Origin of the sequence: Pseudomonas aylmerensis (genome assembly GCF_001702265.1) — a bacterium.
Lineage (GTDB): Bacteria > Pseudomonadota > Gammaproteobacteria > Pseudomonadales > Pseudomonadaceae > Aquipseudomonas > Aquipseudomonas aylmerensis.
The window spans coordinates 1-57,671 of record NZ_MAUE01000022.1 but is presented as its reverse complement, the minus strand read 5'-3'; the positions used below and the strand labels follow the sequence as shown (position 1 = coordinate 57,671).

General features: G+C 61.2%; 48 protein-coding genes, 1 pseudogene and 1 riboswitch (1 of these 50 running past the window's edge). Of the genes and pseudogenes, 19 read left to right on the top strand and 30 right to left on the bottom strand.

The annotated features are described in order from the left end of the window. From BBG20_RS15345 to ahcY, 5 genes are all read right to left on the bottom strand, one after another. A protein-coding gene (locus tag BBG20_RS15345) for a DEAD/DEAH box helicase (protein ID WP_065904871.1) crosses the window boundary here: on the bottom strand, positions 1–1,663 show its 5' portion. Its footprint begins 224 nt before the window's first position; only the first 1,663 of its 1,887 coding nucleotides appear in the window; the start codon lies at positions 1,661–1,663; the stop codon falls past the left edge of the window. 221 nt (positions 1,664–1,884) lie between these two features. After that, on the bottom strand, positions 1,885–2,676 hold the full coding sequence (locus tag BBG20_RS15340; protein WP_065904869.1) for a substrate-binding periplasmic protein: 792 nt from the start codon (positions 2,674–2,676) through the stop codon (positions 1,885–1,887). Between the two features lie 63 nt (positions 2,677–2,739). Next, complete coding sequence (locus tag BBG20_RS15335) at positions 2,740–3,822, bottom strand: hypothetical protein (RefSeq protein WP_065904867.1); 1,083 nt, start codon at positions 3,820–3,822, stop codon at positions 2,740–2,742. Between the two features lie 83 nt (positions 3,823–3,905). Further along, positions 3,906–4,751 (bottom strand): methylenetetrahydrofolate reductase [NAD(P)H], encoded by an 846-nt coding sequence (gene metF, locus BBG20_RS15330; RefSeq protein ID WP_065904866.1) that lies wholly within the window; start codon positions 4,749–4,751, stop codon positions 3,906–3,908. A 165-nt stretch (positions 4,752–4,916) separates the two neighbouring features. After that, complete coding sequence (gene ahcY / locus BBG20_RS15325; protein ID WP_065904865.1) at positions 4,917–6,326, bottom strand: adenosylhomocysteinase; 1,410 nt, start codon at positions 6,324–6,326, stop codon at positions 4,917–4,919. Positions 6,327–6,347: 21 nt separating this feature from the next. Then, positions 6,348–6,453: riboswitch (S-adenosyl-L-homocysteine riboswitch) on the bottom strand. Between the two features lie 189 nt (positions 6,454–6,642). Here ahcY and BBG20_RS15320 point away from each other — a divergent pair. The 3 genes from BBG20_RS15320 (at position 6,643) to BBG20_RS15310 (ending at position 10,042) form a co-directional block, all read left to right on the top strand. After that, on the top strand, positions 6,643–7,047 hold the full coding sequence (locus BBG20_RS15320) for an acyl-CoA thioesterase (protein WP_065904864.1): 405 nt from the start codon (positions 6,643–6,645) through the stop codon (positions 7,045–7,047). Positions 7,048–7,151: 104 nt separating this feature from the next. Continuing rightward, positions 7,152–9,083, top strand: coding sequence for a patatin-like phospholipase family protein (locus BBG20_RS15315; protein WP_065904863.1), 1,932 nt, complete (start codon positions 7,152–7,154; stop codon positions 9,081–9,083). A gap of 71 nt (positions 9,084–9,154) precedes the next feature. Continuing rightward, a complete protein-coding gene (locus tag BBG20_RS15310) occupies positions 9,155–10,042 on the top strand; it encodes a formate/nitrite transporter family protein (protein ID WP_065904861.1) in 888 nt (295 codons plus the stop codon). On the opposite strand, the gene BBG20_RS15305 is transcribed toward BBG20_RS15310, so the two are convergent. Further along, on the bottom strand, positions 10,036–11,295 hold the full coding sequence (locus BBG20_RS15305) for a cation:proton antiporter (RefSeq protein WP_065904859.1): 1,260 nt from the start codon (positions 11,293–11,295) through the stop codon (positions 10,036–10,038). The genes BBG20_RS15310 and BBG20_RS15305 overlap by 7 nt on opposite strands. Before the next feature lie 182 nt (positions 11,296–11,477). Here BBG20_RS15305 and BBG20_RS15300 point away from each other — a divergent pair, with 182 nt between their 5' ends. Beyond that, positions 11,478–11,864 carry an MAPEG family protein gene (locus BBG20_RS15300; RefSeq protein WP_065904857.1) on the top strand — a complete coding sequence of 129 codons (387 nt, stop codon included), beginning with the start codon at positions 11,478–11,480 and terminating at the stop codon, positions 11,862–11,864. Positions 11,865–12,139: 275 nt separating this feature from the next. Here the strand turns inward: BBG20_RS15300 and mltA are convergent, their stop codons facing one another. After that, positions 12,140–13,327, bottom strand: a complete 1,188-nt coding sequence (gene mltA / locus BBG20_RS15295; protein ID WP_065904856.1) for a murein transglycosylase A — start codon at positions 13,325–13,327, stop codon at positions 12,140–12,142. A gap of 128 nt (positions 13,328–13,455) precedes the next feature. Between mltA and BBG20_RS15290 the strand changes: the two genes are divergently transcribed. After that, the gene (locus tag BBG20_RS15290; protein ID WP_065904855.1) at positions 13,456–13,905 is read left to right on the top strand and encodes a c-type cytochrome; all 450 of its coding nucleotides are present in this window, start codon (positions 13,456–13,458) and stop codon (positions 13,903–13,905) included. A gap of 6 nt (positions 13,906–13,911) precedes the next feature. Here BBG20_RS15290 and BBG20_RS15285 read toward each other — a convergent pair whose 3' ends face one another. The 5 genes from BBG20_RS15285 to BBG20_RS15265 all read right to left on the bottom strand — a co-directional run bounded on the left by BBG20_RS15285 (position 13,912) and on the right by BBG20_RS15265 (position 18,911). Beyond that, positions 13,912–14,307: a DUF1090 domain-containing protein gene (locus tag BBG20_RS15285; RefSeq protein WP_065904854.1), complete on the bottom strand. Its 396-nt coding sequence runs from the start codon at positions 14,305–14,307 to the stop codon at positions 13,912–13,914. 70 nt (positions 14,308–14,377) lie between these two features. Then, positions 14,378–16,042, bottom strand: coding sequence for an NAD-dependent DNA ligase LigB (gene ligB / locus BBG20_RS15280; protein ID WP_065904852.1), 1,665 nt, complete (start codon positions 16,040–16,042; stop codon positions 14,378–14,380). Positions 16,043–16,138: 96 nt separating this feature from the next. Then, complete coding sequence (locus BBG20_RS15275; RefSeq protein ID WP_065904850.1) at positions 16,139–16,489, bottom strand: hypothetical protein; 351 nt, start codon at positions 16,487–16,489, stop codon at positions 16,139–16,141. Positions 16,490–16,705: 216 nt separating this feature from the next. Beyond that, positions 16,706–17,896, bottom strand: coding sequence for a methionine adenosyltransferase (gene metK, locus BBG20_RS15270; protein WP_034109862.1), 1,191 nt, complete (start codon positions 17,894–17,896; stop codon positions 16,706–16,708). A gap of 19 nt (positions 17,897–17,915) precedes the next feature. Continuing rightward, complete coding sequence (locus BBG20_RS15265; RefSeq protein WP_065904848.1) at positions 17,916–18,911, bottom strand: ArsR/SmtB family transcription factor; 996 nt, start codon at positions 18,909–18,911, stop codon at positions 17,916–17,918. Between the two features lie 259 nt (positions 18,912–19,170). Between BBG20_RS15265 and tkt the strand changes: the two genes are divergently transcribed. From tkt to fba, 6 genes are all read left to right on the top strand, one after another. Then, on the top strand, positions 19,171–21,168 hold the full coding sequence (tkt, locus tag BBG20_RS15260) for a transketolase (RefSeq protein ID WP_065904846.1): 1,998 nt from the start codon (positions 19,171–19,173) through the stop codon (positions 21,166–21,168). 167 nt (positions 21,169–21,335) lie between these two features. After that, the gene (gene epd, locus BBG20_RS15255) at positions 21,336–22,391 is read left to right on the top strand and encodes an erythrose-4-phosphate dehydrogenase (RefSeq protein ID WP_058415149.1); all 1,056 of its coding nucleotides are present in this window, start codon (positions 21,336–21,338) and stop codon (positions 22,389–22,391) included. 17 nt (positions 22,392–22,408) lie between these two features. Beyond that, positions 22,409–23,572: a phosphoglycerate kinase gene (locus tag BBG20_RS15250; protein ID WP_025857657.1), complete on the top strand. Its 1,164-nt coding sequence runs from the start codon at positions 22,409–22,411 to the stop codon at positions 23,570–23,572. Positions 23,573–23,601: 29 nt separating this feature from the next. After that, positions 23,602–23,829, top strand: a complete 228-nt coding sequence (locus tag BBG20_RS15245; RefSeq protein WP_065904844.1) for a hypothetical protein — start codon at positions 23,602–23,604, stop codon at positions 23,827–23,829. A 62-nt stretch (positions 23,830–23,891) separates the two neighbouring features. Then, complete coding sequence (locus BBG20_RS15240) at positions 23,892–24,224, top strand: MliC family protein (RefSeq protein WP_065904843.1); 333 nt, start codon at positions 23,892–23,894, stop codon at positions 24,222–24,224. A 198-nt stretch (positions 24,225–24,422) separates the two neighbouring features. Further along, positions 24,423–25,487 carry a class II fructose-bisphosphate aldolase gene (fba, locus tag BBG20_RS15235; RefSeq protein WP_053128086.1) on the top strand — a complete coding sequence of 355 codons (1,065 nt, stop codon included), beginning with the start codon at positions 24,423–24,425 and terminating at the stop codon, positions 25,485–25,487. A gap of 60 nt (positions 25,488–25,547) precedes the next feature. On the opposite strand, the pseudogene BBG20_RS15230 reads toward fba, so the two are convergent. Beyond that, a pseudogene (locus tag BBG20_RS15230) lies at positions 25,548–25,841 on the bottom strand (fructose-bisphosphate aldolase). Positions 25,842–26,608: 767 nt separating this feature from the next. Here BBG20_RS15230 and BBG20_RS32565 point away from each other — a divergent pair. Beyond that, the gene (locus BBG20_RS32565) at positions 26,609–27,172 is read left to right on the top strand and encodes a hypothetical protein (protein WP_141697289.1); all 564 of its coding nucleotides are present in this window, start codon (positions 26,609–26,611) and stop codon (positions 27,170–27,172) included. Positions 27,173–27,502: 330 nt separating this feature from the next. Here the strand turns inward: BBG20_RS32565 and BBG20_RS15225 are convergent, their stop codons facing one another. Further along, positions 27,503–28,168: a polysaccharide lyase family 7 protein gene (locus BBG20_RS15225; protein WP_065904839.1), complete on the bottom strand. Its 666-nt coding sequence runs from the start codon at positions 28,166–28,168 to the stop codon at positions 27,503–27,505. A gap of 312 nt (positions 28,169–28,480) precedes the next feature. Between BBG20_RS15225 and BBG20_RS15220 the strand changes: the two genes are divergently transcribed. The 3 genes from BBG20_RS15220 to BBG20_RS15210 are packed head-to-tail and all read left to right on the top strand — an operon-like array spanning position 28,481 to position 31,446. Further along, on the top strand, positions 28,481–30,586 hold the full coding sequence (locus BBG20_RS15220; protein ID WP_065904837.1) for a putative bifunctional diguanylate cyclase/phosphodiesterase: 2,106 nt from the start codon (positions 28,481–28,483) through the stop codon (positions 30,584–30,586). A 43-nt stretch (positions 30,587–30,629) separates the two neighbouring features. After that, on the top strand, positions 30,630–31,130 hold the full coding sequence (locus BBG20_RS15215; protein WP_010207148.1) for a M48 metallopeptidase family protein: 501 nt from the start codon (positions 30,630–30,632) through the stop codon (positions 31,128–31,130). Between the two features lie 19 nt (positions 31,131–31,149). Continuing rightward, positions 31,150–31,446 (top strand): winged helix-turn-helix domain-containing protein, encoded by a 297-nt coding sequence (locus BBG20_RS15210; protein ID WP_065904835.1) that lies wholly within the window; start codon positions 31,150–31,152, stop codon positions 31,444–31,446. Between the two features lie 154 nt (positions 31,447–31,600). Here BBG20_RS15210 and BBG20_RS15205 read toward each other — a convergent pair whose 3' ends face one another. Further along, a complete protein-coding gene (locus tag BBG20_RS15205) occupies positions 31,601–32,053 on the bottom strand; it encodes a GNAT family N-acetyltransferase (protein ID WP_065904833.1) in 453 nt (150 codons plus the stop codon). A gap of 192 nt (positions 32,054–32,245) precedes the next feature. On the opposite strand from BBG20_RS15205, the gene BBG20_RS15200 reads away from it, so the two are divergent. Then, a complete protein-coding gene (locus BBG20_RS15200) occupies positions 32,246–32,983 on the top strand; it encodes a substrate-binding periplasmic protein (protein WP_065904827.1) in 738 nt (245 codons plus the stop codon). Positions 32,984–33,034: 51 nt separating this feature from the next. On the opposite strand, the gene yccS is transcribed toward BBG20_RS15200, so the two are convergent. From yccS to betI, 10 genes are all read right to left on the bottom strand, one after another. Beyond that, the gene (gene yccS, locus BBG20_RS15195) at positions 33,035–35,218 is read right to left on the bottom strand and encodes a YccS family putative transporter (RefSeq protein ID WP_065904826.1); all 2,184 of its coding nucleotides are present in this window, start codon (positions 35,216–35,218) and stop codon (positions 33,035–33,037) included. A 202-nt stretch (positions 35,219–35,420) separates the two neighbouring features. Continuing rightward, the gene (locus tag BBG20_RS15190) at positions 35,421–36,599 is read right to left on the bottom strand and encodes a BaiN/RdsA family NAD(P)/FAD-dependent oxidoreductase (RefSeq protein WP_065904825.1); all 1,179 of its coding nucleotides are present in this window, start codon (positions 36,597–36,599) and stop codon (positions 35,421–35,423) included. 160 nt (positions 36,600–36,759) lie between these two features. After that, on the bottom strand, positions 36,760–38,097 hold the full coding sequence (dbpA, locus tag BBG20_RS15185) for an ATP-dependent RNA helicase DbpA (RefSeq protein WP_232005461.1): 1,338 nt from the start codon (positions 38,095–38,097) through the stop codon (positions 36,760–36,762). Positions 38,098–38,274: 177 nt separating this feature from the next. Beyond that, positions 38,275–39,702: a multidrug transporter subunit MdtD gene (gene mdtD / locus BBG20_RS15180; protein ID WP_065904823.1), complete on the bottom strand. Its 1,428-nt coding sequence runs from the start codon at positions 39,700–39,702 to the stop codon at positions 38,275–38,277. A 36-nt stretch (positions 39,703–39,738) separates the two neighbouring features. Continuing rightward, positions 39,739–40,629, bottom strand: a complete 891-nt coding sequence (locus BBG20_RS15175; RefSeq protein ID WP_065904821.1) for an alpha/beta fold hydrolase — start codon at positions 40,627–40,629, stop codon at positions 39,739–39,741. A 295-nt stretch (positions 40,630–40,924) separates the two neighbouring features. Continuing rightward, positions 40,925–42,241 (bottom strand): TldD/PmbA family protein, encoded by a 1,317-nt coding sequence (locus BBG20_RS15170; protein WP_065904819.1) that lies wholly within the window; start codon positions 42,239–42,241, stop codon positions 40,925–40,927. After that, entirely contained in the window at positions 42,241–43,683 is a 1,443-nt protein-coding gene (locus BBG20_RS15165) for a TldD/PmbA family protein (protein ID WP_065904817.1), read from the bottom strand. Before BBG20_RS15165 ends, BBG20_RS15170 begins: the two co-directional genes overlap by 1 nt. A gap of 208 nt (positions 43,684–43,891) precedes the next feature. Then, on the bottom strand, positions 43,892–45,595 hold the full coding sequence (gene betA, locus BBG20_RS15160; RefSeq protein ID WP_065904815.1) for a choline dehydrogenase: 1,704 nt from the start codon (positions 45,593–45,595) through the stop codon (positions 43,892–43,894). 135 nt (positions 45,596–45,730) lie between these two features. After that, a complete protein-coding gene (gene betB / locus BBG20_RS15155; RefSeq protein WP_065904813.1) occupies positions 45,731–47,203 on the bottom strand; it encodes a betaine-aldehyde dehydrogenase in 1,473 nt (490 codons plus the stop codon). Between the two features lie 109 nt (positions 47,204–47,312). Next, on the bottom strand, positions 47,313–47,906 hold the full coding sequence (gene betI, locus BBG20_RS15150) for a transcriptional regulator BetI (protein WP_028618243.1): 594 nt from the start codon (positions 47,904–47,906) through the stop codon (positions 47,313–47,315). A gap of 391 nt (positions 47,907–48,297) precedes the next feature. On the opposite strand from betI, the gene BBG20_RS15145 reads away from it, so the two are divergent. After that, complete coding sequence (locus tag BBG20_RS15145; protein WP_226939981.1) at positions 48,298–50,232, top strand: BCCT family transporter; 1,935 nt, start codon at positions 48,298–48,300, stop codon at positions 50,230–50,232. Between the two features lie 167 nt (positions 50,233–50,399). Here BBG20_RS15145 and choV read toward each other — a convergent pair whose 3' ends face one another. The 3 genes from choV to BBG20_RS15130 form a co-directional block, all read right to left on the bottom strand. Beyond that, a complete protein-coding gene (choV, locus tag BBG20_RS15140; protein ID WP_065904810.1) occupies positions 50,400–51,578 on the bottom strand; it encodes a choline ABC transporter ATP-binding protein in 1,179 nt (392 codons plus the stop codon). Then, a complete protein-coding gene (gene choW / locus BBG20_RS15135) occupies positions 51,575–52,420 on the bottom strand; it encodes a choline ABC transporter permease subunit (RefSeq protein WP_015886271.1) in 846 nt (281 codons plus the stop codon). The genes choV and choW overlap by 4 nt, the downstream gene beginning before the upstream one ends. A gap of 69 nt (positions 52,421–52,489) precedes the next feature. Beyond that, on the bottom strand, positions 52,490–53,437 hold the full coding sequence (locus BBG20_RS15130) for a choline ABC transporter substrate-binding protein (protein WP_065904809.1): 948 nt from the start codon (positions 53,435–53,437) through the stop codon (positions 52,490–52,492). Positions 53,438–53,851: 414 nt separating this feature from the next. Between BBG20_RS15130 and BBG20_RS15125 the strand changes: the two genes are divergently transcribed. Continuing rightward, on the top strand, positions 53,852–55,228 hold the full coding sequence (locus BBG20_RS15125) for an L-serine ammonia-lyase (RefSeq protein ID WP_065904808.1): 1,377 nt from the start codon (positions 53,852–53,854) through the stop codon (positions 55,226–55,228). A 459-nt stretch (positions 55,229–55,687) separates the two neighbouring features. Beyond that, positions 55,688–56,791: a choline metabolism transcriptional regulator GbdR gene (gene gbdR, locus BBG20_RS15120; RefSeq protein WP_005792167.1), complete on the top strand. Its 1,104-nt coding sequence runs from the start codon at positions 55,688–55,690 to the stop codon at positions 56,789–56,791. 95 nt (positions 56,792–56,886) lie between these two features. On the opposite strand, the gene BBG20_RS15115 is transcribed toward gbdR, so the two are convergent. After that, entirely contained in the window at positions 56,887–57,150 is a 264-nt protein-coding gene (locus tag BBG20_RS15115) for a hypothetical protein (RefSeq protein ID WP_065904803.1), read from the bottom strand. A 376-nt stretch (positions 57,151–57,526) separates the two neighbouring features. Further along, positions 57,527–57,671 (bottom strand): TauD/TfdA family dioxygenase (locus tag BBG20_RS32560; protein WP_177343947.1); only part of this gene is annotated, 145 nt, incomplete at its 5' end.

Below are 57,671 nucleotides of genomic sequence, written 5' to 3'. Positions count from 1 at the left end.
CATCACGAGGCGCGCCGTTACGCGGGCCGTTGCGCTTGGCCGGTGGCGTACCGGTGGTGCCGCCGCTGCTGTTGCGCGGACCGTTCTGACGACCGCCCTGTGGCTGGCCGCCACGTGGGGCACCTGCGCCGGCACCTTGCGCCGGGGCGCCTGGACGACGGCCACGACCCTGGGGCGGTTTGGCCTGGGGCACGTAGTCAACGCGGTTACCGAAGTTATCCACGTCGTCGTCGAGGAACTCGTCCGGGGCGCGGTCGGCTGCAGCGCGTGGTGGCTGGGTCGGCTGGCGCTGTTCGCGGGCCGGGGTGCCTTCACGTGGTTTTTGCTCACGGGCCGGGCGCTCGCCACGGCCGTTGGTAGGCGCTTTTTCCTTGCCGCCCTTGTCCTTGCCCTTGTCGCGACGACCACCGCCACCACCGCCGCCGTTCGGGCCATCGCCCTTCGGACCGCGTGGGTTGCGTGGGTTGCGCACGTCCGGACGCTCGCGCGCTTCTGGCTTTTCAGCCTCGACGGCGCTGGCATCGAAGCCCATCAGGTCGCCGTCGGCGATTTTCTGCTTGGTCATGCGCTCGATGCTTTTCAGCAGTTTTTCTTCGTCCGGTGCAACCAGGGAGATGGCTTCACCCGAACGACCGGCACGGCCGGTACGGCCGATACGGTGCACGTAGTCTTCGTCGACGTTCGGCAGTTCGAAGTTGACCACGTGTGGCAGTTGGTCGATATCCAGGCCGCGGGCGGCGATATCGGTGGCCACCAGGATGCGCACTTCACCGGCCTTGAAATCGGCCAGGGCTTTGGTGCGGGCGTTCTGGCTCTTGTTGCCGTGGATGGCGACGGCGGTGAGGCCGTGCTTGTCCAGGTACTCGGCCAGGCGGTTCGCGCCGTGCTTGGTGCGGGTGAACACCAGTACCTGTTCCCACGCGCCGGCGGTGATCAGGTGGGCCAGCAGCGCACGCTTGTGGCTGGCGGCCAGGCGGAACACGCGTTGTTCGATACGCTCGACCGTGGTGTTCGGCGGCGTGACTTCAATGCGTTCCGGGTTGTGCAGCAGCTTGCCGGCCAGGGCGGTGATGTCGTTGGAGAACGTTGCCGAGAACAGCAGGTTCTGACGTTTGGCCGGCAGGCGTGCGAGGACCTTTTTCACGTCATGGACAAAGCCCATGTCGAGCATGCGGTCTGCTTCGTCCAGCACGAGGATTTCCACGTGGGACAAGTCGACGCTGCCTTGGCCGCACAGGTCGAGCAAGCGACCGGGGCAGGCGACCAGCACGTCGACACCACGGGACATGGCCTGAACCTGTGGGTTCATGCCGACGCCGCCGAAGATGCAGGCGCTGACGAACTTCAGGTCGCGGGCATACAGCTTGAAGCTGTCGTGCACTTGCGCGGCGAGTTCGCGGGTGGGGGTCAGGACCAGTACGCGCGGTTGGCGCGGGCCGTGACGCTGGGATTTGTCCGGGTGACCATTGGGGAACAACCGCTCCAGAATCGGGAGGGCGAAGCCGCCGGTTTTACCAGTACCTGTCTGAGCCGCAACCATCAGGTCGCGACCTTGCAACACGGCGGGAATGGCCCGCTGTTGCACCGGAGTAGGCTCGGTATAGCCCGCTGCCTCGATGGCGCGGACTAAAGCCTCGGAGAGACCGAGGGAAGCAAAGGACATGAGTAATCCTGTTTTAGTTAGGGCTTGGCCCAGAGGGATAATCTTGCCGGGCGTGAATGGCGCTTAGGGGAGCGCAATCCCGTCCGGTCCTGCTGCGTCTGGCGAGCACTCCACCGGCTCGCGCGGGCTGAAAGCTGCGCTGTAGCGGGGTTGGGTGCCTTTTTCAAGACCTCAGCGGCCGGGCGTAAGCCTGGCGGAAAGGCCGGAGTATAACAGAGCAATCACTGCGCGCTGCTTTCCTGCTGCTCAACGGTGTCTCCTGCTGCCGATATGGCCTGGATTCCACCATATTTGGCACTCAAGGCGGCGTAGGCCGGTTCCTGTTTGAAGCGCCTGAGCTCGGCGGCAAAGCGCTGCACCAGCAGGTCCATGCCCGCACCCCGACGCACAGCCAGGAACTGCGGCTGGCGGCTGACCACGACCTGGGCCTGGCTGACCTTGCTTTCCAGGCCCATGGCCTTGATCACGTGCTGGCCGACCCGGCGGTCGGTGATCACCAGGTCGATGCGCCCGAGCATCAATTTGCCGAAGTTGGCCTCATGGCTGGGCGCCGCTTCGCGGTTGAACAGCGCGGAATCGCTGAACGGCTCGCCGTACAGGTAGCCGGGCGAGGTGCCGACGGTCAGGCCGCGCAGGTCCTCAAGGCTTTGGGCCGGGTGCGGCCGTTCGTTGGCGTAGAACAGGGTGAACTCGACTTGTGACAGCGGTTCGCTGGGGTAGAGCAGCAGCGCGTCGCGCTCATGGCTGTGGAAAATATCCAGCGCGCCGTCGGCCTGGCCCTGGTCAAGCATGGCCAGGCAGCGCTTCCAGGGCAGGAATTGCCACTCTACATCGACCCCCAGGCGCTGGAACACGATCACCGTGGTGTCGTAGTCCAGTCCCTGCATGGCGCCGCGTTCTTCGTACACATAGGGTGCCCAGGGCTCGGTGACAATGCGCAGTTTCTCGCCATAAGCGGCCAGGCTCAGGCAAGTGAAAAGGGCAGCGGTCGCAAGCTTCAGGATCACGGGCATACCCTGAGGTTACGACGCTCCTGCGCTAAAGAGAAGCTCTGGCACACGCATCTGCAGGCGGTATCAATGCGTCTGCGAACTCATCAGGTGCTCGTAGATGGCGGTACGCCGCTCACCGAGAATCAGGCGCACCAACGGGTTGGCGAACCAGTGCTCCAGCTGGTGTGCATCGACCGGGCGCTGCTGGCGCTCTTCCTGATTCTGGCGCGCCTTGTCCCACCAAACCGGGCCACATGCCTGGTCGAACTCGTTTTGGTGCTCGTAGCACCCGTAGAGAATCTCGCGGATGAACTGCTGCTTGCGCTTGGGCAGGGCCAGGGTGATCAGCTTGTACATCAGGCGCTGCAGGCGTGGCGGGCGCGGCAAGTGGGCGGAGACCTTGCGTGTGTCGGCCAGGGCCAGCGTGCTGATGGGGCTGGCCCTGTGCTTGGTGATCCACGCCTTGACCTTGGCCCGGAACAGCTGTTTGCGGCTCCAGTAATGGTGGATCAGGTCCGGGCATTGGCGCACGTTGACCTGGCGGTAGGCGGCAACCGACAGGCAGAACTCTTCCAGGGTGTAGGCGCCGAGAGCCATCGGGAACAGTTCGTCCATCAGCGCGATCGACTGGTCCAGCAGGTGTGCGTCCTGGCGTGCCAGGCCCATGACCCCGGAGTTGAGCAGCCACATGTTGTCGTCGGCCAGGCCTTTTTCGCTCAGGTATGGCGCGAGCGCTTCGTACAGCACGCTTTCGCGGTTATCGCCGTACTTGGCGTGGAAGGCGTTGCACAGCAGGGTGCCGGGTGCGACGCGCTCGAACAGGGCCATGGGCGAGTCGTGGAAAAACGTATCGGTGTCGATCAGCAGTGCCCGCTCCGCCGTTTCCAGGACTTGGCGCAACAGCACGTGCTTGGTGCGGAAATGGTAACCGTGAGGCTCGCTCCAGCGTTTGCGCGTGGCCTCATCCAGTACGTGGACCTGCACCGGCAGGCCGTCGTAGGGCGCCGGGTTGTCGCTGAACACCTGGATGTCCAGGGGCAGGTCCTCGGTTGCGCCCAGCTGCGCCAGGGCACTGGCGATGCTGAATACCGCTTCCTGATGATAGGTCTCGGCGCCGAATACCAGGTAAACCAGCTGCGGGCGGGGAGTCGGGGACGCTGTATTCATTTACTGCAGGCTTCCATTCCGGGGAGATGTGAACAAAAAAAGCCCTCGTATAAACGAGGGCCTGGGTGCAGCTCGGTCAGACCTCAGCGCGGCAGCTTGAGGTTGTTCCAGATTGCAAGGCTCGGCTCAGCCTGATTAAGCGTATAGAAGTGCAGCCCAGGTGCGCCACCCTGCAGCAATTCTTCGCACATGCTGCTGATGACCTGTTCGCCGAACGCCTGGATGCTCTTGACGTCGTCGCCGTAGGCTTCCAGTTGCTTGCGGATCCAGCGTGGGATCTCGGCACCGCACGCGTCGGAGAAGCGTGCCAGCTTGCTGTAGTTGGTGATCGGCATGATGCCTGGCACGATCGGGATGTTCACACCCATGGCCCGCACGCGCTCGACGAAGTAGAAGTAGCTGTCGGCGTTGAAGAAGTACTGGGTGATCGCGCTGTCGGCGCCGGCGTTGGCCTTGCGCACGAAATTCTGCAGATCGTCTTCGAAGTTGCGCGCCTGGGGGTGCATCTCCGGGTAAGCCGCCACTTCGATATGGAAGTGATCGCCGCTTTCTTCACGGATGAAACTCACCAGGTCGTTGGCGTAGCGCAGCTCACCGCTGGCCATGCCCATGCCGGATGGCAGGTCGCCACGCAAGGCGACGATGCGCTTGATGCCGGCTTGCTGGTATTGGGTCAGCAGGCCGCGCAGGTCGGCCTTGCTGTCGCCCACGCACGACAAGTGCGGAGCGGCGGGAATGTTGGCTTCGCTTTCCAGCTGCAGCACGGTGTTGATCGTGCGGTCACGGGTCGAGCCGCCGGCGCCGTAGGTGCAGGAGAAGAAGTCAGGATTGTAGCTGGCCAGTTGCTTGGCAACAGCCATCAGTTTTTCATGTCCAGCATCGGTCTTGGTCGGGAAGAACTCGAAGCTGTAGCGACGGTCTTGGGACATGTGAGGTCTCCAGCTGCAAGTTGCAAGCCTCAAGCTGCAAGAGGGCGGTGTGCCTGTTCTTGCAGCTTGGAGCTCGCAGCTGGTAGCTGCTTAAAGAGCAATGAAGTAGCAAGCCCTCGGCACAAGCGCATTTCTTGACGCTTGCCGCTGAAAGCTTGCCGCTGCTTAGTAGCGGTAAGCGTGCGGCTTGAACGGACCTTCGACGGTCACGCCGATGTAGTCGGCCTGGGTCTTGGTCAGTTGAGTCACGACGCCACCGAAGCCGCGGACCATTTCCAGGGCCACTTCTTCGTCGAGTTTCTTCGGCAGTACTTCCACGGTCAGGCGCTCGGCTTTCTGGGCAGGCGACAGGTCGGCGTATTTCTGGCCGAACAGGAAGATCTGGGCCAGAACCTGGTTGGCGAACGAGCCATCCATGATGCGGCTTGGGTGGCCGGTGGCGTTGCCCAGGTTAACCAGGCGGCCTTCAGCCAGCAGGATCAGGTAGTCATCGTTCTGCGGGTCGAAATCGCCAGCGCCGGTACGGTGAACCTTGTGTACCTGTGGCTTCACTTCTTCCCACGCCCAGTTCTTGCGCATGAAAGCAGTGTCGATTTCGTTGTCGAAGTGACCGATGTTGCACACTACGGCGCGCTTTTTCAGGGCCTTGAGCATGTTCGCATCGCAAACATTGACGTTACCGGTGGTGGTCACGATCAGGTCGATCTTGCCCAGCAGGGCTTTGTCGATGCTCGCTTCGGTGCCGTCGTTCTGGCCGTTGATGAACGGCGAAACCACTTCGAAACCGTCCATGCAGGCTTGCATGGCGCAGATCGGATCGACTTCGGACACCTTGACGATCATGCCTTCCTGACGCAGGGACTGGGACGAACCCTTGCCCACGTCACCGTAGCCGATCACCAGGGCTTGCTTGCCCGACAGCAGGTGGTCGGTGCCGCGCTTGATGGCATCGTTCAGGCTGTGACGGCAGCCGTACTTGTTGTCGTTCTTGCTCTTGGTCACCGAGTCGTTGACGTTGATGGCCGGGATTTTCAGCTCGCCCTTGGCCTGCATGTCCAGCAGGCGGTGTACGCCGGTGGTGGTTTCTTCGGTCACGCCGTGGACGCGGTCGAGGATCTGCGGGTACTTCTTGTGCAGCAGCTCGGTCAGGTCGCCGCCGTCGTCGAGGATCATGTTGGCGTCCCATGGCTTGCCATCCTTGAGGATGGTTTGCTCCAGGCACCACTCGTACTCTTCTTCGGTCTCGCCTTTCCAGGCGAACACGGCGATACCGGCAGCAGCGATAGCGGCAGCGGCCTGGTCTTGAGTCGAGAAGATGTTGCAGGACGACCAGCGTACTTCGGCACCCAGGGCAACCAGGGTCTCGATCAGCACGGCAGTCTGGATGGTCATGTGGATGCAGCCGAGGATCTTCGCGCCCTTGAGCGGTTGCTCAGCGGCGTACTTGCGACGCAGGCCCATCAGCGCAGGCATTTCGGATTCGGCGATAAAGGTTTCGCGACGGCCCCAGGCAGCGAGGGACATGTCGGCGACTTTGTAGTCGTTGAAATCTGCAGGCGTGTTTACAGCGCTCATGAAGAGCCTCCATTCGTAGTGTGCGAATGGGCGCCGTTGTGCGTTTAGTATCCAGCTGGCTAACCAGGCCGGACAACGCCCCATCCGAGCCTGACAGGTTGAACCTGCTGCAGCGCCCCTCGGACAGGTGGCGGGAGAACGGTATTAGCCGTTCTGAAATCGGGGGCGATTATAGCTGTCTTTGTCTGGCTAGTGGCAAGCAACAAGCTACAAGCGGCAAGTAAGAGCGAATCGGCTACTACTTGCAGCTTGTCGCTTAAAACTTGAAGCTGGGGGCCACAACCCAATCGCCAAACATCTCAAACCTGGAGTCCCCATGAACTTCCACACCCGCAAATGGGTAAAACCCGAAGACCTCAACCCCAACGGCACCCTGTTCGGTGGCAGCCTGTTGCGCTGGATCGACGAAGAAGCGGCAATCTATGCGATTGTCCAGTTGGGCAACCAGCGCGTGGTGACCAAGTACATCTCCGAAATCAACTTCGTCAGTGCCTCGCGCCAGGGCGACATCATCGAGCTGGGCATCACCGCCACCGAATTCGGTCGCACCTCGATCACCCTGACCTGTGAAGTGCGCAACAAGATCACCCGTAAAAGCATCCTCACCGTCGAGAAAATGGTCTTCGTCAACCTCGGTGAAGATGGCCTGCCAGCGCCTCACGGACGTACGGAAATCAAGTACGTCAAGGACCAGTTCCAGGAGGATGGCATCCAGGAATAACTGCATGCCCACCGGTTTGGTTTCTGTTACCTGATTGTTCCGGTTGGATCTTTCCCAGGCTCTGTCATCACTCAGCACTACACCCCCGCAGAGTGAGTCAGCGCATGAAAGTGCTCAATCCGGTCAACCCCGTTCAGTTTCCCTCGCCTGGAGATGTCAGTACCCGCGTCGATCACACCGCGAAGACGTTACGGGTGGAGGGCGGAGGCGCGCGCAATCTGATCCTCCAGCGCGATCCCCATGGGCGAGTGGAGGTGACATTGTCGCGGCCGCCCATCACGCATTTGGTGCTCAGCGGTGGTGGCGCCAAGGGGGTTGCCTTTTCGGGGGTGGTGCAGGCACTCGAGGACGCCCGGAAGCTGGAAGGCATCCAGGTGATTTCCGGCTCATCTGCCGGTGCGATTTCTGCAGCATTGATCGCCAGTGGAATGAGTACGGCAGCCTTCGATGGACTGTCGGACAACATCAGTCTGCCAACCTTGCTGAACAGCAAAGACCCTTTGACGGCCTGGTTGCAGGACGCCAGTTCGACACTGGGCAAATACCTCGGATATTTGCCGGGCCCGGTCGGCAATATTTCCCAGTTGCTGATGACCCTGCTGCCGCGCCTGAAAACCGATGCCGCCCCGCTGGAGGACATGATCCGCGACGAGTCGCGCAAGGCGCTTCTTGGACATATTGCCGACACTCCCAGAGAAACCCGGCCTGCCGACGTCATGCGCATTGCTGACAAGCTCAGTGCTGGTGGCGCGCCGACGTTTGCCGACCTTGAGGTGTTAAGCCGCAGTATTGCAGCGGTCAAGCAACTCAATATCACCGGCACGGGCATGTTTGGAGGGCGTCCACAGTTGGTAGTGTTCAACAGCAGTTTGACGCCGGACATGGATATTGCCCGCGCTGCGCATATTTCGGGTTCGTTGCCGGCACTGTTCAAAAGCCCTGTGGAACAGGGGCATGGCTTCCAGATGGCGACAGAAACCACGACCTTTCAGGACGGTGGCCTGATGCTCAATACGCCAGCGCCAGGCGTGGTGGACCGATTGTTTGCCGAGAGCCTCCTGAGCAAGCCCGAGTCGCTGATCATCAAATTCGAACCTGACTCCGCCGAGGAGCCTGCCCAAAGTGGCAGTTTTTTCAGCAGCTTGGTCGACTGCATTACGGGAACGCCACATTCGGCTGCCGAGGCTTACCAGGATAATAGGCTCAAGGCATTTGCCGACCAGACGCTGGTGTCGCCACTGAATACCGAACAGGGAGATTTTCGCGGTCTGTTCAACGGTACGGTCAACTTCACCATGAAGGATGAGCACAAGCAGCACCTGCAGGAAAGGACCCGTGAAACGGTGGCTGGGCACCTGCAGAATCTTGCCTCGACGAGGGAGTCTCACTCGTTCGGTTCGCTGGATGCGGCGGTGCTGGCGATGGATGATGAAATATTGGCCAGTGTGCAGACGGCGTTGCAGGCAGACAGTGCCGCAGCCAGTGTGCTGATGTTTCGAGAAGAAGCGAAACAGGCGTTGCGCGCGCTGGACCATGCGATTACAGAGGTCGATAAGTCGCATGATGGCTTGCTGTTCACACCGAAGCTGTCGTCGGCAGTGCGCAATCTGGAAGTACTTGCCCGAAGTCCCGAGCAATTGGAGTGGTTGGGACGGCGCTTGAATGACCCAGGCCAGCGAAATTTTCAGCGATTGCTGCAAGTGGCTGCTAATCAGGGCTCCGGCGATGTACCGTCCGCTTCCAGGGTCATGGCTTGCGCTGTTGCCGAAATGAAACGTCGCGATATCGCGGTGAGTGCCGAGAGCTTTACACGGGAAGTCATCTACCCGTCACTGTTCCGGCCTGGCCAGCCGGCATCCAATGTCGAACTGTTGCAGCGCGCGGCACGAGACTTGGCCAAGGCCACCACGCCGCAGGCGTTCAATCGTGTGCTTGATGATCTCAGCGAACATTACCAGGCGCGCAACATGCCATGGAGTATGTCTTCCAGTGACACTACTGTGGAGATGGCCAAGGCCTGGCGCAAACGGGTTTAGTTGCCTGGCCACTGAACAGCTACTGTGCCGGCATGTCGTAGCTACAGGCACCCCTCGGACTCTGGTACATCATGGCCACTCAAGCAGACGGCAAGACCCCCAACCTGTCGCAGGAAGAGCAACAGGACGTAGACAAGAACCAACCCCCCCGCGCGGCGGTGTTGCATGAAATCATCCGCACCCAGGGCGACCAGGAGCTGGAGCGCAGCGTCGCCGCCTTGTGGTGGTCGGCGCTGGCTGCCGGCCTGACCATGGGACTGTCGCTGATGGCGATGGGCTTGCTCAACTCGCGTCTGCCAGATGGCGAAGCCTTCAAGGTCATCGCCAGCTTCGGCTACTGCGCGGGCTTCCTTGCGGTGATCCTGGCGCGCCAGCAATTGTTCACCGAAAACACCCTGACTGCCGTGCTGCCGGTGATGAGCAAGCCTACGCTGGGCAACGCGGGACGCCTGCTGCGCTTATGGACAGTCGTGCTGGTCGGCAACCTGTGCGGCACCCTGCTGGTGGCGTATGTGATGTTGCACCTGCCGATCTTCGATACCAAGACCGACCTGGCCTTCCTCGAAATCGGCCGCAAGATCATGGAAAACGACGCCGGCCAGATGTTTGCAAAAGGCATCGTTTCCGGTTGGATGATCGCGACCATGGTGTGGATGATCCCCTCCATGGAAAGCGCCAAGATGTGGATCATTATCCTGATCACTTACCTGATGGCCCTGGGGGACTTCACCCATATCGTCGTCGGTTCGGCCGAGGTTTCGTACCTGGTGTTTGCCGGCGAATTGCCGTGGAAAGACTTCTGGCTGGTGTTTGCCGGTCCGACCCTGGCCGGCAATATCATCGGCGGCAGCTTTATCTTTGCGTTGATCAGTCACGCGCAGATTCGCAGTGAAAGCAGCTTGCCGGGAAAAACCGCTGCGGACCCGAGGCATCCGCAGCAGATCAACAAGGATCAGTGAGGCTCGGGCGTGGCTTGGGGCTCGTCCCGAGTCACGCGCTTGACCAGCCTGCCGATGCTCAACCCCTGCAACAGGATCGACGACAGCACCACGATGTAGGTGATGCTCAGCAGCAGGTCGCGCTCCGGGCCGAGCGGCAATGCCAGTGCCAGCGCTACCGAAACCCCGCCGCGCAAGCCGCCCCAGGTCAGGATGCGGATGGTCCCGCGTGGCACCGTGCGCCAGCGGCGCAGCAGCAGGATCGCCGGAGCAACGGTCAGCAGGCGTGACAGCAGGATTGCCACGGCCAGGAGGCTGGCAGCGAAGACGTGCAGCCAGTTGAACGGCAACAGCAGCAGCTCCATGCCGATCAGCGCGAACAGCAGCGCGTTGAGCATGTCATCGAGCAGCTCCCAGAAGCCATCCAGATAGCGACGGGTCATGTCGTTCATCGCCAGCTTGCGTCCCAGGTTGCCGATGATCAGACCGGCCACCACCATCGCAATCGGCGCCGAGACGTGCAGTTCGGTGGCCATCGCCGAACCGCCGATGACCAGGGCCAGGGTCAGCATCACTTCGATCTGGTGCTGCTCGATGCTCTTGATCATCAGGTACACGAGGTAGCCGATCAGGCCACCGAACACCACGCCGCCAATCGCCTCATGGGCAAACAGCATCGCGGTAGCGCCTACGGTCGGCGTTTCGCCCAGCTGTGCAATACCCAGTAAAACCGTAAACACCACCACCGCCGTGCCGTCGTTGAACAGTGACTCGCCGACGATCGTGGTTTTCAGCGGTTTGGAAGCGTTGGCGGTACGCAGCACGCCCAAGACTGCAATCGGGTCGGTGGGTGAGATCAGCGCGCCGAACAGCAGGCAGTAGAGGAAGCTCACGTGCCAGCCAAACAGCGCGAAGATGTAGTACGCCAGGCTGCCGATCACCACGGTGGCAATCAACACGCCGAACGTTGCCAGCAGGCCGATGGGCCAGCGGTAGCTGCGCAGGTCGTTGAGGTTGACGTGCAGGGCGCCGGCGAACAGCAGGAACGACAGCATCCAGTTCATCAGCAAATCGCCGAAGTCGATCTGGCCGATCAGTTGCTGGATACGTTCCTCCAGGCCCGGGTAGCCGAGCACGCTCAGGCCTTGCAGGATCAGCGAAAACAGCAGGGCCGTGACCATCACGCCGATGGTGGGTGGCAGGCCGATAAAACGGAAGTTCACATAGGTGAGCAGGGTGGTGAGGCAGATGAAGGCGGCGACAAGTTCAAGCATCCGGGGTCCTTGGAGGTTGGGTGGCAATTCTTTGGTGCATGGGTGGACCGCAGGGCGGGCATGAGGTTGCACAGCGCGATAGAACCTTTCGGTGCGCGGCGTGCTCATAGCCGGTAAGTGCGGTTTGCTGGGTTTAGTGCTAAAACTCTAATTTCTGTTTAAAACTACAAAAGGAATCAGTGATGACGGTGGCTTTCTGGTGTGTGTTGATAGCGATTTTCCTGCCTTACCTGTGCACAGGGGTGGCCAAGTTCAGTGGCGGCAAATTCGGCCCGCGGCAGAATCATGATCCGCGCGCTTTTCTGGATACCCTCGACGGCTTCGCCAAGCGCGCCCACAACGCGCAGCTCAACAGCTTTGAGGTGACACCCGCCTTCGCGGCGGCGGTGATTATCGCCCACCTTGCCGGGACTGCGTCGTTGGTGACCATCAATGTGCTGGCGGTGCTGTTTATCACCAGTCGCCTGTTGTACATCATCTGCTACGTCGCCGACTGGGCAATGCTGCGTTCGCTGGTGTGGTTTGTAGGGATGGTATTGATCGCGAGCTTCTTCTTCGTCTCGATCTAAGGCGTAGCCCGGCCCTCTATTGTGGCCGGGCTTACTGTGGCGAGCGGGCTGCTGTGGCAAGCGGGCCTACTGTGGCGAGCGGGCTTGCCCCGCGTTGGGGCGCGAAGCGGCCCCAATCGGCACACCGAGTTTTTTCAGAAGGAACTCGGCGCCTGTTGTCAGGGCTGCTTCGCACCCCAACGCGGGGCAAGCCCGCTCGCCACGAAAAGCCCGCTCGCCACAGTAAGTCCGCTCCCCACGACAAGCCCGTTTACACATTTGATCTCCAGTGTTCCTCAGGTACCCGCGGGTGCATCCGGCACGTGCGGCAACGCCGCGCCTTTGGGCCACAGCATCCAGATCTGGCCTTGCTGCTTCATATTCCCCGCCAACTCGCCTGCCGCATCACCCGTGCCCCAGAACAGATCCGCGCGCACTTCGCCGGTGATTGCACCGCCGGTGTCCTGTGCGGCGACGGGACGTGCCAATGCCGAGCCGTCGGGCGTGGTGGTCGACAGCCACAACAGGCTGCCCAGCGGGATCACCTTGCGATCCACCGCCACGCTGTAGCCTGCCGTCAGCGGCACGTTCAGCGAACCGCGCGGACCTTCATTGCTGTCGGGACGAGCGCTGAAGAACACGTAGCTGGGGTTGCTCGCGAGCAGTTCCGGGATTCGCTCCGGGTGCGCCTTGGCCCAAGCGCTGATGGCGCCCATGGTCACTGCTTCTTTCTTCAACTCGCCTTGCTCCACCAGCCAGCGGCCGATAGGACGATAGGGGTAGCCGTTCTGGTCGCCATAACCCACGCGCAGTTGGCGGCCGTCCTTGAGTTGAATGCGGCCCGAGCCCTGGATCTGCAGAAATTGCAGGTCCATCGGGTTGGTCAGCCAGGCAATCGGCTTGGCGCTGGAGCCTTGGCCGTTGATGGCGCTGGCATCGTCATAGGGCTTGAGCACGCGGCCTTCGAGGCGACCGCGCAGGCGCTTGCCCTTGAGTTCCGGATAGATGCTTTCCAGATTGACGATGATCAGGTCATCCGGCACGCCATACACGGGCACATGGGCGGTGGCAGTCTTGGTCAGGCTGCCGGGGTAGACCGGTTCGTAGTAGCCGGTGATCAGGCCATTGGGGGTGTCGTCGGCCGAGCGCAGGCCGAATACATCCAGGCGTTCTTTTAGAAAACCACGCACCGCCACGGCATTGCCCGGCACGGTGACCGCTGCGGCACAGGTCGCGCCCCAGATCGGGTCGGCCTTGAGGCGTTGGCAGGCGCTGCGCCAGGCTTCAAAGCCGGCCAGCAGGTCGCTGTCGGACACCGCCGGCAGGGCTTCCCATGGCGCGCTCACGTAGGTGGCTACGGCATGGGGTTTGGCCACTTCCTCTGTTTTGTTGGCGTCTTTACCGCCATCACAGCCGGCCAGCAGTGCAGCAATCGGCAGAGCCCACGCCAGGCGGCGGCTCCAGGTTTTCAGCACGACATTCATAAACGCAATTCCTGAAGCGATTGCCCGCGCTGTAGCGCAGTCGGGCAACCCTTATTATTAATAGGGCTATTGGTCTTTACGGACGGGGCGAGGATACTGGCCGCCGTTTCCCGTGACCCTGAGCCATCATGACTTTTAAAAAACTGACGGTTGTATTGCTGGCCTGCGTGGCCTTGTCCGCCTGTGGCGGCGTCGATCCAAATTCCCCGCTGGGCCAGCGCAAGGCGATTTTCAAGCAGATGCTCAAGACCGGCGAGGACCTGGGCGGCATGTTGCGTGGGCGCATCCCGTTCGACGGCGCGAAATTTGCCGAAGGCGCGGTCAAGCTTGATGCGTTGTCGCATGAACCGTGGAAGCACTTCCCGAGCGTGCGCGAAGAAGATCACACCAGTGCCAAGGACGACGTATGGCAACAACAGGCACGCTTCCAGGAACTGGCCCGCAACCTTGAAGCGGCCACCGGTGAACTGGTGGTCGCCAGCCAGGTCCAGCCGTACAAGGCCAGCAACCTTGGGCCTGCGGTGCAGAAAGTCGAAGATGCCTGCAGCGCCTGCCATAAGCAGTTTCGCGATCACTGACCGGCGTTATTCGTCGAGTTGTTCCACGGCGTCCTGCAGTTCTTTGCGCGACTGGGCGAGCTTGTCCTTACGCTTGTTGATTTTCTCGGCATCGCCTTTTTTCATTGCCTTGTCGAGGTCAGCCTGGCGGCGGCTGACTTCGTGCTTGGCGTCGAGCACCTTGTTTTCGCGCTCCTTCCTCAAGGAGGCGTCGGTGCAGTTGGCAGTGACTTCGCTCAGGGCTTTTTCCAGGCCGGCCTGTTGCGCGCTGTTGCCATGCGCCTTGGCTTGTTCGATCTGGGCGCTGATGGCCTGGCGCTTGGCGGCGCAGCCGGTGAGGGGGGCAACTTCTTCGGCCGCCAGCAGTGGCGTGGCCATGCAGCTTGCGACAGTCAACAAGACAAAAGGGGCGAGAAATTTCATGTGGGACTCCAAAGTCGCAATCTGGCAGCAGGATGAATTCTGCCGCCGTTCAAAGGTGGCCAGGCCGGGTTCAAAACCCGTCTATCCCGGCCACGCGTAGTGTTTCAGCCAAAGCCTGTACGTGCGGATCGCGGAAAAAAGCGCTCAGTTGCGCTGCGCGACCCGGGCCGATGCCATCGGTGGCCTGCCAGGCCTGGGTGTCCTTGGCGGCCAGTGTCTGCCAGCCGCCTTCCAGGTTGTTACGTGCCGCAGGCGGTATGCCCAGGGCCTTGAGCCATTGGGCGAAGGGCCGTTGCCGCGCGCTGTGCAGGCTGTCGAGCACCCGCGCACGGCTGCGATCGCCGAAGCCATCAATGTTAGCAAGCTCTGCCGCGTCCAGGGTTAACCAATCGAGAAAGCCTGCGATTAGACCGGCCTGGATCAATATGTTCCAGGTCTCACGGCCGATATGGGGCAAGGCCAGGCCTTGATCACCGCTGAGCCAGGTGAGCCGCGCCAGCAGTTGTTCCTCGCAGCCGGGGTCCAGCTGCCAGCAGCTCAAGGCGTGGAAGTCCAGAGGGTCCGGGACCGGCAGGTCGACCCGGGTGGTGTTGCGCAGGATCACTTGGTCCAACCGTGGGATGATCTGGCCCGCCAGGCTGATGGCGACTTGATCGCCAGGGCGGATGTCCAGTGCTTGCCAGCGTTTCAGCGAGCCGACGTTGACACGGCTGATCTGCCGGTCATCCAGCCGCACGGGTTCGAGTTCGAGCATGGGGGTGATGCGCCCGGTACGGCCGATCTTGAACCGCACGTTGCGCACCAGTGCCAGGGCCTTGGCCGCCGGGTACTTCCAGGCGACCGCCCAGTACGGCGTGCTGGCCTGCCAGCGCTCGGCGGGTGCGCGCTGCGCCTGGTGCAGCACCACGCCATCACTGGCGAAGGGCAGGGGATGGTTGTACCAATAGGCGCGCCAGTGTGCGGCGTGGGTAATGTCCTGGATGGGCTGGCTGTAGCGCTGGCTGTCGGTGAAACCCCAGCGTGCCAGGTTGGCGAGGCGCTCGTTGAACGCGGCCGGGCCGTCGGGCCAGGCCCAGATGAACACGCCGATGCCGGCGGCTTCGATGTCGCTCAAGTGTTTGCGGTTCATCAGCCCAGCCACTTTACTGCGGGCATTGAGCCCGCCATGTGCCGACTGCACGTGGTCGTCGAGGCGCCAGTAGAGTTCGCCTTGCAGCACCAGGTCGAGGGGCTCCGGCAGCTGCTGGACAATGGCGGGGATCTTGCGCGCCGAGGCTGACCAGTCCTGGCCGAGCAGGCCATCGCCACGGCTGATGACCCGGCTCAGCCGACCCTGACGGTACACCAATGTCACCGCCACGCCATCGACCTTGGGTTGTATCCACACCTCCTGGCGCGTGCCGAGCCAGGTGCCGACTGCCTGTTCATCCAGCAGTTTTGCCAGGCCGGTATGGGCTACCGGGTGAGCCAGGGTGCCGCGTGCGCTGGCCAGTGGGTTGTCGGCCTTTGCCGTGGGTTGGGGGAAACATTCGCGCCATTGCGCGAGGCGTTGGCGAGCCTGGTCGTAGAGCTCATCACTGACGGGGGAATGGCCGAGCCGGTGATAGCTGTCATCCCACTGGCGGATCTGTTCGGCCAGGGTGCCGAGTTGGGTCCGGGCTTCAGCCGGGCAGCCGTCAGCCCAGGCTGAAAAGGTCAGCGTGCTGAGCAGCAGCGCAATCAGTAAGCGCGTCATGAGCATTCCTTGCTCGTAAAGGGCGCCCAGCCTAAGTGATCCAGGCAGGCACAAAAAAGCCCCGGCAGTGCGGGGCTTTTTACCGGGTGTTTCCAGTTACTTGAACAGACCGCCCAAGGCTTTCACGGCGTCATTCTTATCAGCCTTGGCCTCCTGGGTTTGCTGCTTGGCGTCGGCCTTGGCCTGGGTTTCAGCAAGTTTGTTACAGCCTTTGTTGATCTGCTCCTGCGCCGCTTTGAAGGCCTTCACTTTCAGGTTGTCTTTCTGGGCTTCGGCTGCATCGATCTTGGCTTGCAGGTCCGCGGACTGCTTCTGGCAGTCGCCGGAGTTGCCGCCACCCAGTTGGGACGTCAGCGCGCCACTCAGTGCGCTCAGGTCGGCGGATTGGGCCGGCAGGGCGAACAGGCTGAGCAGAAGGGCGGCAGGGGCGAGCGTGGAGATGCGCATGAAAAACCTCAATGTTCGATTGCCTGCGCGCTGATCGATCCCGGGCTGGCGCAGGGCAATATCCAAATAAGGTAGAGGGCCCGAGAGGGCGCGGATTCTAGAGGGCCATTATTTGGCCTGCAAGCTTTGGATCCAAAAAATGTGAGGGTGATCCCGCAGGCAATAAAAAAGCCCCGCCGGGGGTAAACCCGGCGAGGCTTTATGTGCCGTGAGCGATTACAGGCCGGCGGCGGTGCGCAGGTCGTTGGCGCGATCGGTCTTTTCCCAGGTGAAGGTGGTGAAGGTGTCGTCGCCGACAGTCTTCTGCGCAGGGGTACGACCGAAGTGGCCGTAGGCTGCGGTTTCCTGGTACATCGGGTGCAGCAGGTCGAGCATGGTGGTGATCGCGTAAGGGCGCAGGTCGAAGATCTCGCGCACCAGCTTGACGATCTTGTCGTCGCTGATCTTGCCGGTACCGAAGGTATTCAGCGAGATCGACGTAGGCTGGGCCACGCCGATGGCGTAGGACACCTGGATCTCGCAGCGCTCGGCCAGGCCCGCGGCGACAATGTTCTTGGCCACGTAGCGACCGGCGTAGGCTGCCGAACGGTCAACCTTGGACGGGTCTTTACCGGAGAACGCGCCACCGCCGTGACGGGCCATGCCGCCGTAGCTGTCGACGATGATCTTGCGACCGGTCAGGCCGCAGTCGCCCACCGGGCCACCAATGATGAACTGGCCAGTCGGGTTGATGTGGAACTGGGTGTCCTTGGACAGCAGTTCGGCCGGCAGTACGTGCTTGACGATCAGCTCCATCACGCCTTCACGCAGATCAGCGTAGGAAACGTCCGGGTTGTGCTGCGTCGACAGTACAACGGCGTCGATGCCGACGACTTTGCCGCCTTCGTAGCGGCAGGTCACCTGGGACTTGGCGTCCGGGCGCAGCCAAGGCAGCAGGCCGTTCTTGCGGGCTTCAGCCTGGCGTTGCACCAACTGGTGCGAGAAGGTGATCGGCGCTGGCATCAGCACGTCGGTTTCGTTGCTGGCGTAGCCGAACATCAGGCCCTGGTCGCCGGCGCCCTGATCTTCAGGCTTGGCACGGTCGACACCCTGGTTGATGTCAGGCGATTGCTTGCCGATGATGTTCATCACGCCGCAGGTCGCGCCGTCGAAGCCGACGTCGGAGCTGGTGTAGCCGATGTCGGTGATCACATCACGAACGATCTGCTCCAGGTCAACCCAGGCGGTGGTGGTCACTTCGCCAGCGATGATCGCTACGCCGGTTTTCACCAGAGTCTCGCACGCCACACGGGCGAACTTGTCTTCAGCAATGATGGCGTCCAGCACCGCATCAGAAATCTGGTCGGCGATTTTGTCCGGATGCCCTTCAGACACGGACTCGGAGGTGAAAAGGGAGTATTCGCTCATCTCGATGTTTTCCTGATATTTACCGATGGTGAGTGTCGCCAGCCGGCCGCTGGAAATGGCGGACCTGGATCTGGAAACCATTACGTAAGCCTACATAGAGGCTTTCCCCGGGAACGAGTCCCGCAGCGGTGGCCCAACGGGCCAGATCGTCCTGTTCAAAACCCAACCAGAGATCACCGCAGGCCTCCCTGGCCCAATTCTGGTTGTGGCTGCATAAATCTGTGACCAGCAGGCTACCGCCGGGTTGCAGCAACTTCGCCATCTGCTTGAGGGCGTCTGCGGGGGCAGCGAAATGGTGCAGCACCATATTCAGCACCACGCAGTCGGCCTGCAGACTGTTGTGATTGAGCGCATCCGCCAACTGCAGGCGCACGTTGCCCAATGCTTCACGCTCGCAGAGCTGGCGCGCCAGTTCGAGCATGGCCGGGCTGTTGTCCAGCGCCGTGACTTGCTGGAAACGCCGCGCCAGTTCTGGCAGGAAACCGCCATCGCCAGGGCCCACTTCGAGTGCCGTGGCTTCATCACTGAAGCTCAGCTTGTCCAGCAGCGCCAGTACGCTGTCGCGGTATTGCGGCAAACCTGCGATCAGGTCCTGCTGGGCGCGAAACTTCTCGGCAACCCGGGTGAAAAAATCCTGGCTGGCGGCGGCGCGCTGACCATGGACCTGACCGATGCGCGACTGCACGTCGCTGGGCAGGGCCAGGCTGTCGACTTCTTCGAGCAGGGCGGCGTGCAGCTTGCCGCCGAGCAACTCGGTGTGGGGCAGGGCGCGACGGTAGAAAATCGCATTGCCTTCGCGGCGGGTGGCCACCAGGTCGGCCTGGGCCAGGACCTTCAAATGGTGGCTCATGCCGGACTGGCCGATGGCGAAGATCTGCGCCAGTTCGAGTACGCCGAACGAATCGTTGGCCAGTGCGCGCAATACGTTCAGGCGCAACGGGTCGCCAGCGGCCTTGCACAAGGCTGCCAGGTCATCGCCGTCGTCAGGACGCAGGGAGGGCACGGGTAGATTCATAAGGCCAGCAGTCTAGTGACGAGGTGAAGACCTCGCAAGGCCAATATCAAAAAGTTTTGATATTGAACGATAAGTGGCAGTTATAAGCAGCCGCTATAACCTTTAGACGAACCGGTCGGTCTTTTCTGCAAGCGATTGCCGCGCAAAGCACAGGAAAAACACCCACAAGTGACTATCTGTCATTGCCCGCAGGCGGTGGCTGAGGGAAAATGCCGGTCCTTTTTTCCGTTTCTTTTATTCAAACCCCAGGAGATCAGCGATGCCCAGCCGTCGTGAGCGTGCCAACGCCATTCGTGCCCTCAGCATGGATGCCGTGCAAAAAGCCAACAGCGGCCATCCCGGTGCCCCAATGGGCATGGCGGATATCGCCGAGGTACTTTGGCGTGACTACCTGAAACACAACCCGAGCAACCCGTCGTTCGCCGACCGTGACCGCTTCGTGCTGTCCAACGGCCACGGCTCGATGCTGATCTATTCGCTGCTGCACCTGACCGGCTACGACGTCACCATCGATGACCTCAAGAGCTTCCGCCAGCTGCACAGCCGCACCCCGGGCCACCCGGAATTCGGCTACACCCCAGGCGTCGAGACCACCACCGGTCCCCTGGGCCAAGGCCTGGCCAACGCCGTTGGTTTCGCGCTGGCCGAAAAAGTCCTGGGCGCGCAGTTCAACCGCCCTGGCCACAACATCGTCGACCACCACACCTACGTGTTCCTGGGTGATGGCTGCATGATGGAAGGCATTTCCCACGAAGTCGCGTCCCTCGCCGGCACCCTGGGCCTGGGCAAGCTGATCGCCTTCTACGATGACAACGGCATCTCCATCGACGGCGAAGTCGAAGGCTGGTTCACCGATGACACGCCCAAGCGTTTCGAAGCCTACAACTGGCAGGTGATCCGCAACGTGGATGGCCACGATCCGGAAGAGATCAAGACCGCCATCGACACCGCGCGCAAGAGCGAGCAACCCACCCTGATCTGCTGCAAGACCACCATCGGTTTCGGCTCGCCGAACAAGCAGGGTAAAGAAGACTGCCACGGCGCCCCACTGGGTGACGCGGAAATCGCCCTGACCCGCGAAGCGCTGAAGTGGAACCACGGCCCGTTCGAAGTCCCGGCCGACATCTACGCCGAGTGGAGCGCCAAGGAAAAAGGCCTGGCGACCGAAGCCGAGTGGGACCAGCGTTTCGCGGCCTACTCCGCCGAATTCCCTGAGTTGGCCAACGAACTGGTACGCCGCCTGGCCGGTGACCTGCCTGCGGACTTCTCGGAAAAAGCCTCGGCCTACATCGCCGAAGTCGCGGCCAAGGGCGAGACCATCGCCAGCCGTAAAGCCAGCCAGAACACCCTGAACGCCTTTGGCCCGCTGCTGCCTGAGATCCTCGGCGGCTCGGCTGACCTGGCCGGTTCCAACCTGACCCTTTGGAAAGGCTGCAAAGGTGTCTCGGCCGAAGACGCCAGCGGCAACTACATGTACTACGGCGTGCGCGAGTTCGGCATGAGCGCCATCATGAACGGCGTGTCCCTGCACGGCGGCCTGGTGCCTTACGGCGCGACCTTCCTGATGTTCATGGAATATGCGCGCAACGCCGTGCGCATGGCCGCACTGATGAAGAAGCGCGTGATCCACGTGTACACCCACGACTCCATCGGCCTGGGCGAAGACGGCCCGACGCACCAGCCGGTCGAGCAGTTGACCAGCCTGCGCACCACGCCGAACCTGGACACCTGGCGTCCAGCCGACGCGGTCGAATCCGCAGTGGCCTGGAAACACGCGATCGAGCGTAAGGACGGCCCTTCTGCGCTGATCTTCTCGCGTCAGAACCTGCAGCACCAGGCGCGTACCGACGCGCAGATCGCCGACATCAGCCGTGGTGGTTATGTGCTCAAGGACTGCGTCGGCGAGCCGGAGCTGATCCTGATCTCCACCGGTTCCGAAGTCGGCCTGACCGTCCAGGCCTACGACAAGCTGACCGAGCAAGGCCGCAACGTGCGCGTTGTGTCCATGCCGTGCACCAGCGTGTTCGAAGCCCAGGACGCCGGCTACAAGCAATCGGTATTGCCACTGCAGGTCAGCGCGCGTATCGCCATCGAAGCGGCTCACGCCGACTACTGGTACAAGTACGTGGGCCTGGAAGGCCGCGTGATCGGCATGACCACCTACGGTGAGTCGGCGCCGGCGCCAGCGTTGTTCGAAGAGTTCGGCTTCACCCTGGAAAATATCCTGGGCCAGGCTGAAGAGCTGCTGGAAGACTAAGGCTGTAGATTGAGGTGGCTGTACTGACGCCTTCGCGAGCAAGCCCGCTCCCACATTAGATCGGGTTCACATGGTTGCAATTGTGAACCCATTCCAAATGTGGGAGCGGGCTTGCTCGCGAAGGCAGTCTGGCAGACACCCCATTACCCAAGGTAATCGAGAACCCCATGCCCCAACCGCGTCCTTACAAAGTTGCACTCAACGGCTACGGCCGCATTGGTCGTTGCGTCTTGCGTGCTCTGTTCGAGCGAGGGGCGGCGGCCGGGTTTGAGATTGTTGCTATCAACGATTTGGCCGACATGGCCAGCATCGAATACCTGACACGCTTTGACTCCACTCACGGCCGCTTCCCCGGCGAAGTGCGTGTGGAAGGCGATTGTCTGCATATCAATGGCGACTGCGTAAAAGTATTACGCAGTGCCACCCCCGAGGGCATCGACTGGGCGGCGCTGGGCGTCGACCTGGTGTTGGAATGCTCCGGTGCCTACCACACCCGTGCCGATGGCCAGCGTTTCCTCGACGCCGGCGCACCGCGTGTGCTGTTTTCCCAGCCGATGGCCAGCGAGGCGGATGTCGACGCCACTATCGTCTACGGCATCAACCAGGATTGCCTGACCGGCAACGAGCTGCTGGTCTCCAACGCGTCCTGCACCACCAATTGCAGCGTGCCGCTGTTGCGTCTGCTGGATCAGGCGATTGGCCTGGATTACGTGTCGATCACCACGATTCACTCGGCGATGAACGACCAGCCGGTGATCGATGCCTATCACCACGAAGACCTGCGTCGCACGCGCTCGGCGTTCCAGTCAGTGATTCCGGTGTCCACCGGCCTGGCTCGCGGTATCGAGCGACTGTTGCCGGAACTTGCCGGGCGAATTCAGGCCAAAGCCGTACGGGTGCCGACGGTGAACGTGTCCTGCCTGGACATCACCATGCAAACCGTCAGCGATACCGACGCGACGGAGGTCAACCGGATCCTGCGCGACGCCGCCACCAGCGGCCCGCTCAAAGGCCTGCTGGCCTACACCGAGTTGCCTCACGCCAGTTGTGATTTCAACCATGACCCGCATTCGGCCATTGTCGATGCCAGCCAGACCCGCGTTTCCGGCCCGAGGCTGGTGAACATCCTGGCCTGGTTCGACAACGAATGGGGCTTTGCCAACCGAATGCTGGATGTTGCGGAACATTATCTGCACATCGCCTCTAAACAACCTCAACAGTAATTCAGGAACTGCGACCCATGACCGTGTTGAAGATGACCGACCTCGATCTGCAAGGTAAGCGCGTACTGATTCGCGAAGACCTCAACGTCCCAGTCAAGGACGGTGTTGTCACCAGCGATGCGCGAATCCTGGCCTCGCTGCCGACCATCAAGCTGGCCCTGGAAAAAGGCGCGGCCGTGATGGTCTGCTCGCACCTGGGTCGTCCGACCGAGGGTGAGTTCTCCGCCGAGAACAGCCTCAAGCCAGTAGCCGACTACCTGAGCAAGGCCCTGGGTCGCGACGTGCCACTGGTCGCTGATTACCTGGGTGGCGTCGACGTGAAGGCCGGCGACATCGTGCTGTTCGAAAACGTGCGCTTCAACAAAGGCGAGAAAAAGAACAGCGACGAACTGGCCCAGCAATACGCTGCGCTGTGCGACGTGTTCGTGATGGACGCCTTCGGCACCGCCCACCGCGCCGAAGGTTCGACCCACGGCGTGGCCAAGTTCGCCAAGGTCGCCGCTGCAGGCCCACTGCTGGCCGCTGAACTGGATGCATTGGGCAAGGCCCTGGGCGCGCCAGCACAGCCAATGGCCGCCATCGTGGCCGGCTCCAAGGTCTCGACCAAGCTGGACGTGCTCAACAGCCTCAGCCAGATCTGCAACCAGTTGATCGTCGGCGGCGGCATTGCCAACACCTTCCTGGCCGCCGCCGGCCATCCGGTAGGCAAGTCGCTCTACGAGCCGGACCTGCTCGACACCGCCCGCGCCATCGCCGCCAAAGTCAGCGTGCCATTGCCGGTCGACGTGGTCGTGGCCAAGGAATTCGCTGAAAGCGCCGAAGCTACCGTCAAGCTGATTGCTGATGTGGCTGCCGACGACATGATCCTGGATATCGGCCCACAAACCGCGGCCAACTTCGCTGAACTGCTGAAAGCCTCGCAGACCATCCTGTGGAATGGCCCGGTTGGTGTGTTCGAGTTCGATCAGTTCGGCAACGGCACCAAAGTGCTGGCCAAGGCCATTGCTGAAAGCTCGGCGTTCTCCATTGCCGGTGGTGGCGACACCCTGGCCGCCATCGATAAATATGGCGTTGCTGATCAGATCTCCTACATTTCTACCGGTGGCGGCGCGTTCCTCGAGTTCGTCGAAGGCAAAGTCCTGCCGGCCGTTGAAGTGCTGGAAACCCGAGCCAAAGGCTGAGGCTCGTGATCCGGAAAAGGAGTATTCCCATGATCAAGCCGTTGGCATTGATGATCGCGGCGGGCCTGTTGGCCGGCTGCGGCAGCACGCCAAACAGTGTGCCGGAGGCCGATAAGCCTGCCCCGGCGCAGAAAAAGAGCTGTTATCAGGCGGACTGGCAGGCCGAGACCATGCCGGTGATCAACAAGCGCATCGGCAACGAGCGGCTGGAGAAATACGACGCCGCGCCCAACGGTCAGGAACAGGGTTGCCCTTGACGGGTCAGATCAACTAACCGACAGCAATGACGGCGCTTTGGGCCGTCGTTCGAGGATTGGCAATGAAAGGCGTTTTCGCCCTGGCAGCCCTGGCCCTTCTGGCCGGTTGCAGCAGCATGAACATGTTCAACAAGGCAGAGCCTGCCGATAAATGGACCACTTGGATTTGCGACAGCAAGGCCGAAGTGAACTGGCGCTTTGCCAACCAGGCCCGCAGCGAGGTGGATGTTCGCCTCGGTGGTTCGGACCAGGTTTATCGCCTTAAACAGGACGTTGCCGCCTCGGGCGTGCTTTATAGCAACGACCAGTTGGCGTTCCACACAAAAGGTGAGGAAGGCCTGGTTTACTGGGTCGCAACTGATGATTTGATCGGGCGCGGCTGCAAGGCCCAATAGTGAGATCACTGAAGATCAAATGTGGGAACTGGCTTGCCCGCGAAAGCGGTGTTTCCGATTGGAATTTGAGTCCAGCTCATCAGCAATAACGATTCAGCCGGTCAGATGCACTCACCCTGACCTGCAATAACTTGAATAGCAGCCGCCGCTACGGCAGGCTTGCACGATTAACGACCCTCGACCGGGAGAGACAACACAATGGCACTTATCAGCATGCGTCAAATGCTGGACCACGCAGCCGAGTTCGGCTACGGCGTCCCAGCCTTTAACGTCAACAACCTTGAGCAGATGCGCGCCATCATGGAAGCCGCTGACAAGACAGACTCCCCGGTGATCGTCCAGGCTTCGGCCGGTGCGCGCAAATACGCCGGTGCCCCGTTCCTGCGTCACCTGATCCTCGCCGCGATCGAAGAATTCCCGCATATCCCGGTGTGCATGCACCAGGACCACGGCACCAGCCCGGACGTGTGCCAGCGCTCCATCCAGCTGGGCTTCAGCTCGGTGATGATGGACGGCTCCCTCGGTGAAGACGGCAAGACCCCGACCGACTACGAATACAACGTACGCGTCACCCAACAAACCGTGGCCATGGCTCACGCCTGCGGCGTTTCGGTTGAGGGCGAGCTGGGCTGCCTGGGTTCCCTGGAAACCGGCATGGCCGGTGAAGAAGACGGCATCGGCGCCGAAGGCGTGCTGGATCACAGCCAGATGCTGACTGACCCGGAAGAAGCCGCCGACTTCGTCAAGAAGACCCAGGTTGATGCCCTGGCCATCGCCATCGGCACCAGCCACGGCGCCTACAAGTTCACCAAGCCGCCTACCGGCGACGTGCTGGCCATCGACCGCATCAAGGAAATCCACAAGCGCATCCCTAACACCCACCTGGTGATGCACGGCTCTTCCTCGGTTCCGCAAGAGTGGCTGGCGATCATCAACCAGTACGGCGGTGACATCAAAGAAACCTACGGCGTACCGGTTGAAGAAATCGTCGAGGGCATCAAGTACGGCGTGCGCAAGGTCAACATCGACACCGACCTGCGCCTGGCCTCCACCGGTGCGATGCGTCGCCTGATGGCCACCAACCCGAGCGAATTTGACCCACGCAAATTCTTCGGCGCTACCGTGACTGCGATGCGTGATGTGTGTATTGCTCGCTACGAAGCGTTCGGCACCGCCGGTAACGCTTCGAAGATCAAGCCGGTTTCGTTGGAAGCGATGTACCAGCGATATTTGAAAGGTGAGTTGAACGCTAAGGTGAACTGAGCCTCAGGCGTTTAAAAAGAAGCCCGCAGCGATGCGGGCTTTTTTGTTTATGGAATTTGATCAGGCGACGGTGGAGCTGTCGAAACCCCGGTGTTCAATCACCCGGAATACATCGCTCACGTCCTAGACGAGAATACGTGCGGTATTGGCCACGTTATTCAGATCACGCTCGGCGAAGTCCGGCAGGCTGGAGCAGGCGATCAGGTTGAGGTGTTCAAGGGCGGCGTTGAGGCGTTCACGCAGGCAGGCGTGAAGGTCGAGCAGTGGGGCGTTGCTGTCGATCAGGAGCACGGGGTAATCGGTGGCGGTTTCCGTGCAAGGGGTGAAGCGGCGGGGTGGTAGTTGATCGTTCATGGCAAATATTCCTCGTATCTAAAAAGGACTACCGCCGTTCGCTGCGAAACGAAAGGGTGGTAGCTGTGTGCGGGTTCGCAGACCGAGGATACGAGGAACCCGGCAGACCCGAAGGTCTCCCACACACAGCCACCATAAAGTGAACGCCGGACGCAGAAGCGCTCGTCGTTGCATTCATGATGCTTGGTTGCACACGTATCGTTAGGGCTGCGAAACCCCATCGCCGATCAATACCAGCGACGGGGCGAACTATAAGCGGCGAGTAGGCTTGCTGCAACGGCCGCGTAGGACGAGCACCGAATCCTCAGCCTGCACAGAACAAGGGAGAGGGCAGCCCTAATACCGATCAGTTAAGCGTACTTGCCTTCTGTAGGAGCGAGCTTGCTCGCGAAAAACGTCAACGGTAACGCGTGCATCCTGGATAAATGCGGTGCCTGTGAGTTCTTCGCGAGCAAGCTCGCTCCTACAGAGGGCGGTGGTGGGTTTAAGTGCTTGGATTTAGCAGGGAATCAGCCTTGCACTCATCAGACAATGCCTACTCGAAATGAGGCCAATCCATTCACTCGTGACCATAAGCGCTATCGAACTTTTGTTATCAAGTGCTTTATTGGGTATAAATTTAATTTCGAAACCCTCTAAAAAACTGTCAGTTATAACAGGTGTTTTTGGGGAGGGTGTTTTCTATTATAGGTGCGGCAATTGATTTGCGGTTTTTGAAGTGTCCCATGTTTTCAAATTATAATTTTTTATTTTCATGGAGGTGTTTTATGAGCTCTTCTGATGTCGAACAATCATTTACCGGCCGATTGAAGTATATGTATGCCAGTGACTCAAAGAGGGCGGCGGTTACTTTCAAAACGTTGGTGGCGACCAGTAATCCCGATGGTTCGAATGCACGTGCTCAACCGAAAATTAGTGAGTATTTGTGTGCTAATACGTTTGAGAGTGAAGGTGCGCTTCTCTATTTTCGCTGTGTTGAAGGGGCCTATGTCATTTATAGTCGCGATCAAAATCAGCAGTATGGAAAATGCATAGGTTTATATAAAAAATACCTTTGTGTCGGGGACACTACAAGTAATTTTGATATTGCGACTTATGATGAATCCTATAAAAATCAAGTTAAATTTGATTTGACGAAGGTTGATGCTGGTGTGAGCACTGTAAAAATCAGCTTGAACTCTTTAAGTGAAGGAATAGTGGGGGTGTATGAGCAGGTTGATGTTGCAGGCTGTTGGTGGGGGTATTTATATGCCCAAGGTCGCAGAGGGGGCGTGGGGTTTGAATTGACCATCGTTGAGCGGAATGTCGACTGGGTATCGAAATCGCAGTGATCGATTGTCTGTTGAGTGAGTAGGGCGTTCGTTCTGGCAGCAAACCCTTTCGCCAGTCAATACCAGCGACGGGGCGAACTATAAGAAGCGGCGAGTAGGCTTGCCCTATTGCCGATCAGTTAAGCGTACTTGCCTTCTTCTGTAGGAGCGAGCTTGCTCGCGAAAAACGTCAACGGTAACGCGTGCATCCTGGATAAATGCGGTGCCTGTGAGTTCTTCGCGAGCAAGCTCGCTCCTACAGAGGGCGGTGGTGGTTTAAGTGCTTGGATTTACCAGGGAATCAGCCTTGCACTCATCCGACAATGCCTACTCGAAATGAGGCTAATCCATTCACTCGTGATCAATATCCAACTTCGCAAACGTCACCTTTGCGCCTTCCTTGCTATTCCCGCTGTTGTCCTGCACATAAGCGCCCGCCTTGAAGTACAGCGGCTTGGCCGCCCACGCCGCGCCGATGCGCTCGTTCCACTCACCGTCGGCGGCATACACACTCAGCAGCCCGGCCTTGTTCAGGTTGATGACGTAGGTGAAGGTTTTCTCCAGCGGCACATTGGAGGCGACGATGATCACCCGGCCTTCGTCCTCGTCCGGGCGCATGCGCACTTTGGCGACGATGTTGCCGGTCTGGGTTTTTTCCTTGAATTGATACTCCAGCTTGATCAGCGGTTTCTGGCTGTCATAGGCGTGAATCTGGCCGATGACGATCTTGCCGCTGGAGGGCACCTGGTTGACGGCCAGGGTGGCGCGCAGGAAATTGTCGGCGTCGGGGTAGGTCCAGTTGCGCAAGCGGCCGTCGGCGTAGGTTTCGCGCAGTTCGCTGCGCGGGTAGACGGCGTTTTCGGTGCGGGTACCGGTGACGGGGGTCCAGAATTGTACGTTGCTGCCTTCGGCCTGGAAATATTGGTCCTTGAAGCCGCTAAGCAGTTTCGGGGTGTCGATGGTCGCGGGGGGCGAGCCAACGGGAATGCTCAGGTTCCAGGTAGAGAGGTCGATCATGGCGTAGGCCTTTTTACAGAGGGGTGTAGGCTATGGCCCTTAGGCCAGACAGGTTCTTTATAGGCCGTAGTCCTCCGCTTGTTAATTAACCGCTGGCAAATTATTGGCGCCAGAGGAATGCCAAAAAGCCATGTTTCCCATGAACCGTGGGCTGCAGGCACTGACCGTTAGTCGGCTTCCTGAGCTTTGGCGCAATGATGGCACTGAGGTTACTTCTGATTTTTCGGAACCGGGGCTAGAGTGAGGCCTCAGTGTTTGTCCGGGTTTTCTCCCAGAAGTGACCGGAGTGGGCTCCCAAGGAAGAGATGTAGCATGGAATGCGCTCCACACCACGGCGATAGCAGTTCGGTTCTTTTGGTGGTCGATGACTACCCGGAAAACCTGATCAGCATGCGCGCACTTTTGCAGCGGGAAGACTGGCAGGTAGTCACCGCCGGTTCCGGCCTGGAAGCCCTTGAGTTGCTGCTGGTACATGAGGTCGACCTGGTGTTGCTCGACGTAATGATGCCCGGCATGGACGGCTTTGAAGTCGCGCGCCTGATGCGCGGCAGCCAGCGCACCCGCATGACGCCGATCATCTTCCTGAGTGCCAATGCCCAATCCCCTGCCGCTGTGCTGGAAGGCTACGCCAGTGGCGCCATCGACTACCTGTTCAAACCCTTCGACCCGCATATCCTCAAGCCCAAGGTCCAGGCGTTGCTCGAGCACCAGCGTAACCGCCGGGCCTTGCAGCGCCTGAGTCATGACCTGGAATCGGCGCGCGCCTTCAACGCCTCGGTACTGGATAACGCCGCCGAAGGCATCCTGGTGGTGAGCGAAGGTGGGGTGATCGAATACGCCAACCCGGCGATCTCGCGCCTGCTCAATGCCACGATCCATGAGCTGCAGGGCCAGGAATTCCTCGGCTTCCTGCAAAAACCGCATGTCCCTACGTGGCTGGAGTCGCAGATGTATGCCGGGTTTCGCAAAGGCGAAACCTGGCGCCTGCACGACGCCATCCTGCGCACCGGCCGTGGCCAGCAAGTGCCGGTGGCGTTGTCGTGTGCGCCGTTGCCGACCGAACAGAAGGCCATGGTGGTGACCGTGCTGGACATGTCCGAGGTGCGTCACCTGCATCAGCAGTTGGAGTTCCAGGCGGTCACCGACCCGCTGACAGGCCTGCTGAACCGGCGCGGCTTCTACCAGACCGTCGAGAACACCTTGCTGCGCAGCGAGCGCGCGGAACATTGCCTGGTGCTGCTCTATCTGGATCTCGATGGCTTCAAACGAGTCAACGACTCCCTGGGTCATGACGCCGGCGACCGGGTGCTGCGCTGGGTCTCGGAGCAATTGCAGGGTTGCCTGCGCTCCGGTGACATTCTGGGCCGCATGGGTGGGGATGAATTTACCGCGTTGCTGGAGCTGGAATTCCCGGAGCAGGCGGCGAAGATTGCGGAAAAACTGATCGACCGGGTTTCGATTTGCCAGCAGGTGGATGGCCTGGATGTGATGCTGGGTGTGAGCATTGGTATCGCGATCTTTCCGGACTGTGGTTCGGACCTCAATGGCCTGCTGCGCGCTGCCGACATCGCCATGTACGAAGCCAAGCGTGCGGGGCGTCAGCAATATCGCTATTACGATCAGGAAATGAACGGCCGCGCGCGTTCGCGCCTGATGCTCGAAGACAGCGTGCGCACCGCCATACAAAACAAGGACTTCACCCTGGTGTACCAGCCTCAGGTGTCGCTGGCAGACGGGCGTCTGCGCGGCGTCGAGGCGCTGTTGCGCTGGCAGCACCCGAGTGTCGGCGATGTGCCGCCGGGGTTGTTCCTGCCATTGTTGGAAGAGGCACGGCTGATCAGCCAATTGAGTGCCTGGATCTACCAGCAGGTCGCCGCCCAGCGCCAGGCGTGGCAAGCCACGTTCGACGATGAGCTGGTGTTGAGCGTGAGCCTGAGCAGCAGCCAGTTCAATATGCCCAACCTGGCCAACCAACTGCAGCAGGTACTCGAGCGACATGGGCTGCAGGCGCGGCAGCTGGAGGTGGAAATCGGCGAGGACTGCTTGATGAGCAACCTGGAAGAGTCCGCCAAACAGCTCAAGTTGCTGCGTCGGATCGGCGTGCGCATTGCCCTCGATGACTTTGGCGCCGGCCAGTGCTCCCTGGCCCACCTGCGCGACCTGGCGTTCGACACACTCAAACTCGATCCGCAATTGGTCGCCCGCCTGCCGGGCTCGGCACGCGACGCGGCGATGGCGCGCAGCATCATCGAACTGTGCGGGCATTTTGATGTGCTGGTGGTGGCCGAAGGCGTGGAAACCGCCGAGCAAGCCCACTGGCTCAAGACCAATGGTTGCGCGTTTATCCAGGGTTCCTGGGCGGCGCAGCCGTTGATGGCCGAGGAAGTGGTCGACTGGTCACGCACTCGCTTGCGCTGAATTCGTTACACTGGCCACCTTCCGAATTCTGTTGCCATACCCCATGACCGCGCTGAAATACCTCCAGGCCTACCCCGCAGCCCTTCAAGAGCAAGTGCGCCAATTGATCGCCAAGGACCAATTGGGCGCCTACCTGGAGCAGCGGTACCCCGAACGCCATGCCGTGCAGAGCGACAAGGCCCTGTACGCGTATGCCCTGGCCTTGAAACAGGAACACCTGCGCAACGCGCCGGCCATCGACAAGGTGCTGTTCGATAACCGCCTGGACCTGACCCATCGCGCCCTCGGCCTGCACACCACGATTTCGCGGGTGCAGGGCGGCAACCTCAAGTCCAAGAAAGAGATTCGCATCGCCGCGCTGTTTAAAGAGGCCGCGCCGGAATTCCTGCGCATGATCGTGGTGCATGAGCTGGCACACTTCAAGGAATCGGACCACAACAAGGCGTTCTATAAACTCTGCGAATACATGATGCCCGGCTACCATCAGGTGGAATTCGACCTGCGGGTGTACCTCACGTATCGCGACCTGCAGGGCAAACCCTGACCGCACAAGGCGACCGACCATGGATGTGAGCAAGACCAAGAGCAGCTTCTACCGCCGCCTGTACGTGGCCTACCTGATCGACAGCGGCCAGGCCAGCAGCGTACCGGCCCTGACCGACGCCACCGGTATGCCCCGGCGCACCGCGCAGGACACGATTGCGGCGTTGGCGGACCTGGATATCGTGTGTGAGTTCGAGCAGGAAGACGGCGCCCGCAACCATGCCGGGCATTACCGGATTCGCGACTGGGGTGCGATTGATCGGCGGTGGATCGAGGCGAATCTGGCGTCGGTGAAGCAGGTGCTGGGGTATCCCTGAAGGTCGGTGGTGAGTGCGCTGGCGCCATCGCAGGCAAGCCAGCTCCCACAGGGATCGCGAGGGGCCAACCCCTATCGCTTATGCCGCCGCTTCGCTGAAGCTTGATTGGCTGCTCCCAACTTTTGATGTGTGGGAGCTGCCTGCGATGAGGCTCTCAGTCGCGGCGCATGCCGATGTGTGGAATGTCATCTTCCAGATACTCCTCACCCGCCACCACAAAGCCATACTGCCCGTAATAGCCCTGCAGGTGCGCCTGGGCCGAGAGAAAAATTGGCGTCTCGGGCCAGATATCAGCGATTTGCTTGAGCGCCTCGGTCATCATCCGATGCCCCAGCCCGGTGCCGCGCGCCACCGGTGCGACGATCACGCGGCCGATCACCACATCACCACCCTGGGACTCCGGGTCCAGCAGGCGCAGGTAGGCCACCAGTTCATTGTCCTGCCAGGCCATGAGGTGATGGGTGTCGCCCGACAAGTCCTGCCCGTCGAGGTCCTGGTAAATGCATTTCTGCTCGACGACAAACACTTCGTTGCGCAGGCGCATGATGGCGTATAGCTGCTCTTTGCCCAGCTCGTCGTGATGTTTGCAGACCCAATCAACTGTCATGGTGTGTTCTCGCATAAGTGTCAGGTCTGGATAGTAAGCGCGGCGGGTGAGTCTGTCTAAATCAGCTATTTTTGTGAGTGAAATCAATTTGCCATCATTGAGTGCATTCGCTGCCCGTTTCTTTGTGTAATCTGAGCTACTGTTAGAACCTCAGGCACCGCCTGGAACAAGTGCCCGCCAAGGACTTTGAGCATGCTGCGATTCACTCGTGTCGTTGCTTTGATTGGAGTGGTGTTGCTGGCGACGCCTGCGTTCGCTCAGCGTCTGCGCCTGGTGGCGGATGCCTGGCCACCCTTTACCGATGCCACCTTGATCAACGGCGGGCTGGCCACCGACATTGTCAGCACCGCCCTGGCTCGCGCGGGCTACGCCAGCGATTTCGAACAGGTGCCCTGGGCCCGTGCGCTGATGGGCGTCGGCGATGGCCGCTATGACGTGCTGGTCAATGCCTGGTACGACGATGCCCGTACGAAACTGGGCCAGTTCTCCGGCGAATACCTGCTCAACCGTGTGCGCTTCATCAAGCGCCACGACGACCCCATCGACTTCCAGACCCTTGAGCAACTGCACGACTACCCCGTCGCGGTGGTGCGCGGCTATGCCTATTCGGCGGCGTTCGATGCGGATGCACAGTTGCAGAAAGTCCCTGTGCATAACTTCGCCATGGCCGTGCGCATGCTCGCGGCGCAGCGGGTGCGGCTGACAGTGGAAGATGAATACGTGGCGCGCTATTACCTGGCGCGCGAATCGGCGCGGGTGCGCAATGCGGTGGAGTTTCTACCCAAGCCGCTGAGTGAAAACAGCCTGCATATTTTGGTCAGCCTGAAGAACCCGCAGCATGAGCAGATCGTTGCCAGCTTTGATCGGGAGATTGCCAAGATGAAGGCTGATGGCAGTTATGCGCGATTGATGCGGCAGCATGGGATGTAGCGTCCTTGGGGGCCCTATCGCCGGCAAGCCGGCGCCTACGGGGGTAGCGACCTAAGCCGCGCGGGTGTCTTTGATCAAATGCGCCGCCAAGGTGCGCAACGGCCCCAGCTGCCGGCAGATCAGCGCCAACTGCGTCTGCACCAGCCGCTGGCCTTCATCGATCTCATCCGGCATCTGCTCCAGGTCCGCCGCCAGCGCTTCTTCGGCATCGCTCTGGATCGCAATCGGCTGCTTGTTCGCCAGCCCGGTGGCAATTTCATCAATGCTCGCCGCCAGGCTGTTACCGGCACCGTCGATCAAATGCTCGCGTACTTCGGCTGGCAGCTGGGTTTCGCGGTGCGCGCCCAGGCCCGACAAGTAGCTGAGCAAGGTGTGCGACAACACCAGGAAGCGGAAGCCCACATCGGCCTCCTTACGAAAGTGTCCGGGCTCCATCAGCATATTCGCCAGGGTGGTGGACAGGGCTGCATCGGCGTTGTGCGCATTGCGCCGGGCCAGTCGGTAAGCGAGGTCGTCGCTCTTGCCGGCGGCGTATTGCTGCATGATCTGGCGCAGGTAGATGCTGTTGCAGGTCAGGGTGTTGGCCAGCACTTTGTTCAGGCGTCGGCCCTGCCAGTCCGGCAGGAACAGGAACACCGCCAGGCCGGCGATCAGGCTGCCGAGCAAGGTATCGAACAGGCGCGGCAGGAACAGCCCGTACCCATCGCCCACCTGGTTGAAGCAGAACAGCACCATCAGGGTGATTGCCGCCGTGGCCAGGGTGTAGCGCGTGGTGCGGTTGATAAAGAACACCAGGCCGGCGGCGATGGCGAACATCGATTGCACCAGCGGGCTGGGGAACAGATCAAACAGTGCCCAGGCCACGGTGAGGCCGATGGCGGTGCCGATGATCCGCTGGCCGAGTTTGCGCCGGGTCGCGCCGTAGTTGGGCTGGCACACGAACAGGGTGGTGAGGATGATCCAGTAGCCTTGAGAGGCGTGGATCGCGTGGAGCATGCCGTAGCCGACGGTCAAGGCGAGGGCCAGGCGCAAGGCGTGGCGAAACAGCAGCGACGTCGGCGTGAGCTGGGTGCGCAGGCGCGTCCACATTTCCTTGAGGTTGCGCGGCGCACGGTCCAGCAGGTTGCTGTCGGTGGCGTCGGCCAGGGCGTCGGGGTTGCTGGCGTCGCCGAGCAGGCGGTCGAGGGTCGACAGGTTGGCCGCCAGGGCGCGCAACGAGCGCAGCAGGCCGCGCCAGGCCGGGTTGCTCTGGATGCGCAGGTGTTCCAGCGATGCGTTCAGGTCGCCCAGGGCCTCGGCGAAGCTGTCGTCATAGATGAACGGCTGGCGCAGTTGGATCGACTCGGCCAGGGCCTGGCACGCCTTGCCTTGCTGGCGCAGCAGGCGCTGGCAGCGGAACAGCACATCGCTGTGGAAGAACGCCTCGGCCAGGGCGTTGTAGGGATAATGCGATGAGCTGGCGCGCTCGTGGATGTCCTGGGCCAGGAAGTACAGCTTCAGGTAGCGACTGACCTTCGAGCCTGGGCGACCATTGCCCACACGGTGCAGGATGATTTCCTTCGCCGCATTCAGCGCCGCGACCACCCGGCCGTTCTGCTGGGCCAATTCCAGGCGGCGCGCTTCCACGTCCAGCTGGCGGATCGGTTCGAACAGGGATGACTTGAGCTTGAGGTAGCGCCCCAGTTCGCGGAACAACCGCGCCAGGCTCTGCTGCACCGGCTGGTTGGAAAACAGCGCCTGCCACAGCACCGAAAGCACGCCATACCAGGCAGCTCCCGCCACCAGCAGCAGCGGTTCGTGCCAGAAATCGGAAACCGCGCCACCGCGCTGGTCCACGCCGATCATGGTGTAGACCGACAGGATCAGCGTCGCCGACGCAATCGCCCCGTAGCGCTCGCCGAGGGCGCCGAGCATGGTCAGGCAGAAACTGGCCAGCGCCAGGGCAATCGCGAAGATCCAGGGGTAGGGGAACAGCAACTCCACCGACAGCGCGGCAATGCTGAAACACACCAGCGTCACCGCCAGGGCATTCAGGCGGCCTTGCCAACTGTCGTCGGTCTCGGCCAGGGCGCTGGCGATAATCCCCAGGAACAGCGGGATCAGCAGCGTCATTTCATCCTGGTACCAGCACAGCGCCATGCTGCCGGTGAGGGCGATGAATACCCGAACGCTGTAACTGAATTTATCCAGCGCCCACAGGCGCCGCATGGACTGCTTGAACGAGGTCGATGACATGAAGGCTGGAGTCTTCCGGGACGATGCCGCTAAATTGAGCCATCAGTGACGTCACGGCAAGCGTAGCGATCACATCTCATTGCATATTTTTGAGTGCCACCCCAAAACGAATGTGGGAGCTGGCTTGCCTGCGATGACGGCGGTGAATTCACCACCGCTATCGCAGGCACGCCAGCTCCCACAGTTTGACCGAGTACGCGCTTCAGGCGTACTGCGCGGCGGCGTAGCCGGATGCCCACGCCCACTGGAAATTGAACCCGCCCAGGTGACCGGTCACATCCAGCACTTCCCCAATGAAGTACAACCCGGGGCTTTTCAGCGACTCCATGGTTTTCGACGAGACTTCCCGCGTGTCCACGCCACCCAGCGTCACCTCGGCGGTGCGATAGCCTTCGGTGCCCGCCGGCACCAGTTGCCAGCTCGCGAGTTTTTGCGCGATATCGGCCACTTCGGCGTGGGTGTATTGCTTCATGGGCTTGGACACGAACCAGGTTTCCGCCAGCAGGTTGGCCATCTTCTTGGTGAAGATCTCTCCCAGCAGGGTTTTCAACTCGCTGTTGGGACGCTCGACTTGTTGCTCCTGCAGCCAGCTGTGAGCGTCGTGATCGGGCAGCAGGTTGATCTCCACGGTATCGCCGGACTCCCAGTACGAGGAAATCTGCAGGATCGCCGGGCCGCTCAGGCCACGGTGGGTAAACAGGAGGTTCTCGCGAAAGCTCTGGCCGTTGCAGCTAACCAGGCAATCCACCGAGGTCCCGGACAGCTCGCCGCACAATTCCTTGAGCTGGTCGGTGATGGTGAACGGCACCAGGCCCGCGCGGGTCGGCAGCAGCTCGTGACCGAACTGCTTGGCCACCTGATAACCAAAGCCGGTGGCGCCAAGTGTCGGAATCGACAGGCCGCCTGTGGCAATCACCAGAGACTCGCAGCGCAACTCACCCAGGGTGGTCTGCAGCTGATAGCCGTTGTCGAGCTTGGCGATCTCTTCGATAGAGGTGTCCAGGTGCAGGCTCACGCCGGTCTGCATGCACTCATCCAGGAGCATGCCGAGGATGTCGCTGGACTTGTTGTCGCAGAACAGCTGGCCGAGTTTTTTCTCGTGGTATGGCACGCCGTGCTTGGCCACGAGCCCGATGAAATCCCACTGGGTATAGCGGGCCAGGGCGGATTTGCAGAAGTGTGCGTTGTGCGAGAGGAAGTTGGCCGGCTCGGTGTACATATTGGTGAAGTTGCAGCGGCCACCACCGGACATCAGGATCTTCTTGCCGGCCTTGTTGGCATGGTCGATCAACATCACCTTGCGCCCACGCCCGGCGGCGGTCAGTGCGCACATCAAGCCTGCGGCGCCGGCGCCAATGATCACAACTTCGGTCGAGCGCACAGCAATGTCCTCATACAAATTCTGGATTGGAATACAGTCAAATGTGGGAGCGGGCTTGCTCGCGAATGCGCAGTGTCAGCCACCGAATCTGTCGACTGATACACCGCATTCGCGAGCAAGCCCGCTCCCACATTTTTGATCTCGGTATCGCTTGAGATCTTTACAGGATCCGCACGCGCAGCGAACGGCCTTTGATCTTGCCGTCGTTCAAGCGCTGCAGCGCCTGCTTGGCGATCCCACGCTCCACGGCCACGAAGGCCTGGAAGTCGAAGATCGCGATCTTGCCGACCTGGGCACCCGGGATGCCCGCTTCACCGGTCAAGGCGCCGAGGATATCGCCCGGGCGAACCTTGTCCTTACGGCCGGCGGCGATGCACAGGGTGCTCATCTGCGGCAGCAGCGGGCCGCCGCTTTGTGGCTTGAGGTTGTCCAGCTGGTCCCAGTTCAGCGGCGATTTCTGCAGCTGCTCGATGGCCTGGGCGCGGTGTGCCTCGGACGGTGCTACCAGGCTGATGGCGATGCCGGTCTCACCCGCGCGCCCGGTACGGCCGACGCGGTGGATGTGGATTTCCGAGTCACGGGCCAGCTCGACGTTGATCACCATGTCCAGCGAGTCAATGTCCAGGCCACGGGCGGCAACGTCGGTGGCGACCAGTACCGAGGTGCTGCGGTTGGCAAACATTGCCAGCACCTGGTCACGGTCGCGCTGCTCCAGGTCGCCATGCAGGCCGACGGCGGAAATGCCCTTGGCCGTCAGGTGATCCACGGTTTCCTGCACCTGCTGCTTGGTGAAGCAGAACGCCACGCAGGACGCCGGGCGGAAATGCGCCAGCACCTTGGTCACGGCGTCCATGCGTTCTTCCGGGGAAATCTCGTAGAAACGCTGCTCGATCTGGTCGTCGGAGTGAAACGCCTCGGCCTTCACTTGCTGCGGCGCACGCATGAATTTCGACGCCAGCTGCTTGATGCTCACCGGGTAGGTGGCCGAGAACAGCAGGGTCTGGCGACGGGCCGGGGTCTTGCTGATGATGTCTTCGATGGCGTCGTAGAAACCCATGTCGAGCATGCGGTCAGCTTCATCGAGGATCAGCGTGTTCAAGCCGTCGAGTACCAGTGAGCCTTTGCGCAAGTGCTGCTGGATCCGGCCCGGGGTGCCGACGATGACGTGGGCGCCATGTTCCAGGGAAGCGATCTGCGGGCCGAGGGACACGCCGCCGCACAGGGTCAGGACCTTGATGTTGTCTTCGGCGCGGGCCAGGCGGCGGATTTCCTTGGCGACCTGGTCGGCCAGCTCGCGGGTCGGGCACATCACCAGGGCCTGGCAGCCGAAGTAGCGCGGGTTGATCGGGTTCAGCAGGCCGATGCCGAAGGCCGCGGTCTTGCCGCTGCCGGTCTTGGCCTGGGCGATCAGGTCCAGCCCCTTGAGGATCACCGGCAAGCTTTGCGCCTGGATCTGCGTCATCTCGACATAACCCAGCGAGTCGAGGTTAGCCAGCATGGCGGCGGAAAGCGGCAAAGTATTAAAAGCGGTGGCGATGGTAGTCACGGGACTGGCTCTGCAAAACAAAATGTTGCGCAGTGTAGCAGCCCCCCGTGGGTTTTTTCGCATGTTCCAGACAAGGGGATGGGGGACAGCGGCAACTGATGAGCTGCAAGCGGCACGCTTGCAGCGGCTTCAATGCTCGATGTCGTGCTCGCGGCTGACCACGCGTTTGCCGTCTTTGGGCGACAGCTGCAGGAAGATCGCAGCGGCCAGCATCGCCATGATGCCCACGGTCAGGAAGGTCAGCTGGAAGGCGCCGAGCACACTATCGACCCCGTCGTTGCCGGCTTCGGCAGTAAAGCCACCGAGCAGCGCGCCGGCACAGGCCACCCCCAGGCTCAGGGACAACTGCGCCACCACCGAGAGCAAACTGTTGCCGCTGCTGGCCTGGGCGTCGTCGAGGTCGATCAGGGTGACGGTGTTCATCGCGGTGAATTGCAGCGAGTTGATCGCGCCCAGTATCGCCAGCATGCCCAGCAGCAGTGGGTAGGGCGTGTGTTCACTGACCAGGCCCATGCTCGCGAGCATGATGCCCAGGGCCAGGGTATTGCCGGTCAGCACCACCCGGTAACCCAGGCGCTCGATCAGCGGCCGGGCGATGGACTTGGCAAACATCGCCGCCGCCGCCAGCGGCAGCATGCTCATGCCGGCTTCGGACGGCGAGTAGCCCAGCGCTACCTGCAACAGCAACGGCACCAGGAACGGCAGGGCGCCGCTGCCCAGGCGCGCGAACAGGTTGCCGAGGATGCCCACGGCGAACGTGCGGGTCTTGAACAGCACGGGCGAAAACAGCGGGTTCTCGATATGCCCGGCGCGCAGCCAGTACGCCGCCAGGCACGCCAGCCCGCCGAACAGCAGCAACATCACGCGCAGGTGCGGCAAGTGCAGTTCGCCCAGGCCCTCCATGGCGATAGTGATCAGCACCATTGCCGCGCCGAACAGCAGAAACCCGACGCCATCAAAGCGCGTGCGCTCGCTGCCGCGCAGGTCGGGAATGAATTTCCACACGGCGTAGCAACCGATCATGCCCACCGGGAGGTTGATCAGGAAGATCCAGTGCCAGGTCAGGTATTGCACCATCCAGCCGCCCATGGTCGGGCCAAGCAGCGGGCCAAGCAGGCCGGGGATGGTGATGAAACCCATGATGCGCACCAGCTCGGAGCGGGGGTAGGCGCGCAGCACCACGAGCCGGCCGACCGGCAGCATCAGCGCGCCACCCAGGCCCTGGATCACCCGCGCGCCGACCAGCATGGTCAGGCTGCTCGACAGTGCACACAACAATGAGCCGATGCTGAACAGCATGATCGCGCCGAAAAAGATGCGTTTGGTGCCGAAGCGGTCGGCGACCCAGCCCGACGCCGGGATCAGCAAGGCGACGGTGAGCATGTAGGCGATCACCACCCCTTGCATGCGCAGCGGGTTCTCTGCGAGGTCGCGGGCCATGGCCGGCAATGCCGTGTTCAGAATCGTCCCATCCAGCGATTGCATGAAGAAGGCAATCGCGACCACCCAGGGTAGCCAGCGGGCGGTCTTGGCATCGAGAGGGGCGCGATTCGGCATAGGTGACCTTTTTGTTAGCAGGCTATGTGTCGGCGATTATGCGCCATCCGTCGCTCCTTTTCCCACTGGCGGTTCGTCTAAATCCGACATCGTTGCATGCTCTCCCACCAGGAAATCCAGCAAGGCACGGTGCACCGCCAGGGCCGCCTCACGGGATTCCAGGTCAAGCAAATGGCCGGTGTGTTCCGCCACGGCAAAGCTGCTGCGCCCGACATACTGTTTGAATAACCGGGCTTCGGCGGCGGGGGTGTATTCGTCCAGCGTGCCGTTGATGAAGTGCACCGGCGTCTCGATGCGGGTGAGGGCCGGCAGGTAGTTGCCATCCCCCAGGGCGAGTACCTGATGGATATGAAAGCGCGCCTGGCGGTATTCGGTGGTGGCCATGGTCGACAGGTGACGATGGTTGTTGCGCTTGAGGCGCGGCGACAGGTACTTGCCCACCGTCTCGTTGAGCAAGTGGCCGACGGCGGATTTGTCATCGGCCTCGATCAGCACGCGCACGCGCTCGACATAATCGAGCATTGCCTGGTTGAGGTTGGGTGCCAGGGCCATCACCACCGAGCTTTCGATGGAGGGCGGGTTGTGCGCCAGGGTCAGCAGTGTCGAGATGCCGCCCCAGGAGGCCGACACCAGGTGATTGACCTCGAAGCGTTCGACCAGGGCCCGCAGGATCTGCACCTCGTCGTCCTTGGTCACCAGGTCGAGGTCGGTGTTGTGTTCGCGCGAATAGCCGGAGAACGGCAGGTCGAACAGCAGCACATTGAAGTGCTCGGCCAGGCATTTGCTGGTCCGGGCAAAGGAGCGCGTGGTGGACAGCGCTCCATTGACCATCAGCACGGTGTTCTTTTCCGAATCGTTTCCCAGCTGCTCAACATGAACGTTGTAGTGCTTGAACAGCTTTTCAATGACAAAACTTCCATGGTTCATGTCAACGCTCCAGCTTGCCCAATCCAGGCAAGGTCGTGCATCACGTGCGCACACGCGGGGTTAGTGGCGGGGTGCCACTAACCGTTATAACGAGGTTTTTTGCGGGCGACAACCGGCCGCACGGAGAGACGAGTGAGATGGGAATCGTCGGTAGGAAGGGACGAATTGCAGTGGCTGAAATCAATGCAAAGCAGTGTGGGAAGTGGCTTGCCTGCGCTGCAGGCACCAGGGTGTATCAGTGACACCGCGGTGATGCGATCGCAGGCCAGCCAGCTCCCACCGGGACTGGCGGTGCTTATAAGGTCAGGGTCAGGCGTTTGACCAGGGCGCCTGGCAGCAGGTTGGAGGCGGTGTTGCGCTGGCCATACGTGCTGGCCGACAGCAGCAGTTCCCGATCAGCGGTCAGTGCTTCCAGCTGCGCACCGAGCAACTGGAACACGCTGTCATCAAAGCGCATGGTGCTGACCGGCGCCTTGATCTCGCCGTCTTCCACCCAGAACGTGGCGAAGCGCGTCATGCCGGTCAGGCGGGCGGCGGGCAGGTCGGAGTAGTTCAGGTACCACAGGTTGCTGATGTACAAACCGGTGCCCAATTGCTTGAGGATGTCGGCCTGGGCGAGGGTGCCCGCCGCCATCTGCAAGGCGCTGGGGGATTCGTCACGGCTGGCGCCGTTGGCACTCAGGCCGTACTCGGCGGCGCTGCGCGAGTTCACCAGTTGGCCGTCGGCCTTGCCGGCGTTGATCAACCTGACATCGCTGCGCGGGTAGCCTTCGCTGGAAAACGCCGGGCTCAGGGAGCCGCTGACCTGTTCGTCCACCGTCACCTGCGGGCTGAGGTGTTGCTCGCCGGCGTACAGGCGTTGCAGGGAGCTGCCCTTGCTGGCGATGGCCTGGGCCGAGAAACCGCCCCAGGTGATGATGCTGATGATTTCTTCCAGCGCCGCCGGGGCCAGGTAGGCGCGGTATTCACCGGGTGCCAGCGCGTGCAGCGGCCGGCCGAGGAATTCCAGCTGTTCGCGGGCCAGTTGGAAGCGCCGGGCGAACTCGGCGCTGTTCCAGGCATGGCCGGCGTAGCTGGCTTTGACAGCCTCGCCATTGGCGTGGAACAGGCTGAAGTCGAAGTTGAAGCTATTGGCCTGGTGCCAGCCGAACGCGCCGTTCGAACTGGCGAAGCCGCGGCTGATCGGGCCGGCGGCGTAGAACCCGACGAGGTCGACACCTGCGGCTGCCTGGCTGATTTCGTCCAGTACCTGGGCCAGGTCCGGCAATGGCAGGTCCTGTTCGTTGTGATTCTGCCAGGCGTTGTGGTTGAGCAGCAGGTAGGGATCGTGGGGCAGCAGCGGCAGGGTTTCGCGCAGCTGTTGCAGGCCCTCGGCGAGGCGCTGGCGGTCCAGCTCCGGATCACCGGCGAGGGTGATGCCGAGGTCGGCGTGGCGGCCATCGTTGATCAGTTTCAGGTTGAGGCTGGCCTGTTGCACCTGGCCGGCCTGGCGCACCTTGGCGTGGTTGAAGCGCACGAACTCGGACGACTCGGCCGCATAGCCCAGGTGGAATTGTTCCTTGTCGGTGATGGCCTGTTTGAGCCATTGCACCAATGCCTTGAAATTGTTCATCAGGCATCTCCCCCAAATACGTCAACGTTGCTGAACACACAGGCCGGCGACGCGTGGCCGACGCGGATCACTTGGTTGGGTTCGCCTTTGCCGCAGTTCGGCGTGCCCAGGACCTTGAAGGTGCTGGCGTCGCCCACGGCGCTGAGGTTGCGCCAGAACTGCGCGGAAATCGCCCGGTAGTTGGGGTTTTTCACCACGCCCTTGAGCTCGCCGTTTTCAATCAGCTGGCCCCATTCGCAGCCGAACTGGAATTTATTGCGCGCATCGTCGATGGACCAGGAACGGTTGGTCGACATCAGGATGCCGTGCTCGATGCCACCAATCAGTTGCGCCAGGCTCTGGTCACCGGCTTCGATATTCAGGTTGGCCATGCGGTCGATCGGCGGGCGGTTCCAGCTGCTGGCGCGGCTGTTGGCGACGCCGCCCAGGCCGGCACGGAACTGCGACAGCGCGCCGCCGAGTGGCCTGAGCAGCACACCTTCGCGGATCAGGAACTGTTTGCTGGCCGGGGTTCCGTCATCGTCATGGCTGTAGCTGGCCAGTTGTTCGGGGATGTCCGGGTCGAAGGTCACGTTGAGCAGTTCGGAGCCGTATTGCAGGTGGCCGAAGTCCTCGGCCTTGACGAAGCTGGTACCGGCGTAATTGCGCTCATCGCCGAGGATACGGTCCAGCTCCAGCGGGTGGCCGATGGACTCGTGGATCTGCAGGATCATCTGGTCGGGCATCAAGAGCAGGTCGCGCGGGCCCTGGGGCGCGTTCGGCGCCAGCAGCAGTTGCAGGGCTTCGTCGGCAATGCGCGGCGCAGCGCCGACCAGGCCGAAGCGGTCGATCACATCAAAGCCGCCTTGCTGCCCGAAGTTGCTGCCGCCAAGGGTGCGCGACTGGCTGTCGTTGCCGTCGTAGGCAGTGACATTGACGCCGGGGAACACAAAGCGCTGGGCCTGGCGCAGCTCGGCGCCGGCACTGTTGAGGTAGATCTGCTCGACATGGGTCAGGCCGAGGCTGACTTCCCAGTTCACCAGGCGCTCGTCGTGGGGCACGGCGGCGGATTCATCACCGAGCAATTGGTAGCAATCGCTGAGGGAAGGGAAGGCTTGCGCGAGGTTGGGTGACAGGTAGTCGGCGACGTCACTGGAGACGTGTTGGTCGCGCAGGTCGAGCAGGGCGTGGGGCAAAATCCGCCGGGCTTGCTGTTCGGCGCGCTCAAGGGCGGCTTGCAGGCCATGCAGGGAAATATCGTGGGTTGCGGCGTAGGCTTCCACACCGTTGACACGCACGGTGAGCATGGCGCCTTCGTCGTGGTTCAGGTGGGGCGGTTCGGCGACGTTCTTGCGTACCGACAGGTACTGGCCGGATTCGCGGACATAACGCAGCGAGAAGAAGTCGGCGGTGGTGCGCAGGGCACTGAAATGTTTTTTGAGTGTGGCGTGGTGGTCGAACATGGGGCCTTCCTTGTGGGCGGCTCAGCGCAGGCAGGCAAACAGAGTAGGCCTGGGCTGGGAGCTGATCAAGGAGGGCGACTACTTGTAGCAGGTGAACCCTTGTGGTGAGCGGGCTTGACCCGCGTTGGAGTGCGTAGCGCTCCCCAGATTTTCGGGGCCGCTGCGCAGCCCAACGCGGGACAAGCCCGCTCGCCACAAAGTGTTTCAGTTACTGCGCAGTCGGGCCCACTTCACGCAACGGCTTGCCACGCACCGGCGCATCGCCTGCCACGTAGTAGTCGGCGGTGCTGCGCGGCAGCGGCTGACGGCCACGGATCTTGTCGGCGATTTTCTCGGCGATCATGATCGTCGGCGCGTTCAGGTTGCCAGTGGTGATGATCGGCATGATCGACGCATCGACCACACGCAGGCCCTGCATGCCGTGCACACGGCCTTCGCCGTCCACTACCGCCATCTCGTCGGTGCCCATCTTGCACGAGCAGGACGGGTGGAACGCGGTTTCGGCGTGCTCGCGGATGAACTTGTCCAGCTGCTCATCGGTTTGCACCTCGATGCCCGGGCTGATCTCGCGGCCACGGTAGGGATCCAGCGCCGGCTGCTGCATGATTTCACGGGTCAGGCGGATGCCGTCACGGAATTCCTGCCAGTCCTGCTCGGTGGCCATGTAGTTGAAGAGGATGCTCGGGTAGTCCCGTGGGTTCTTCGACTTCAGTTGCACGCGGCCACGGCTTGGCGAACGCATGGAGCCCATGTGTGCCTGGAAACCGTGCTCTTTCACACCGTTGCTGCCGTTGTAGTTAATCGCCACCGGCAGGAAGTGGTACTGGATATTTGGCCAATCGAATTCTTCACGGGTACGGATAAAACCGCCCGCTTCGAACTGGTTGCTGGCGCCGATGCCGGTGCCGTTGAACAGCCACTCGGCACCGATGGCTGGCTGGTTGTACCAGAGCAGCGATGGGTACAGCGAGACCGGTTGAGTGCACGCGTATTGCAGGTACAGCTCAAGGTGGTCCTGCAGGTTTTCACCAACGCCCGGCAGGTCGTGGACCACCGGGATGTCCAGGCTTTCCAGCAGTTTTGCCGGGCCCACGCCGGAGCGTTGCAGCAGTTGCGGCGAAGCGATTGCACCGCTGCACACCAGCACTTCTTTACGCGCACGGGCTTCAACGCGCTCTTCGGCGGCACCGATCAGGTAACGCACGCCCACGGCACGCTTGCCTTCGAACAACACTTTGTCGGTGAGGGCGTGGGTGACGATGGTCAGGGTCGAACGCTTCTTGGCTGTGTCCAGGTAACCGCGCGCGGTGCTGGCGCGACGGCCGTTCGGCGTGACGGTACGGTCCATCGGGCCGAAGCCTTCCTGCTGGTAGCCGTTCAGGTCTTCGGTGCGCGGGTAGCCGGCTTGCACGCCTGCTTCAACCATGGCGTGGAACAGCGGGTTGTTGCCGGCTTTAGGCGTGGTCACGCTGACCGGGCCGTCGCCACCGTGGTAGTCGTTGGGGCCGATGTCGCGAGTTTCAGCCTTGCGGAAATACGGCAGGCAGTCCAGGTAGGTCCAGTTTTCCAGGCCCGGCAGTTTCGACCAGTTGTCGTAGTCCATGGCGTTGCCACGGATGTAGCACATGCCGTTGATCAGCGAGGAACCGCCGAGGCCCTTGCCGCGACCGCATTCCATCCGGCGGCCGTCCATGTGAGGCTCTGGATCGGTTTCGTAGGCCCAGTTGTAGCGACGGCCTTGCAGCGGGAACGCCAGGGCGGCCGGCATTTGCGTACGGAAATCGAAACGGTAGTCCGGGCCGCCGGCTTCCAGCAGCAGGACGGTGACGCCTTCGTCTTCAGTCAGACGGGTCGCCAGGGTGTTACCGGCGGAACCGGCACCCACAATGATGTAATCGTATTCTTGAGTCATGGGGTCTCCTTGAGAGCTGCTAGCTCTAAGCTTCAAGCTGCAAGAAAGAGCAGCGAGCGGTGTATCTGGGAAGTGCGGCAAACCAAACTGCTTTTACTTGCAGCTTGAAGCTTGCCGCTTGCCGCTTGCCGCTTATCAGAACACCGAGGCGTAGTCGCCCAGCTCAACCTGTACCGATTTGATGCGGGTGAAGTTGTTCAGCGAGCTGATGCCGTTCTCACGGCCCACACCGGATTGCTTGTAGCCACCGACCGGCATTTTCGCGTCGGACTCGCCCCAGGCGTTGATCCAGCAGATACCTGCTTCCAGCTGATGAATCACGCGGTGGGCGCGGTTCAGGTCCTTGGTCACAAGGCCCGCAGCCAGGCCGAAGTCGGTGTCGTTGGCGCGACGGATCACTTCTTCTTCGGTTTCGTAAGTGAGGATGCTCATCACCGGGCCAAAGATTTCCTCACGCACGATGGTCATCTCGTCGGTGCAGTCGGTGAACACGGTCGGGGCCACGTAGGCGCCTTTGGCGAATGCACCGTCGGTCAGGCGGTCGCCGCCGCAGAGCACGCGAGCGCCTTCTTCCTTACCTTTGGCGATGTAGCCGAGCACGCTTTCCATGTGGGCGAAGCTGACCAGCGGGCCGAAGTTGGTGTTTTCGTCTTGCGGGTCGCCAACGCGAATGCGCGCCACACGCTCAACGATCTTGGCTTCGAAGGCGGCTTGCAGGTGCTTGGGCACGAACACGCGAGTGCCGTTGGTGCAGACCTGACCGGAGCTGTAGAAGTTGGCCATCATCGCGATGTCGGCGGCGCGATCCAGGTCGGCGTCTTCGAACACGATCAGCGGGGACTTGCCACCCAGCTCCATGGTCACTTCCTTGAGCGAGGAGCTGGAAGCGCTGGCCATGACTTTCTTGCCGGTGTCGGTGCCGCCGGTGAAGGAGACTTTCTCGATGCGCGGGTGCTCGGTCAGCCAGGTGCCGACTTCACGGCCGCTGCCGGTCAGTACGTTGAACACGCCCGCCGGAACGCCGGCTTCGGTGTAGATCTCGGCCAGTTTCAGGGTGGTCAGCGAGGTGACTTCGCTCGGCTTGAAGATCATCGCGTTGCCGGCAGCCAGGGCCGGTGCGGATTTCCACAGGGCGATCTGGATCGGGTAGTTCCACGCGCCGATACCGGCAACCACGCCCAGCGGCTCGCGGCGGGTGTAGACGAAGGACGTGTCGCGCAGCGGGATCTGCTCGCCTTCGATGGCCGGCACCAGGCCTGCGTAGTACTCCAGTACGTCAGCGCCGGTGACGATGTCGACGTATTGGGTTTCGGAGAAAGCTTTACCGGTGTCCAGGGTTTCCAGGGCGGCCAGTTCGTCGTTGCGCTCACGCAGGATGTCGACGGCGCGACGCAGGATGCGCGAACGCTCCATGGCGGTCATCGCGGCCCAGATCTTCTGGCCTTTTTCGGCGCTGACCACGGCACGTTCAACGTCATCGAACGTTGCGCGTTGCACTTGGGCGAGAACTTCACCGTTAGCCGGGTTGATGGCTTCGAAGGTGGCATCGCTGCCAGCGTCGCTGTAGCCGCCGTCAATGTAGAGTTTTTGCAGTTCGAAACGGGCCATAAAGTCCTCGCAAGTGCATAAGTGGTTGGCGTTAACCGCCGAAAGTGGGCCATAAGGGTCTGGCATCACTGATCGACAGCAGTTCAGGGGTTGAGCGGTTGTGTGTGCTCTAACTCACCTGCTTGGCCAATTGGAAATCCATGTATTCGTAAGCGATCCGTTGCGCTTGCGCCGTGTCGAAAGCGTCTCCCGACAGGGCGCCGCGCAACCACAAACCGTCGATCAGGGCCGCCAGGCCTCGGGCTGCTTTGCGTGCGTGCGGCAGCGGCAGCACTCGGCGGAACTGGCAGCACAGGTTGGAATACAGACGTTGATCGTTGATCCGCTGCAACCTGTGCAATGACGGGTGGTGCATGCTGGTGGCCCAGAAGGCCAGCCAGGTTTTCATTGCCGGGCCGTTGACCTGGCTGGCATCGAAGTTGCCCTCGATGATCACCTGAAGGTGCGCCCGTGGGCTGTCATCCTTCAGTGCGAGCCTGCGTTCGTGGACGTTCTCGATCAGCACATTCATCAAGTACCGCATCGTCGCGGCGATCAGGCCGTTCTTGTCCTGAAAGTAGTGACTGATGATGCCGTTCGAGACGCCGGCCAGACGGGCGATCAGCGCAATGCTGGCATCCCCCATTCCGACCTGATCGATCGCCGTCAATGTGGCTTCGATCAACTGCTGGCGGCGTATGGGTTGCATACCGACCTTGGGCATGTAGCACCTCTCCTTAGGCCTGCCGATGGGCGATCAACGTCCGTCGGCTTGATGGCCAGTCTATTTTGTTTTGATTGAACGTTCAATCAACAAAGAATAAGATCTGCGACAAATGGTCGCTGCCTACAGATATTTCCTACCTGCGAGCTGCGACATCTGACACCTGCAAAAGTCCTTGAAACAGGCCGTATCAGGGCCTGGGCACCGCTTCGGCGGGGCTCAAGAATTTTCGGGGTGTCTTTATAACACCCGTCCGTCGACTGCCGAAAAATCGATGTCCCGGGATAACCGTTGCCTTGTGTTTCTCTCTCGCACTGCCCGGAGCATCTGCGCCATGAGTTCTGCCTCTCTTATAAAGACCCCGCCGGAAAAGGTCCGGGTCAACGGTTGGGTGTTCTACACCTCCACCGCGCTCATTCTGTTGTTGACCGCCATTCTGATCATCGCCCCGCAGGAGGCCGGGCGCATGCTCGGCGTAGCACAGGCCTGGCTGTCGAAAAGCTTTGGCTGGTACTACATGGTGGTCATCGCCGCTTACCTGGTGTTTGTGGTCGGCCTGGCATTTTCGTCCTACGGCAAATTGAAACTGGGCAGCAAGGACGACACCCCGGACTTCAGCTACGGCGCCTGGGCCGGCATGTTGTTCTCGTCCGGGATCGGCATCTCGCTGCTGTACTTCGGCGCCTCGGAGCCATTGGACCACTACTTCAACCCGCCCGAAGGCGCGGCCGCCAGCAATGGCGCAGCACGCCAGGCGCTGCAACTGACCTTTCTGCACTGGGGCCTGCACGGCTGGGCGATCTATGCCCTGGTCGGCCTGGCCGTGGCGTACTTCGCGTACCGGCATAACCAGCCGCTGGCGCTGCGTTCGGCGCTGTACCCGCTGGTAGGCGAGCGTTGGGTGAAGGGTGCGGCCGGCCATGCGGTGGACGGCTTCGGCATGTTCGTGACCCTGCTCGGCCTGGTGACCAACCTGGGTATTGGTTCGATGCAGGTCTCGTCCGGGTTGGAAAACCTGTTCGGCATGCAGCACAGCAACACCAACCTGTTGATCGTGATCATCGTGATGAGCACCGTGGCAACCATCGCTGCGGTGTCGGGTGTGGAGAACGGCATTCGCCGCCTGTCCAACCTCAACATCGTGCTGTTCAGCGGTTTGTTGATCTTCGTATTGCTGTTCGGCCCGACCCTGCACCTGCTCAACGGCTTTGTGCAGAACATCGGCGACTACATGAACGGCCTGGTGCTGAAAACCTTCGACCTCTATGTGTATGAAGGCGACGCCGACAAGACCGAACGCTGGATGGGCCTGTGGACCCTGTTCTACTGGGCCTGGTGGATTTCCTGGGCGCCATTCGTAGGCATGTTCATCGCGCGTATTTCCCGTGGCCGCACCGTGCGCGAGCTGGTGGCCGGCGTGCTGCTGATCCCGCTGGGCTTCACCCTGGCGTGGTTGTCGATCTTCGGCAACTCGGCGCTGGACCTGGTGCTCAATCACGGTGCGGTGGAGTTGGGCAAGACGGCGCTGGAACAGCCGTCCATGGCCATCTATCAACTGCTGGAGCATTACCCGGCGTCGAAAATCGTCATCGGTGTGTCGATCTTCGTCGGCTTCGTGTTGTTCCTGACCCCGGCGGATTCCGGCGCGGTGATGATGGCCAACCTTTCCTGCAAAGGCGGCAATGTGGATGAAGATGCGCCGCACTGGCTGCGGATCTTCTGGTCGGCGGTGATCACCCTGGTGACTATCGGCCTGCTGTTCGCCGGTAACTTCGAAGCCATGCAAACCATGGTGGTGCTGGCGGGGCTGCCGTTCTCGGTGGTGCTGATTTTCTTCATGTTCGGTTTGCACAAGGCCATGCGCCAGGACGTCGCAATCGAACAGGAGCAGGCGCAGTTGGCCGAGCGTGGCCGTCGGGGGTTCAGCGAGCGCCTCACCGCGCTGGATCTGCAACCGAGCCAGGCCACTGTGCAGCGCTTCATGGACAAACACGTCACGCCGGCGCTGGAAGAAGCCGCGACGGCGTTGCGCGACCAGGGGCTGGAAGTGCAGACCCTGCTGGGCAAATCCAAGCGTTGCATCGGTGTGCGCATCGAGATGGAAGAGGGCAACCCGTTTGTCTACGAAGTGAGCCTGGATGCTTACTCGTCGGCGCCGAGCGACCTGCCGGAAGAAGAGCGCACCCGCTACTACCGTGCCGAGGTCTACCTGCACAACGGGCCTCAGGAGTACGACCTGATGGGCTTTGCCCAGGAACAGATCACCCGGGACGTGCTCGATCAGTTTGAAAGCCATCGGCAGCTCCTTGGCCGTGTCTATAGCTGATGCCTGAAAGGAGCGGCGCCCTCACTGGCGCCGCTTTTTTTATGCCGAAACAGAGATCAAATGTGGGAGCTGGCTTGCCTGCGATAGCTATGTTGGATTCACCATTGCTGTCGCAGACAAGCCAGCTCCCACATTGACCCAGTTCATTCAGCCGATCTGTGCACTGCTCAGCCCAGGTTCTTGCCCAGCAGGGCATGGTAGAGCTCGCTGTCCCCCAGAATCCCCACCACCTGGTTGTTGTCATGCAACACCAGCTTGTTGCCGGTGTGATAACGAATCTGCAGCGCATCGCGCATGCCGATGTTGGAGTCCACCAGTGTCGGCACCCGGCCCAGACCTTCCACCGGTTGCCCCGGCGCCCAGTTCTGCAGGTTCATCACCGCGCCATTCTGGCGAGCACCGGTGATGGTGTTGCCTTCGGCCAGGTCCAGCCATGAGTCGCCACCCGGATCGAGGCACACCGAGCCGTTCACGCGCTTGCAGTTGTCCAGGGTGCGCATCAGGCTGCGTCCGCACAGCACGTTGAGCGGGTTGGTATGGGCGACGAAGGTGCGCACATAGTCGTCCGCCGGGTTCAGCACAATCTCTTCCGGCACGCTGTACTGGATGATCTTGCCGTCTTTCATGATCGCGATGCGGCTGCCCAGCTTGAGCGCTTCATCGAGGTCGTGGCTCACGAACACGATGGTCTTGCTCAGCTTGCGTTGCAGCTCCAGCAACTCGTCCTGCAGGCCCTGGCGGATCAGCGGGTCGAGGGCGGAGAAAGGTTCGTCCATCAGCAGGATATCGGCGTCCATCGCCAACGCACGCGCCAGGCCGACGCGCTGCTGCATGCCGCCGGAGAGTTCATCCGGCTTCTTGTTGCGCCACTGGGTCAGGCCCACCAGCTCGAGTTTCTCATCCACCAGCTTGCGGCGGTCTTTCTCCGGGCGGCCCTGCATTTCCAGGCCGAAGCTGATGTTTTCGCGCACTGTCAGCCAGGGCATCAGGGCGAACTTCTGGAACACCATGGCGATGCGCTTGGTGCGCATCATTTTCAGCTCGGCGGGCGTGCACGACGCGATGTCGATCTGGCGCCCTTCATGCTCCACGAACAGCTGGCCACGGCTGACGGTATTGAGGCCGTTGATGCAACGCAGCAGGCTCGACTTGCCGGACCCGGAGAGGCCCATGAGCACGCAGATCTCGCCTTTCTCGATATCCAGGCTGGCTTTTTCAACGCCGACAATCTGCCCGGTCTTTTTCAGGATTTCGTTGCGGTGCATCCCCTGGTCCAGCAGCTTGAGGGCTTCGCGTGGGTCCTTGGAGAAGATCACATCGACCTTGTCGAATCGGATAATGCTCATGCATCACCCCCTACTTTGGCGTCGGGTTGTTTGCAGATGCGGTCGAGCATGATGGCGAGCAACACGATCGCCAGGCCGGCTTCGAAACCGAGGGCGATATCAGCGGTGTTCAGCGCGTTGACCACCGGCTTGCCGAGGCCGTCGGCGCCTACCAGGGCCGCGATCACCACCATCGACAACGACAGCATGATGCATTGGGTAATGCCGGCGGCAATGCTCGGCATGGCGTGGGGCAGTTCAATGCGCGAGAGCAACTGACGGCGCGAGCAGCCAAAGGCCTTGCCGGCGTCCATCAACTCCTGCGGTACATCGCGGATACCCAGGTAAGTCAGGCGGATCGGCGCGGCAATCGCGAACACCACCGTGGATATCAGCCCGGGTACCACACCCAGCCCGAAGAGGGTCAGGGTAGGGATGAGGTAGACGAAGGTCGGTACGGTCTGCATCAGATCGAGCACCGGCCGCATCAGGGTGTAGAACATCGGCTTGTGCGCGGCAACAATGCCCAGCGGCACACCGATGACCACGCAGACCAGGGTGGCGAACAGCACCTGCGCGAGGGTTTCCATGGTTTCCTGCCAGTACCCCAGGTTGAGGATCAGCAGGAACGAGGCGATGACAAATACAGTCAGGCCCCACTTGCGTTGAATGAAGTGAGCCAGCAGCGCAATCAGACCGATCAATGCCAGCGGATTGAACCAGGTCAGCGCAAACGTCACGCCGTGGATCATCGTTTCCAGCGTCGATGCGATTGCGTCGAAGTAGTTGGCGCCGTGTTGGGTCAACCATTCGACGAAGGCAGCGATGTACTGGCCTAGTGGGATTTTCTGTTCAGTCAGCATGGTAGTGAATGTCCACATGCGAAGGGGAAAACATCCCAGGCCAGCGCACCGGCCTGGGGTCAGCGGGTGTTATTTGGCGAGATAAGCTTTGACGGCCTCCAGACCGGGTTTGCCATCGACGGTGGTGACGCCTGCGAGCCAGGTGTCGAGCACTTGCGGGTTGGCCTTCAGCCAGGCCTTGGCCGCTGCATCGGGTTTCTGTTTTTCGTCCAGGACTTTACCCATCAGGGTGCTTTCCATGTTCAGGGTGAACACCAGGTTTTTCAGCAACTGGCCGACGTTGCTGCATTCCTGGGTGTAGCCCTTGCGGGTGTTGGTGTAGATGGTGGCCTGGCCGTAGTTGGGGCCGAACGAGTCGTCACCCCCGGTCAGGTACTTCATCTTGAAGCGAGTGTTCATCGGGTGCGGTTCCCAGCCGAGGAACACGATGGCCTGGTCGCGCTTGGTGGCGCGTTCGACCTGGGAGAGCATGCCGGCTTCGCTGGATTCGACGACTTTGAAGCCGGCGGTTTTGAGGCCGAAGGCGTCTTTGTCGATCAACGTCTGGATGGTGCGGTTGCCGTCGTTACCCGGCTCGATGCCGTAGATCTTGCCACCCAGCTCATCCTTGAATTTGGCGATATCGGCGAAGTCTTTCAGGCCTTTGTTGTACAGCGCTTCGGGTACCGCCAGGGTGTACTTGGCGTTCTCCAGGTTGGCGCGCACGGTTTCCACGGTGCCGGCATCACGGTACTGCTTGATGTCGTTTTCCATGGTCGGCATCCAGTTGCCGAGGAAGATGTCCATGTTCTTGCCGTCGGCCAGGGACTTGTAGGTCACAGGTACCGAAATCATAGTGGTGCGCGGCTTGTAGCCCAGGCCCTTGAGGACTTCGCTGGTGGTCGCGGTGGTGACGGTGATGTCGGTCCAGCCGACATCGGAGAAATTGACGGTCTGACATTGTGCCGGTTCTGCAGCGTGCGCCAGGACTGGCAGACTCAGCATGGCGGCCAACAACAACGAGGGTGAACCTTTCATCTGGGTAGACTCCTGTGTTTTTTCTGGCGGCATTCGCCGCGCTTTATATGTGTTGCGGTTGGAACGTGCGACGCAGCGGCGGCGCGGTGCCTTGCAAACGAGTCGAGACTGATCATGTACCAGTGAAAATCTGACGCCTACAGGGGGCGTCGTATCCAGTACAGGGATGGTCGTATCCAGTGTCGGTGACGTCGCTTACAGATTTTTCCAAAGGCAAAACTGCAGTTTTCAACGATCTGCACCGCTAAAAACGGCCAAAACGCCTGATCGCACGAGAGCGACGCTGGTGAGCATGGGTACGTCGGTGTGAGACGCCGTGACGGCGGATAAAAGCTTGATGATGCCGCCATCTGGGCGATCTGAGCGTAGCAGCTCCTTGGTGTCCGGTTTGCTCACCTGCGGAGTCCCACGTTAATGGCTATCAGCGTTTTCGACCTGTTCAAGATCGGCATCGGGCCTTCTAGTTCTCACACCGTCGGCCCCATGCGCGCCGCGGCGTTGTTCGTCCAGGCATTGCGTGAACGTGAACTGTTGGAACAAGTCAGGCGCGTCGAAGTTCAGCTCTACGGCTCATTGTCGGCCACCGGCATTGGCCACGGCAGCGACACCGCGACCATCATGGGCCTGATGGGCGAGTGGCCCGACGCGATTGATCCGGCGCAGATCGGCCTGCGTATCCACACCCTGCGCGAGACCGACACGCTGCTGCTGGATGGGCGCTTGCCGGTGCCGTTTGTGTGGGCACGCGACATGCGCCTGCTCGACGAAAACCTGCCCTTTCATCCCAACGCCATGACCCTGGTGGTGTTCGGCGATGACGGTGAGTTGCATCGCGACACCTACTACTCGGTGGGCGGCGGTTTTGTCGTGGATGAAGCCCAGGCGCAGAGTGGCGTGGCGGATATGGACCGCACCGAGCTGCCCTATGATTTTTCCAGCGCGGTGGAGTTGTTGCAGCTGTGCAAGACCCACAACCTGCGCGTCGCCGAGTTGATGTTGGCGAATGAAAAAACCTGGCGCTCGGAAGATGAAATCCGCAGCGGCCTGATGAAACTCTGGCGCGCCATGCAGGCGTGTGTGGAGGAGGGGCTCAAGCACGAGGGCATCTTGCCGGGCGGCCTGAACGTGCGCCGCCGCGCGGCCAAGTTGCACCGCAGTTTGCTGGAGCTGAACAAACCCAATGTGATCGGCTCGACCTTGAGCGCGATGGAGTGGGTCAACCTGTTCGCCCTCGCGGTCAATGAAGAAAACGCTGCCGGTGGACGCATGGTCACCGCACCCACCAACGGCGCGGCGGGGATCATCCCGGCAGTGCTGCACTACTTCATGAAATTCAGCGAGGAAGTGACCGAAGCCAACGTGGTCGACTACCTGCTCGGCGCTGCGGCGGTGGGCATCCTGTGCAAGAAAAACGCCTCGATCTCCGGTGCCGAGGTCGGGTGCCAGGGCGAAGTCGGCTCGGCCTGTGCGATGGCCGCCGCCGGCTTGGCGGAGATCCTCGGCGCCACGCCGGAGCAACTGTGCAACGCTGCGGAGATCGGCCTGGAACACAACCTCGGCCTGACCTGCGATCCAGTGGGCGGATTGGTGCAAGTGCCGTGCATCGAGCGCAACGCGATTGCGGCGGTGAAGGCGATCAACGCGGCGCAGATGGCCCTGCGCGGTGATGGCCAGCACTTCATCTCGCTCGACCGGGTGATCCGCACCATGCGCGATACCGGGGCGGACATGCACGACAAGTACAAGGAAACCTCGCGCGGTGGGCTGGCGGTGAGCGCGGTGGAGTGTTGACCACCTTTGCCGGTGGGCGGCTTGTTGTGGCAAGCCCGCTCGCCACAATTGAGGTGCAAACTGCGCATAAAGTGAACATCCCAACCAAAAGCGCCACCTTTTAGCGCGTCGCAAACAGATAAGTAGCTCCCAAACGATTTACCCCTCGACCACCCGTCACCTGTGCGTGTGGTGACAGACTTTTCCTACGCCCTGAAAGCGCCTTCCCACAAGTGCTACCGATCTGCTCACACCCCTTGAGCAGGCTCACTCCTGCCACTGAATCGGGTCATATCCCGCACTCGCGGCGCGGGCTTATATAGACGCTTCATCAGGTCGTTTTCAGGAGTTATTGAATGGCCATTCAAATTTAGGCATGGCATTTGCTCTATCAATTCAAAGCCTCGCCTCTCCAGGACGAGCGCAATAACAAGAGCCTCGCCTGAGGCCATCACCCGCTTTGTGTGAGGAGATACCGCGATGACGTCGTTCAACTCAGGGGCCCAACCCCAGAACCGTGCGCCTCAATCCATCGGCTTTTTGCTGCTGGACAATTTCACGCTGATTTCCCTGGCGTCGGCAGTGGAACCGCTGCGCATGGCCAACCAGTTGTCCGGCCGCGAGCTGTATCGCTGGACCACCCTGAGTGTCGACGGCAACCAGGTCTGGGCCAGCGACGGCCTGCAAATCACCCCCGATGCCTCCATGCACAAAGCCCCGGCCCTGGACACTGTGATTGTGTGCGGCGGCGTGGGTATCCAGCGCACCGTTACCCGTGAACACGTGTCGTGGCTGCAAAGCCAGGCGCGCCAGTCGCGTCGCCTTGGCGCGGTGTGCACCGGCAGCTGGGCCCTGGCCTGCGCCGGCTTGCTCGATGGGTTTGATTGCAGCGTGCACTGGGAATGCCTGGCGTCGATGCAGGAAGCCTTCCCGCGGGTCGCCATGAGCACGCGCTTGTTCACCCTCGACCGCAACCGTTTCACCAGCTCCGGTGGCACCGCGCCGCTGGACATGATGCTGCACCTGATCAGCCGCGACCACGGTCGCGAACTGTCCGCAGCCATCTCCGAGATGTTCGTGTACGAACGCATCCGCAACGAACAGGATCACCAGCGCGTGCCGCTCAAGCACATGCTCGGCACCAACCAGCCGAAGCTGCAGGAAATCGTCGCGCTGATGGAAGCCAACCTTGAAGAGCCGATCGACCTGGATGAGCTGGCGGTGTACGTCGCCGTGTCGCGGCGCCAGCTGGAGCGGCTGTTCCAGAAATACCTGCACTGCTCGCCGTCGCGCTACTACCTCAAGCTGCGCCTGATCCGTGCGCGGCAGTTGCTCAAGCAAACGCCGATGTCGATCATCGAAGTGGCGTCGGTGTGCGGGTTTGTCTCCACGCCGCACTTCTCCAAGTGCTACCGCGAATACTTCGGCATTCCGCCACGCGATGAGCGTGTGGGTTCCAACACCACGCAGCAAGTGGCGATGATGCCGATTCCGCAGGCGCTGGTGTTGTCACCGTTGTCGGGGCCGATGTCGGCGTTGAGCCAGGCGCGCAATGAATCGACTTTTGCCAGTGTAAGGCTCTAGGCCGAGCCGTTTTCATCGCCGGCAAGCCAGCTCCCACATTTTGATCCGTGAATAGATTCAAATGTGGGCGCTGGCTTGCCGGCGATGGCGCTTTATCAGGCGCCAGAGTTCTGCTTGAACTGCACCAAGGCCGGCAACAACTGCTTGTCGATCGCCTGGCGTACAGCCGGCAGGATCGTCGCGCTGCCGGTGTACATCTGCTCCACCATGCCTTTGAGCGCCTTGGCCCGTGCGGCACTCAAACCGCGCACGGCGCACTCGCAGGCCTGTTCGGCGCTGGCGCCGCTGGACACCTCGAAACCCAGCGAGCGAAGTTGGCTCAGCAGGTCATCCTGGTCAATCAAATCCGCGTGCATCATGACGTTTATCCTGGTGTAGGGAGCGGGAGATTGAGGTCGATTCTGGTAGGCCATCACCGAGTCGGCAAGGCCTGAATGCGTGAATGTCCGGCACACCTATGAACAGGTCGTTTTCGGCTAACTCGCAAGGAAGGGGAGTGTGCACACTGGCATCAAGCAAGCAGCTTGAAGGTTTGGTCACCCTCGGGATGCGCAGCTCACACAAAGCACTCTGCCCCGATCCTGTCACGGCTGGATCGGGGTTTTTTTTGCTGAATTTGTAGTGGTTGTGCGGGCCCCTTCGCGAGCAAGCCCGCTCCCACATTTGACCGAGTTCCTGCTGAAAAAGTGCGGTCAAATGTGGGAGCGGGCTTGCTCGCGAAGGGCGCGCCTCGGTCTACCGCTGCAACACCAATATCCTGGACAACAACTCATCCCGGTCGATATAGCACCCCTGGAAATGCCGCGCCCCCGAAGCCGGATCAAACGCATTGCGCGCATGCAAGGTGCGGCGGTTATCGAAGCACCACAGCTCGCCCGGG

Excerpts from the sequence above, each read along its gene's own strand:
- BBG20_RS15220 (WP_065904837.1), top strand. The coding sequence starts at position 28,481 with ATGGAATGCGCTCCACACCACGGCGATAGCAGTTCGGTTCTTTTGGTG.
- BBG20_RS15250 (WP_025857657.1), top strand. The coding sequence starts at position 22,409 with ATGACCGTGTTGAAGATGACCGACCTCGATCTGCAAGGTAAGCGCGTA.
- BBG20_RS15170 (WP_065904819.1), bottom strand. The coding sequence starts at position 42,241 with ATGAACAATTTCAAGGCATTGGTGCAATGGCTCAAACAGGCCATCACC.
- ligB (WP_065904852.1), bottom strand. The coding sequence starts at position 16,042 with ATGACGCGCTTACTGATTGCGCTGCTGCTCAGCACGCTGACCTTTTCA.
- metK (WP_034109862.1), bottom strand. The coding sequence starts at position 17,896 with ATGAGCGAATACTCCCTTTTCACCTCCGAGTCCGTGTCTGAAGGGCAT.
- mltA (WP_065904856.1), bottom strand. The coding sequence starts at position 13,327 with ATGAATGTCGTGCTGAAAACCTGGAGCCGCCGCCTGGCGTGGGCTCTG.
- mdtD (WP_065904823.1), bottom strand. The coding sequence starts at position 39,702 with ATGCCGAATCGCGCCCCTCTCGATGCCAAGACCGCCCGCTGGCTACCC.
- choW (WP_015886271.1), bottom strand. The coding sequence starts at position 52,420 with ATGCTGACTGAACAGAAAATCCCACTAGGCCAGTACATCGCTGCCTTC.
- BBG20_RS15130 (WP_065904809.1), bottom strand. The coding sequence starts at position 53,437 with ATGAAAGGTTCACCCTCGTTGTTGTTGGCCGCCATGCTGAGTCTGCCA.
- BBG20_RS15125 (WP_065904808.1), top strand. The coding sequence starts at position 53,852 with ATGGCTATCAGCGTTTTCGACCTGTTCAAGATCGGCATCGGGCCTTCT.
- dbpA (WP_232005461.1), bottom strand. The coding sequence starts at position 38,097 with ATGCTGGCTAACCTCGACTCGCTGGGTTATGTCGAGATGACGCAGATC.
- BBG20_RS15215 (WP_010207148.1), top strand. The coding sequence starts at position 30,630 with ATGACCGCGCTGAAATACCTCCAGGCCTACCCCGCAGCCCTTCAAGAG.
- BBG20_RS15300 (WP_065904857.1), top strand. The coding sequence starts at position 11,478 with ATGACGGTGGCTTTCTGGTGTGTGTTGATAGCGATTTTCCTGCCTTAC.
- BBG20_RS15240 (WP_065904843.1), top strand. The coding sequence starts at position 23,892 with ATGAAAGGCGTTTTCGCCCTGGCAGCCCTGGCCCTTCTGGCCGGTTGC.
- betI (WP_028618243.1), bottom strand. The coding sequence starts at position 47,906 with ATGCCCAAGGTCGGTATGCAACCCATACGCCGCCAGCAGTTGATCGAA.
- BBG20_RS15275 (WP_065904850.1), bottom strand. The coding sequence starts at position 16,489 with ATGCGCATCTCCACGCTCGCCCCTGCCGCCCTTCTGCTCAGCCTGTTC.
- BBG20_RS15165 (WP_065904817.1), bottom strand. The coding sequence starts at position 43,683 with ATGTTCGACCACCACGCCACACTCAAAAAACATTTCAGTGCCCTGCGC.
- fba (WP_053128086.1), top strand. The coding sequence starts at position 24,423 with ATGGCACTTATCAGCATGCGTCAAATGCTGGACCACGCAGCCGAGTTC.
- gbdR (WP_005792167.1), top strand. The coding sequence starts at position 55,688 with ATGACGTCGTTCAACTCAGGGGCCCAACCCCAGAACCGTGCGCCTCAA.
- tkt (WP_065904846.1), top strand. The coding sequence starts at position 19,171 with ATGCCCAGCCGTCGTGAGCGTGCCAACGCCATTCGTGCCCTCAGCATG.
- metF (WP_065904866.1), bottom strand. The coding sequence starts at position 4,751 with ATGTCCCAAGACCGTCGCTACAGCTTCGAGTTCTTCCCGACCAAGACC.
- BBG20_RS15320 (WP_065904864.1), top strand. The coding sequence starts at position 6,643 with ATGAACTTCCACACCCGCAAATGGGTAAAACCCGAAGACCTCAACCCC.
- BBG20_RS15340 (WP_065904869.1), bottom strand. The coding sequence starts at position 2,676 with ATGCCCGTGATCCTGAAGCTTGCGACCGCTGCCCTTTTCACTTGCCTG.
- BBG20_RS32565 (WP_141697289.1), top strand. The coding sequence starts at position 26,609 with ATGAGCTCTTCTGATGTCGAACAATCATTTACCGGCCGATTGAAGTAT.
- betA (WP_065904815.1), bottom strand. The coding sequence starts at position 45,595 with ATGACTCAAGAATACGATTACATCATTGTGGGTGCCGGTTCCGCCGGT.
- BBG20_RS15245 (WP_065904844.1), top strand. The coding sequence starts at position 23,602 with ATGATCAAGCCGTTGGCATTGATGATCGCGGCGGGCCTGTTGGCCGGC.
- BBG20_RS15335 (WP_065904867.1), bottom strand. The coding sequence starts at position 3,822 with ATGAATACAGCGTCCCCGACTCCCCGCCCGCAGCTGGTTTACCTGGTA.
- ahcY (WP_065904865.1), bottom strand. The coding sequence starts at position 6,326 with ATGAGCGCTGTAAACACGCCTGCAGATTTCAACGACTACAAAGTCGCC.
- BBG20_RS15200 (WP_065904827.1), top strand. The coding sequence starts at position 32,246 with ATGCTGCGATTCACTCGTGTCGTTGCTTTGATTGGAGTGGTGTTGCTG.
- BBG20_RS15115 (WP_065904803.1), bottom strand. The coding sequence starts at position 57,150 with ATGATGCACGCGGATTTGATTGACCAGGATGACCTGCTGAGCCAACTT.
- betB (WP_065904813.1), bottom strand. The coding sequence starts at position 47,203 with ATGGCCCGTTTCGAACTGCAAAAACTCTACATTGACGGCGGCTACAGC.
- BBG20_RS15290 (WP_065904855.1), top strand. The coding sequence starts at position 13,456 with ATGACTTTTAAAAAACTGACGGTTGTATTGCTGGCCTGCGTGGCCTTG.
- BBG20_RS15175 (WP_065904821.1), bottom strand. The coding sequence starts at position 40,629 with ATGAACCATGGAAGTTTTGTCATTGAAAAGCTGTTCAAGCACTACAAC.
- BBG20_RS15285 (WP_065904854.1), bottom strand. The coding sequence starts at position 14,307 with ATGAAATTTCTCGCCCCTTTTGTCTTGTTGACTGTCGCAAGCTGCATG.
- epd (WP_058415149.1), top strand. The coding sequence starts at position 21,336 with ATGCCCCAACCGCGTCCTTACAAAGTTGCACTCAACGGCTACGGCCGC.
- BBG20_RS15310 (WP_065904861.1), top strand. The coding sequence starts at position 9,155 with ATGGCCACTCAAGCAGACGGCAAGACCCCCAACCTGTCGCAGGAAGAG.
- BBG20_RS15205 (WP_065904833.1), bottom strand. The coding sequence starts at position 32,053 with ATGACAGTTGATTGGGTCTGCAAACATCACGACGAGCTGGGCAAAGAG.
- BBG20_RS15225 (WP_065904839.1), bottom strand. The coding sequence starts at position 28,168 with ATGATCGACCTCTCTACCTGGAACCTGAGCATTCCCGTTGGCTCGCCC.
- BBG20_RS15265 (WP_065904848.1), bottom strand. The coding sequence starts at position 18,911 with ATGAATCTACCCGTGCCCTCCCTGCGTCCTGACGACGGCGATGACCTG.
- choV (WP_065904810.1), bottom strand. The coding sequence starts at position 51,578 with ATGAGCATTATCCGATTCGACAAGGTCGATGTGATCTTCTCCAAGGAC.
- BBG20_RS15210 (WP_065904835.1), top strand. The coding sequence starts at position 31,150 with ATGGATGTGAGCAAGACCAAGAGCAGCTTCTACCGCCGCCTGTACGTG.
- BBG20_RS15315 (WP_065904863.1), top strand. The coding sequence starts at position 7,152 with ATGAAAGTGCTCAATCCGGTCAACCCCGTTCAGTTTCCCTCGCCTGGA.
- yccS (WP_065904826.1), bottom strand. The coding sequence starts at position 35,218 with ATGTCATCGACCTCGTTCAAGCAGTCCATGCGGCGCCTGTGGGCGCTG.
- BBG20_RS15305 (WP_065904859.1), bottom strand. The coding sequence starts at position 11,295 with ATGCTTGAACTTGTCGCCGCCTTCATCTGCCTCACCACCCTGCTCACC.